A 55942-nucleotide genomic window follows, 5' to 3' on the forward strand; every position below is an offset into this window, starting at 1 on the left:
GAGTACATAAGACCTGCGGCGCTTTAGGTCCACCACTTCGGTGGGGCGACATTCCTAGCGTTTCGTCATGGCGCCCCGACACGTCGTCACCATCCAACCGTCGCGCGATCTGTGCGGCACGAGCCCCGAGCAGTTCGCCGAGCTGCTGACACGGATCGGCCCGGCCTGGGAGGCGATGCGCCGATCGAACGCCGAGCGCCCGGGACGGCTGCGGGCGCCGGGTGCGGGCGCCAAGCCGGTGCCGTTGTGGCTTCGGCTGCTGGTGGCCCTCACCCACATGCGCCAGGGTCTGTCGACGCGGGCCACGGCGAGGGTGTTCGGCGTGCACGAGCGCAGCGTGCGCCGCTGGCGCGACGAGATCGAGGCCCTGCTGGCTGACCACGGCTGCACCCCTCCGGGTGCTGCTGCGCCCATCCGCACCACCGCGGACCTGCTGGCGCATCTGCAGTCGCGCCCCGCCGAGCCCGTCCTCGTCGACGGCACCGAGGTGCCTCGCTGGACGCCCGGCGACTGGGAGGCCCAGCAGGCGGCGTGGTCGGGCAAGTCCAAGGCCCATGTGCTCAAGGGCACGGTCGTCGCCGACGCGTCCCGTCGACCGCTGTGGTTCGAGGCGAACCCCACCGGCGAGGGCCGCACCCACGACACGACGATGCTGCGCGCCCAGTCGGCACTGCTGGCGACGCTGCTCGCCGCCGGGGTCCTCGTGGTGGCCGACCAGGGCTACCGGGGTCTGCGCACCGAGCTCGGCGAACGAGCGTGGGTGCCCGCCATGAAGCCGCGTCGCGGCACCCGCGCAACACGCGACACCGAGCACGCCCTCGCCCGCATGCCCGTCGAGCACGCGATCGGACGGATGAAGTGGTGGCGCGTCATGCGCGACTGGCGCCGGCCCGTCGACCGCTTTGACCGGACCGGCAAGGCCGTCGCCGTCCTCGCATCGATGCTCTAGCCGCGCGCCCGCGTTCCCGAGTCGCTGCCACGCTGTCGCGCGACCTATCCGGCCGCGGGTCCATAGCTCACCTCATGGGAGCGCGGACGGCATGTCCAACCAATGGGCGTGCCGTTTTCAGTCTCCGTCGTTCGCGCGCAGTGGGGGCCGCGCCGCCTCGCGGGCCGTAACTACTCGGCATCGAGGCTCTCCCGTCAAAAGCCGGGCGCGCTCCGCCGGTCGACGGACTTCCGGGTACAAAATCGGTGGAGATGAAATTTCGACGCCGGAACCTTGAGGATCTGGCGACCTCACCAGCGGGAACCTGGGCACCGTGACGAGCGCGATGCAGTCGTCACAAGGGCGCTGACGTCGTTCTCCGTGGCATGGGCCGTCTCGTAGAGGGAACCAATGCCGGCTATTCGACGCGAGATGGTGCCGGGGGTTCAAAGCTATGGTGAGGGATAGCTAAATCGGGGAGGGGCCGTGCACGATGCAAGTTTGTCCAAACGGCCGCTGACCCCTCCTGGCAGCGGGGTCCGCAACCGCTTGATGCTGACGACGGGCGGGCGGTGCGTGTTCGACTGCCAATACTGCTTTGCGCGGTTCTCTGGCTATCCAGGGGTCCCCACGCTCCAAGACGTGGAGGCGGGCCGGGTCTCGCTGCATGGCGTGGACATCATCTACCCGGCGTGCGATACGGACCTGTTCGGACGCGCTGACGCACTGCCCCTGCTTTGGGGCCTGACATCTCTTCGGCGGCACATCAGCCTATCGACGAAAGCAGCGCTGTCCCGTGGAACCGTGCATGGGCTTGCGGATGTGAGTCGGGTGCTGGGGGCAGCCGGACGGGCCATGAAAGTGGCAGTGTCCATCACGACCAAAGCGTCGGTGTCCCGGCTAGAACGGAGAGCATCGAGCTACGAGGAGCGCATCGAGACGCTGCGGCTGCTGAACGAAGCCGGATTGCCGACTGCGCTCAACCTGCGCCCTCTCCTGACTGACGTCGCTGCTGCTGAATACCTCGAGGTCCTCGAGGAGTGCAGGCCATACACGGTCCGCCTGCTGTTGGGCGACGAGTACGTCGACCCAGCGGCCCCTCGTCCCCAGGTGGGGTTGGAGGCTACCGATACGTTCCAGATTTCTGCGAGGCCGGGTTGGGTCGCTGTGATGGAGCCGTGGCTGCGCCGGGCGTCGGTCGACCAGTCCGGTCGCGTGGCCGCGGCGGCCGAGCGTCTTGAATACAGGGTCTTTCACAGCGACTTGGACTTGATGGACGACGTGATCGCCCGCTTGCGCTAATCCCGCTGATGAACACCCTGACTGAGATGGCCTTGGCTGTGGCGGGTATTCCGGCGCTTCTGCTGCTTATTCTGATGGCCCTGACTCAGTTGCGCGACGAGGCATTCTACCAAGGGTGGATCCGCCCGGACTCCCGTCTTGGCAATCAGGCTCAGCGAGCGGCACGAGCGCGAGTGGTCCCGGCGCTGGATGCCCTGGGCATTAACCCGCAGGTGAAGGCGGAACTGGCCAGGACTGCGGACACCGCCGCTGCCTTGGGGGCAAGGCAGCCGCAGACGCAGGTTCGTCGGTTGGACGTCGCCTTGGCCAAGACGATCAAGCCGTGGATCCGCGAGCTCGATGACAACGACTTCCGCGGCCTCCGGTGGTACGTAGACACCATGGGGGCGGTTCACCACCAAGCGCAGCACGACGTATCGCTTGCACGCATCATGGCTGCATGGGTGGAGTACCTCGCGAGACACAATCACATCGCACTACCGGGCGTTCTGTTGGTGCCGAAGGACGGCAACCCGATCCTCGCCCGCGAGGCTGCTGAGCTTCTTCCCCACCGGCCCGGCATCATCGTCGTCAAGGGTGAGAACGATCCCTCCCGCGTGTGCACGCACGGTGTGTCCCACGAAACCGACTTCGAGGGGTTGCGGGCGTATCTGGAGATGCACGACCCGGGCCTTCCGGCAACGGTTCTCGCCGTTGACGACAGCTGTACCTCTGGCCACTCGATGATGAGCGCCATCAATCGGTTCAACGACTATGTGAGAAGGAAAGAGCTCGAAGCGACGGTCACTCCTGTCGCCGACGCGGCCACCCTGTACTGCGTCAGGGCCGCCGACGATCACGCCCAGGTCTTCACTAACTCGCCTAACGACGTCGAGCTGCGGTCGCTCATCGCCTTGGGCGACGATGAGATGAGCTTCCTCGTTCGAAGCAACGTGGCGGAGTTGGAGCGCCGGGTAACCCGTTTCAAAGACGAGCACTGTGTCATGAAGGACCGTCTCGCCGGACGGGTCGATAACTGATGCACTGGGTGGTCACGGGTCCGATCGCATCCGGCAAGACGACGTGTACCTGGGGTTTGGCCACTCGGCTTCACGCGGTGGTCGTGCCGGAGAACTTCGAGTTCCACCCGCGTTTGGCGGACTTGCATGCGGGAGCCGCCCCGGCGTGCAGCGCGCAACGATGGTTCTTGGAGCAATTCCGTCAAGCGGGCGTCGTCGCGACTGAACTCGCGCGGCTCGGGGAGCGCGTGGTCCAGGATCACAGTTACTTCGATGTGCACCAGGTCTTCAACACCGCGTTGCACCGGCGGGGCTGGCTCAGCGATGACGAGTTCCTTCAGCTCGCTCTCGACTACGAGTTCGGCTTGGACGACGTGCGGCCCCCGGACCTGGTCATCGCCTTGAACGCACAGCCCGCTTCATTGATAGAGCGCGTTCGCCGTCGAGGTCGGCCGTTCGAGCAGCGGCTGACGGAGGAGTACCTTGCTGAGCTGTCTGAGACCAGCCGTGGCTGGTGGCGCTCGTGGACCGGCTGCCGAGTCGTCGAGGTTGATACCGACAGCGTCGACCCGCGGACGAGTCGTGGCGTGGACCAAGTGCTCGCCCTAGCCCACACCAAGTCGCTGGCGTAAGTCGGATTGAACGAATCGGTTAGTGGCACCTAAAAGTCTGGGCTGTCTAGGTCCTTGTAGGACGCCCCACGTGGGCGAGCAGTGAGGGAAGGGACGACCGCCAACCTCACGACTGTCTCCGTTTCGGCCCAAATGGAGTCACGTGTGTCCCGCATCGCCAGCTATCACCAGCCGGAACGAGGAGAACGGCGAAGAGAGAGGCCCCAGCCTCGTTGGCACGACCGAGCGCTACCTCGTTTCGATGTTGTGACGCGACGGGCGGCAGCTTCGCGGCTTCGTCTGGCCCATGGGGCGGAGGCGGCGCCTTGGCGGCTGCTTTCCGCCTCGCTCGACGATCTGGTGGTTGCGCGAAACCGGCGTCAGATTCGCCTTCGCGTCCCCGGCGCGTAGTCAGCGTTCACGCAGGGGCCGTACGCTTCGCTCAATGGGGGCGTCCCGAAACCGTGGCAACAAGCCGATGTCCGACGGGGAGCGCCTGCTCGCTGCGTACCTCCGCCAACAGCAGCTTCCCTACGAGTTCGAAGTTGGCGAACTGCGAAGACCCGACTTTCAGGTCCACCATCCGATCACCCGCGTGGTGTGCGAGGTGTACGAACCGACCGTTCGGCTTCCGCCGCAGGCCGGACCGTTCGATTTCGTGTCGCCTCTTCGGGGTGCCTTTCAAGGGCGCAAACGAAGGCAGGGCGCTGAGGCAAGGAGCGCTGGTGTCCCGTACGTCGTGGTCCTGGGGTCAGCCAACAGCGATGTGGGGTTGGACGTCTTCAGCGTCGCAGGAGCTGCGTTCGGGAATGTTGGTGTGTCTTCTCGATCGACCCGGCGACCGGCCGCACTGGTCCTGTAGAGACGACCTTCGGGTCTGGCGCGCGACTGCAACCGGCGATCAACACCCGGTACAGCGCTGTATCCGGCTTACCAAGTTCAACCCGACTCAGTACCGAGTGGAACGCTCCCTGAAGGATCGGCTGTCACGCGGTAAGCCAAGCCCCAGGGAGACTTGGCGCGTGGTCCGCGAGGTGTACGACCACTTTGCCGCAACGGCCGAGTTCGACCCGGAGGCGGCACTTGCACGGGTGACCGTTCTCCACAACCCGCACGCCTCGACGCCATTGCCAATGGAGGTCTTCGGGGGTCCTCACGACGAGCACTGGGGGACCATGTGGGACGACGAGGCGAACGGGCGATACACGCGCCTTGCGACCGGCCGGTTGTGGTTCGAAGTTCCGGAGTCGTAGAAGAGCTGCTACCTCGCCGCTGAGCCTCGTCAGGACGCCACGGTGCCGAATGGGTCGAGCGTTCGCTGAATGGCTTCGTTAGCTTCGGCCCTGAACTGCCGGACTGCGTCCGCGCGATGGGAATACGCCCACGCCGGATGCGAGTCATCCCACCGCCGCATCGTGTCGGCCCACGACTCTTCGTCCAGACGACGGGCTGCGTGCACCGCAAGCTCATACGTGCGCTCACTCAACAACCGCGCGCGGCGGTGACCGTGCAGTTGGAGTATTTCAGAGCGTGCGTCGCGGTAAGCGCGGGCGACCGATTCGGGACGCTCCGTGAGATCGACCTCGAGCTGAATTCGCATCCGCCACGGCTGGGGGTAGTCGCCCTTTGCAGGCGCAAACGCCGGCCACGTCATCCGAAGCGCCGTCGTTTGAGGCGTGAGCCCGGTCAACACGTGGACCGTCGCCTGTCCGGGTTGCCAGCCGTACTCCACGGCGAGCCGTTCGGAGAGCCGACGGAGGCGCCCGAGGACACCATGTTCGTTGACCCCAATGACCCGACGCCACGTGTCCTCGGGCACCGCGTACGCCAACGGGTCGGAGGCATAGCGAACGTGGTCTGGTGGTCGCTTCGGTACGCGCTCTGAAGGTTCCGGTTCGAGCCAGGTGGCGACCACGCGCACGGAGGGGCTGCCGTCGGCCGCAGCGTGACCGTTGATCCAGCCTTCCACGTCTTTCCAGTCGAGCAAACCGGAGGGCAGATGGTCGACACGGAACGAGCGAACCTCTCCGTCGTCGTTAGCTTCGACCGCGAGGATCTCGGACACCGCCCGATGGCGGTGTCGCTCGGCCTGAGGCATGGAGGGCGCCTTCGGCGAGTCCCTGTGGTCGAAGAACCCGCGGGCTGGGGCGGCGCGGCCAGCCCGCACCCCAACTTCCTCATGCACACCGCGGCGGTGACCGGCTTCGCCCTCGCCCTGGCCGACGCTGGCGACTCGGGCCTCGTGCTGCGCGAGTGGCGGCGGGACGAGGAGGCGTGGGAGCACTGGCGCGACGGCGACCGCGACCTCCACGTCGCACCGGACGGCCTGCTGCGCGCGGACGCCTTCGGCCGCTCCGTCGTCGCCTTGGTGGAGGTCGACCGGGGGACGATGACCCAGCCGCGACTTCGGGGCAAGGCGCTTCGCCACCTCCGCTACGCGCACGACCGGGCCTGGGCGGGACGCCACCCCTGGCCGCCGCCGCTGCTGTTCCTCACCACCTCCGAGGACCGGGCGCGCCGCCAGCTCGACGGCGTGGACCGCCTGAGGGTGTCGTCGCGGCGCAAGAGCCGCGTGTCCATCGCCTTCGCCTGGACCGGTGCGGCGCGCCACCTTTGGCGTCCGCGGTCCCATAGGTGAGCTATGTACTCGAAACGGGGCCGAGGCGGGCTTCCACGTCGTCGAGCAGGCGGGCGGAGCACCCCGCCATGTCGGCCACCGGCACGGCTTCCTCTACCAGTCGCTCGGCCAGGGCGGCGAAGGCGGGCACGCTGCCGGGCCGCCCGACGTCGCCGCCCGCCGCCACCGACGGGTCGAGGGGGATCGAGGCCAGCAGGGGCACGCCCAACTGCGCCGCCAGCCGCTCACCGCCGCCCCGCCCGAACAGCGGGTACGACTCGCCGTGGTCGCACACGAAGGCGCTCATGTTCTCGACCACGCCTGCCACCCGCAAGTACCCCTTGCGGGCCATGTCGGCGGCCCGGGCGGCCACGTTCTGCGCGGCCAACGCGGGCGTCGTCACGATCACGACTTCGGCCCGCGGCAACATGCGGGCCAGCCCCATCTGGATGTCGCTGGTGCCGGGCGGCATGTCGATGAGCAGGTAGTCGAGCGGCGCCCAACGCACGTCCTCGAGGAAGTGCTGCACGGCCCGGTTGAGCATGAGCCCCCGCAGCATCACCGCCTGGTCCTCGGCCGACCCTTCGATCGACCCCATCGACACGACCTTCAACAACCCGGCGCCCACCGGCTTCTCCAGCGGGAGCATCTTGCCGTCGACGGCGGCGACCCGACCCTCCAGGCCGAGCATGCGGGGGATGGAGAACCCGCCGATGTCGGCGTCGAGCACGCCGACCGTCAGCCCCCGCATCGCCAGCTGCACGGCCAGGTTCGACGTCACCGACGACTTGCCCACGCCGCCCTTGCCCGAGGAGATGGCCAGCACCCGCGTCGTGGCCGGGATGTCGGTGTCGACCGCGTTCTCACGCGCCTTCCACCGGGCCCGCTGCATCAACGAACGCTTCTGCTCAGGGGTCATCTCACCGAAGTGCACCCGCACCTCGCCCACGCCCTCGACGGCGCCCACCCGCTCGCGTACGTCTCGCATCAGTTGCGCCCGAAGCGGGCAGCCGGCCGTCGTCAACGCCAGCGTCACGTCGACGTCGCCGGTGGCCTCGTCGACGTCGACCCGGTGGACCATGCCCAGTGCCACCACGTTGTCGCCCAGCTCGGGGTCGATCACATCGACCAGGGCACGACGCACGGCAGCTTCCACGTACTGAGTTTACAAGGAATCTGCCTGGTATATTCCTGTCGATGGATCGGCTCCCGGTGTTCAAGGCGCTGGGCGACGACACCCGCTACGCCATCTACCTCGAACTGGCCCGCTCGGCGGTGGCCCTGTCGACGGCCGAGATCGCCGAGCGCCTCGGCCTGCACCCCAACACGGTGCGGCCCCACCTGGAGAAGATGCGCGACGCCGGCCTTCTGCACGTCGAGGTCGTCAACCGGGGCACCGTCGGCCGCCCGCAGCACCTCTACGCTCCCGCCGCCGACGCCCCCTCCCTCGGCTTGGAGCCGCCCGCCTTCCCCCTGCTGGCGGGCCTGCTGGCCAACCTGGCCGCCGCCCTCGACCCCCAGTCGGTGGCCGTGGCCGAGGCAGGACGGGTGCACGGCCGCCACGCGGGCATCCAGCGGGCCGACGCCCCGTCGTGCGTCGCCGCCGTGACCGACGAACTGGCCGACCTGGGGTTCGATCCCGCCGTGGGCCACGACGGCCGCACCGCCACCGTCGCCTTCACCCGCTGCCCCTACCGGGAGCTGGCCGAGGCGTTCCCCGAGCTGGTCTGCCACCTGCACCGGGGAATAGTCGAAGGCATGGTCGAGGTTCTCGGAGAGGTCGACGTGGCCCGGTTCGCCACCCTCGCCGACCGTGACCCGTGCCAAGTCGACTTGGTCGCCCGGTAGACTGACATTCGCATTCGTTCGAGGAGGCAATTCCCTGTGAGCACCACCGAGACGGTCCCGAGCCCGATCACCCTTACCGAGACCGCGGTGACCAAGGTGGCCGACCTGATCGCCCAGGAGGGCAACGCCGACCTCGCGCTGCGTGTCGCCGTCCGCCCCGGCGGGTGCTCCGGCTACAGCTACGAGATGTTCTTCGACACCGAGATCGCCGACGACGACATCTCGTCGAGCTTCGGTGCCGTCAAGGTCGTCGTCGACCCGGCCAGCGCCCAACTGCTGACCGGCGCCACCCTCGACTTCAAGGACGGCCTCCAGGGCGCGGGGTTCGCCATCGACAACCCCAACGCCCAGCGCAGCTGCGGCTGCGGCCAGTCGTTCAGCTAGTCAGCCCACCAGTCGGTTGAGGGCGTCGCGCACTTCGGTGCGGTCAAAGGCGTTGTCGAGGCGGGTGCGCACGATGCCCGCGGCGTCGGCCAGGAAGAGGAACGGCTCGCCCGGCAGCTTGTAGGCCTCGACGGCGGGGGCCAGCTTCTCGCTGTTGGGCTGGGCGTAGATGTCGACGTGGATGAAGCGCACCCGGTCCTTGAAGGCGTCGTGGTGCACGAGCAGGTTCTGCAGCACCGGCCCGCACAGGCGCGACTTGCACCGCGCCGGGGTGGAGAACAGCAGGGCGATGGGCCGCTTCTCGGCCAGTGCGGCGTCGAGGCTGATCTCGTGCAGCGGGCACACGGGGTCGGCAGTGCAGATGGGCTGCACGCCCTTGGGGTCGGCGGCCGTGGGCGTGGGCACGCTCAACAACGGCTTGCCCTCGTAGGGCATGGGCATGCCCTCGGGCGTGCTCACGTTGATGGCCGCGGTGAGGGTTCGCCCGCCGTGCGTCACCACCGCTTCGTGGATGCCGGGCACGGCAAAACGGTGTGTCACCGGGAAGTACGGCAACGAGATGCCGTCCTCGTGCACGTCGGCTCGTACCGGTGCCGTCAATTTCCCGTCGGGCGCCTTGAAGGCCACCTCGATGGGGCCGGTCGGGTGCGCCGGCCCGTTGCCCTCCAACAGTGCCAATGCCACCCGCTGGTCGATGCCGGCTACGTGCACGTAGGAGGCGAGCACCAACGACGGGTTAGTGAGTCGCTTGCCGGGGTCGGCGTCCACGTCGATGTCGCTGCCGCCGTCTCGGCAGGCGGCGGCCACGGCGAGGCCCGCTGACGCGAGCAGGAACGTGCGACGGCTGACTTCGAGGGCCACGAGGCCAACCTATCCTCCCTCCGTGCCCTTCCAGTTTCAGCTCGACGGCCAACAAGTGGAGGTCGACGACGACGGCTCGTCGCTGCTGGAGGTGTTGCGCGACCGCCTGGGCGTGCGCTCGCCCAAGGACGGCTGCAGCCCGCAAGGCCAGTGCGGTTGCTGCACGGTGCTGGTCGACGGGGCGCCGCGGGTGGCGTGCGTGACCCCCGCCCGGCGCATCGCGGGCCGCCAGGTCACCACCCTCGACGGACTGCCGCCGGAGACGAGGCAGCAGTGGGCCGACGCCTTCTGCGCCACCGGTGCCAGCCAGTGCGGCTTCTGCACGCCGGGCATCATCGTGCGCCTCACAGCGGGCGGCGACCTGCTGGCCCACCTGTGCCGCTGCACGGGGTGGCGCACCATTCTCGAGGCCGCGGCCCGGGTGGGCGAGACGTTCCCCGAACGCGACCTCGACGCGGCGTCGGCTCGGGCCGCCATCGAGGGCGGCGTGCCCCAGCGGGTGGCGCCCGAGGTGGCGTTGGGGGCGGGCGGCTTCGCCGACGACACCGCACCCGACGACGCCCTGTTCGCCGTGCCCGACGGCCGCGGCGGCTGGGCGGTGGGCGAGACGCTTGCCGAGGCGCGGGCCAAGGCGGGCAAGGTGCAAGGGCGCCGCACCACCATCGACGTCCGCCACCCGCTCGACCTGCCGCCCGGCGACTGGGACGTGGCCCTGCGCACCACCTGGGTGGAGCCCGCCTACCTGGAGCCCGACGCGTCGTGGTGCGTGCCGGGCGGCGAGCCCTACACGCCGCTCGCCAATGGCGGCGCCTTCGGCGGCAAGGCCGACTCGCCCGCGCCCGCCGCCGCTCGGGCCTTGGCCGACGAACTTGGCAAGCCGGTGCGCGTGCTGTTGTCGCGCGAGGACGTGGTGCGCCTCGGCCCCAAGCGCCCGCCCGTCGCGGGCGGTGCCAACGCCGACGGCACCGGCGTCCTGCGTGTGGCCCGCACGCCGGGCATCGCCGCGGCCATTGCCTCGGTGGCCCCCGGGCTGCGGGTCGAAGAGGCCGACGTTGTCGGCCCGCCCACCTCGGCGCACGTGCGCGCCGCCGGTTGGGCTGAAGCCGCTGTCCTTGTGGCGGCGGCGGCCAAGCGCCTCGAGGTCACCGCGCCCAACGGCGCCCGCGCCGAAGCCGTCGTCACCGACGAAGGCGTGCGGGTGCGAGTGGCGTGCGGCGACCCGCTCGACGACGTGGTGCTTCGCTCGTACTGCATCGGGGCGGCCCACATGGCGCTGGGGTGGGTGCGCACGGAGGGCATCGCCGTCGATGAGCAGGGCGAGGTCCACGACCTCACCATCCGTTCGTTCGGCATCCTGCGGGCCAAGGACACGCCGCCGATCGAGGTCGAGATCGACCGCACGCCCGGCCCGTCGGTCAACGGTTCCGACGCCGTGTTCGCCGCCGTGTCCGCCGCTGCTTGGCGGGCCGACGGCCTCGGGCCAGACTGGCCCCTTTCCCGAAGGAGAACTACATGACCAAGCCCCTCGGTCCCTACAGCCCGGTGGTGCGAGCGGGCGAGTGGGTGGTGACCTCCGGCCAGATCAAGCCCGATGCGGGCGACATCCCCGCGCAGACCACCGCCGCCATCTCACAGGTGCGGGAGTTGCTGGAGTCTCAGGGCGCCTCGCTGGCCGACGTGGTGAAGACGACCGTGTTCCTGGTCGACATGGGCGACTTCGACGCCATGAACGAGGCGTACGTGGCGGCCTTCGGCGACCATCGGCCCGCTCGCTCCACCATCGGCGTGGCTGCCCTGCCTGCGGGCGCTCGGGTCGAGGTGGAGGCATGGGCCCACCTCGGGCGATGATGTCGGCGTGACCGGTGCCCTGATCCTCGCCCTCGTGATCCTGGTGGTACTGCCCGTGGCCTTCCTTATGACGGCCGCCCTCATCACCGCCCTCATGGGCTGGTGGCTGAAGAAGACGGTGGAAGACGACCACGAGGGCTCCGAGCTCGTCGACCTCAACTACTGACCAGTTCGAGTACATAGCCGGCGAATCTCGCCGGCTATGTACTCGGGAGTGGAGCTACAGGCTCCAGCGGGGTTGGCCGAAGCGGTAGCCGACCGAGCGCACCGTCGAGATCAAGTTGGCGTGCTCCTCGCCGAGCTTGGCCCGCAGCCGCCGCACGTGGACGTCGACCGTGCGGGCGCCGCCGTAGTACTCGTAGCCCCACACCCGCGACAGCAACGTCTCCCGGGTGAAGACCTTGCCCGGGTGCGTTGCGAGGAACTTCAGCAGCTCGTACTCCATGTAGGTGAGGTCGAGCGGGCGCCCGCCGATGCCCGCCTGGTACGTCTCCAGGTTCAGCACCAACGGGCCGTATTCGACGAGCTCGGGCCGGGTGCCGCGGCCGGTCCGCCAGAACAGGTGCTTCAGCCGGGCTTCGAGCTCGCGGGGCTGGAACGGCGACAGGCAGAAGTCGTCGAAGAGGTCTTCACGCAGCTCCAGGTCGGGAAGCTGGAGGCCCGACACCAACAGCAGCACCGGCTCCATGGGCAGGTCGCGCTTGCGCAGTGCCCGGCAGAAGGCGAAGGCACCTTCGGGGTCCTCGTCCGCGCACACCACGGCGCCCGACCAGCCGTCGTCGGGCTCGATGTGGGCAGCCTCTTCCGCCGTCATGGCCGCCTTCCACGGGTACCCGCCCAAGTCGAGCGACTGGGCCAGCACCGGCGGCGGCGGGTCGGGGAAGAGCAGGAGCGGTTCCATGGTCCCCCTAGAGCATCGGCAGGTAGCGGTCGATCTCGAACTGGCTGACCTGGGCCTTGTAGTCCGCCCACTCGGCCCGCTTGTTGCGCAGGAACCACTCGAAGACGTGCTCGCCCAACGCCTCGGCCACCAGCTCGGAGCGCTCCATCTCGGCCAACGCCTCCGACAGCGACCCGGGCAGCGACGGGATGCCCGCCGCCACCAGTTCCGACGGCGACATCTCGTAGAGGTTGGCGGCCGCCTCGGGGGGCAGGTCGTAGCCCTCCTCGATGCCCTTGAGCCCGGCGGCCAGCACCACGGCGAAGGCCAGGTAGGGGTTGCAGGCGCCGTCAGGGGCTCGGTACTCGATGCGGGTCGACTCGGTCTTGCCCGTCTTGGCGATCGGCACCCGGATCAGCGCCGATCGGTTGTTGCGGGCCCACGACACGTACACCGGCGCCTCGTAGCCGACCACCAACCGCTTGTAGGAGTTCACCCACTGGTTGGTGACGGCGGTGATCTCCCGGGCGTGGGTGAGCAGGCCTGCGATGAATCCCTTGCCGACCTTCGACAGGTTGTTCTCGTCACCCGGGTCGTAGAACGCCGGCTCGTCGGCCTCGAACAGCGAGAAGTGGGTGTGCATGCCCGAGCCCTGCTCGCCGGTGAGCGGCTTGGGCATGAACGTGGCCCGCACGCCGTTGGCCGAGGCGATCTCCTTCACCACCTGGCGCACCGTCATCACCGTGTCGGCCATGGTCAGTGCGTCGGTGTGGCGCAGGTCGATCTCGTGCTGGCTGGGCGCGTCCTCGTGCTGGGCGTACTCCACGGGGATGCCCATGTCCTCCAGCATCAGTACCGTCTGGGTGCGCAGCGCGCCTGCCTTGTCGGCCGCCGTCAGCTCGAAGTACGAGCCGTGGTCGAGCGGCTTGGGCACGCTGCCCGCCTCGCCGTCGGCGAAGTAGAAGTACTCCAGCTCGGGCGCCGCGTAGTAGGCGAAGCCCTTCTCCCGAGCCCGTTCCATGGCTCGGCGCAGCACATGCCGAGGGCACCCTTCGAACGGCGTGCCGTCGAGGTTCAAGATGTCGCAGAACACCCGAGCGCCCGCCGCCGCGCCGTCGACGCCGTGGAGGATCTGGAACGTCTTGGCGTCGGGCCGAGCCAGCACGTCGCTCTCCTGCACGCGGGAGAAGCCGTCGATGGCCGAGCCGTCGAAGGTCATGCCCTCTTCGAGGGCGTTCTCCAGTTCGGCAGGCGTGATGCTGAAGGTCTTGGGGATGCCGAGGACGTCGGTGAACCACAGTTGGATGTAGCGGATGCCTCGTTCTTCGACGGTCCGCAGCACGTAGTCCTGTTGGCGTTCCACGCTGCCCATGGTGACAGGGAATCTGCCGTTTCCGCCCCCGTTCACAATCTGTTCACACAAGTGGAACCGTTGTGAAACTGCACGCTGCGAGCCTCTCGTGGCACAGTCGGTGCAACACCGCGAGGGCAAAGGGACAGAACCGTGAGCTACTTGGCCGAGTACATCTGGATCGACGGGACGGAGCCGACCGCACGCTTGCGGTCGAAGACCAAGGTTCTGGCCGACGGCGCCGAACCTCCCATCTGGGGCTTCGACGGCTCCAGCACCAACCAGGCGCCGGGGCGCAACTCCGACTGCGTGCTGCAGCCGGTGGCCACGTTCGCCGATCCCATCCGGGGCGGCGACGCCATCCTCGTGATGTGCGAGGTGCTGCTGCCCGACATGACGCCGCACGCCACCAACACCCGGGCCAAGCTGCGGCCGGTCGCCGAGCAGTTCGGCGACCAGGAGCCGCTGTTCGGCATCGAGCAGGAGTACACGTTCTTCAAGGCCGGCCGGCCGCTCGGGTTCCCCGAGGGCGGCGGCTTCCCCGCCCCGCAGGGCTTCTACTACTGCGGCGTGGGCGCCGACGAGGTCTTCGGCCGTGAGGTCGTCGAGGCCCACCTGGAGAACTGCTTGGCCGCCGGCATCTCGCTGTCGGGCATCAACGCCGAGGTCATGCCCGGCCAGTGGGAGTTCCAGGTGGGGCCGCTGTCGCCCCTCGAGGTGTCCGACCAACTCTGGATGTCCCGTTGGCTGCTCTACCGCACGGCCGAGGAGTTCGGCATCACCGCCACCGTCGACCCCAAGCCGGTCAAGGGCGACTGGAACGGCGCCGGTGCGCACACCAACTTCTCGACCAAGGCCATGCGCGAGACATACGACGCCATCATCACGGCGTGCGAGGCGCTCGGGAAGCGGGCTGACGAGCACGTGGCCAACTACGGCGCCGACATCGAGCACCGGCTGACCGGCCTCCACGAAACCGCCCCGTGGACCGAGTTCAGCTACGGCGTCTCCGACCGCGGTGCGTCGGTGCGCATCCCGTGGCAGGTCGAGGTCGACAAGAAGGGCTACATCGAGGACCGCCGGCCCAACGCCAACTGCGATCCCTACGTGGTGACCCGCCTCATCACCGAGACCTGCTGCTCGGCCCTCACCACAAGCTGAGAACTACGCACACGAAGGGGCCGGCGCTGAGCGCTGGCCCCTTCGTCGCGCCCCACCCCGAAGTTGCGTAGGAAACGCGCCGTTTTCCGCGTCGATTCCTACGCAACTTCGGTGACGGCGGGTAGACATCGCCCATGCTCAAAGAGTTCAAGAACTTCCTGTTCCGCGGGAACCTGCTCGACCTGGCCACCGCCGTGATCCTCGGCGTGGCTTTCGGGGCGGTGGTCGCCTCGCTCGTGGCCGACGTGGTCACGCCGCTCATTGCCGCCGCCGGCGGCCAGCCCGACTTCAGCCGGCTGGTGATCGAGGTCGGCGACGGCCAAGTCGCCTACGGCAAGTTCCTCAACACCGTCTTCTCGTTCGTCGTCGTGGCCCTGGTCATGTTTCTGGTGCTGAAGGCGGCGTCGAAGGCGCAGAAGCTGCGGGCCACCACCGACCTCCCGGCCGACGACGCGCCGCCGCCCTCCGACGAGGCCGTGCTGCTGGCCGAGATCCGCGACCTCCTGCGGTCCCAGCGACCCTAAGTACGCTGGTTTCGTGCCCCGCATCCGCATTGCCGCCTGCCAGATCAACACCGTGGTGGGCGACCTCGACGGCAACGTCGCCTGCATCCTTGCCGCCTTGGAGCGGGCGGAGGCGGCGGGGGCCGACGTGGCGGTGTTCCCCGAACTCGCCATCACCGGGTACCCGCCCGAGGACCTGCTGCTGAAGTCGGGCTTCGTGGCCGACAACCAAGAGGCCCTGGCCAAGCTGGCGGCGCGCACCGGCCGCACCGCGGCGATCGTGGGCTTCGTCGACTACGACCGCGACCTCCACAACGCGGCGGCCGTGCTGGCCAACGGGGCCGTGCAGGGCGTTTACCACAAGCGCTTGCTGCCCAACTACGCCGTCTTCGACGAACAGCGTTATTTCACGGCGGGCACGCGCACGCCCACCTTGTTCACCATCGCGGGCGTGCGTTGCGGCATCTCGGTGTGCGAGGACAGTTGGAGCCCGTCGGGCCCCATCGCCGAACAAGCGGCGGGCGGCGCCGAGCTCATCTTGAACATCAACGCCTCGCCGTACCACGCCGGTCGCGTGGGCGACCGCATGCGCATGCTCGCCACCCGGGCGGCCGACGCCTCGGTTGCGCTCGTCTACGTCAACCAGGTGGGCGGGCAGGACGAGCTCGTCTTCGACGGCGGCTCCCTCGTCTACGACGAGCACGGTGAGCTAGTGGCTTCCGCGCCGCAGTTCGTCGAGCACGATCTGATCGTCGACCTCGACGTGCGTCCCGTCTTCCGCAAGCGACTGCTCGACCCCCGCGGCCGCGCCAGTGCGCCGGCGCTGCCCACGGTCATGGTCACCGAGACGGCGCTGGCCAACGACGACGAGCGCCTGCCTGCCCGCGTCGAGCCGTTGCGGCCCGCCGCCGAGGTGTACGAGGCGTTGGTGCTCGGCACTCGCGACTACGTGCACAAGAACGGCTTCACCGACGTGGTCATCGGGTTGTCCGGTGGCATCGACTCGTCGTTGGTGGCGGCCGTCGCCGTCGACGCCCTCGGCGCCGACCACGTGCACGGCGTGTCGATGCCGTCGCGGTACTCCAGCCAAGGCAGCCTCGACGACGCCCAGGCCATGGCCGAGCGGTTGGGCATCGACTACAGGGTCATCCCCATCGAGCCCGCCCACGCTGCGCTGGTCGACATGCTGGCGCCGTCGTTCGCAGGGCGCGACGAGGACCTCACCGAAGAGAACATCCAGTCGCGCGTGCGGGGCGTGCTGCTCATGGCGCTCTCCAACAAGTTCGGCTGGCTGGTGCTCACCACCGGCAACAAGAGCGAGCTGGCCGTCGGTTACTCGACGCTCTACGGCGACAGCGCAGGGGGCTTCGCCGTCATCAAGGACGTGCCCAAAACACTGGTGTACGAGTTGTGCCGCTACCGCAACGAGGGGGGCGAGGTCATCCCCGAGGCGGTGCTCGACAAGCCGCCGTCGGCCGAGCTTCGGCCCGGCCAGCGCGACGACCAGAGCCTGCCGCCCTACGAAGTGCTCGACCCCATCCTGGAGGGCTACGTCGAAGGCGACCTCACCGCGGGCGACCTGGAGGAAGCGGGCTTCGACGGCGCGCTGGTGCGGCGCATCGTGGCCATGGTCGACCGGGCCGAGTACAAGCGGCGGCAGATGCCGCCCGGCGTGCGCGTCACGCAGAAGGCGTTCGGCAAGGACCGCCGAGTGCCGATCACCAACGGCTACAGGTAGGACGCCGCAAGCGCTACTGCCCGGACGAACATGGCGAGCGCCGCCACCGTCCTTGCGGTATGGCGCGAACGCTCATGGCAGTGGACAACAACTTGGGCGTAGATGACGGTCGATTCGTTCGGGTACGGGCTGGTGTCCATGCATCGCTTTCTCGATCCGCACTTTGCGGCCTTTACCTATAGGCCTGGGTGTCCCGTCTCTGTCGTCGCTTCACCCACCCAGCGCGGGGCAAGCTGATGCGCCGATGCACGTGCGCGCCCACCTCGCCGTCGCCGCCGCGGGCGTGCTGTTCGGAACCACGTTCGTGGTGGTGCAGGACGCCGTGCGCCACGTGGAGCCCGTCCCCTTCCTCGCCGTCCGCTTCCTCATCGGGGCGGTGGCGCTGGCGCCGTTCGCGCTGCGGGCACCGCGCCAGCCCGGTCGCACCAAGGCGGGGCTGCTGTGCGGCGTCGCCCTCCTGGTCGGGTACCTGTTCCAGACCATCGGCTTGCAGTACACGACGGCCTCGGTGTCGGCCTTCGTCACCTACCTGCTGGTAGTGATCGTGCCGGTGTTGGCGGCCGTCGTGCTGCGCCGGCCGCCGTCGCGTCGGGTGGCGGCGGGCGTCGTCCTGGCGGCCGTCGGCTTGTTCTTCCTGACCGGCGCCACCGACATCGGCTTCGGCCGCGGCGAGGCGCTCACCCTCGGCTGCGCCTTTGCCTTCGCCGTGCACATCCTGCTGCTGTCGGAACTGTCGCCCCGCTTCGACACCATGGCGCTGACCGCCGTGCAGCTGGCCTTCGTCGGCCTCGTCTGCCTGGCCATCGGCGGGCTCGACCTCACCGCCCGGGCATGGGCGGCGGCCGCCTACACCGGCGTGACCGCGTCGGCCGTGGCCTTCGTCCTCCAGGTCTACGGCCAGCGCCGGGTCGGCCCCACCCGCACCTCGTTGCTGCTGATGATGGAACCGGTGAGCGCGGCCGTGCTCGGCTACGCCACCGGCGAAGGCCTTGCGGCGCTGGCGCTGGTCGGCGCCGTGCTCATCCTCGGAGGCGTCGCCGTAGCCGAGACTGCGCCAGAATGACCAAATGGCCGATGCCACGAAGCCTCGCCCCGCCTTCGCCCCCTGGGACCGGCGGGAGCTGCCCGGGGCCTTCACCGTCGAGGAGTCGGCCCGGCGCGTCGGCAACTACAAGTGGGTGGAGATGCGCCTGTTCGAGGCGCTCGGAGGCTGGATCGCCACCGTGCCCGAACTCGACGTGAAGATGCGCCTCGGCACCCACACCTACAAGCACGCCTGGCACGCCGAGCTGTGGCACAAGCGCCTGCCCGAGCTGCGGGAGATGAACCCCGAGCGGCTCACCCAGCCCGCCAACGACGACGTGGTGGCGTTCTTCGACGCCATGACCGAGCCGGAAGCGCCCGATCAGACCATCGAGAAGCTCGTCGGGGTCTACCGAGTGCTGATCCCGCACAAGATCGCGGCCTACACGCACCACCTCAACAACACCTCGCAGATCACCGACGCCCCCACCATCCGTTCGTTGCGCCACGCCCTCGACGACGAGTTCGACGACTGGCGCGACGGCGAGATGCTGCTGCAGTCGTTGATCGAGAACGAGGAAGAAGTGCAGCGGGCCGCCGCCCACCAGGCCCGGCTCGAAGCCATCCTGGTGCGCGCAGGCGGCATCGTCGGACCGGGGAGCATCGGCTAAATGAAGCGGCACATGCAGGCAACCGAGCTGGCCCGTGACGAACGGTTCGTGCGGCTCAGCACCGAGGACCGGTTCAGCGACCCCCGGCAGGTCCCCCGCGAACCTGGCGGGAAGCGCCGGCCGGGCGTGCAGCTCAAGCCCGAACGACACGAGTCACCCGACGCAGCGCGGGCGATGATGCATGCCATCTTCACCGGCGAGATCCAGGCGCTCGAAGGCGCGGGCCGCACCTGTTGGGACTTCGAGGTCGGCCCCGACGCCCCCTTCGAACTCAAGCTCGACATGGCCCGGCAGTGCTGGGACGAAGCCCGCCACTGTGAGATCTCGGTGAAGCTGGGCGACTGGATGGGCACCGAGGTGGGGGAGTACGCCGAGAACGTCATCCTCTTCGAAGCGGCCTGCAACCCCGACCCCGTGCTGCGGCTCACCGGCGTGAACCGTGCCCTCGAAGGACTCGCCATCGACGTCTTCAACACCATGCGCGACTACGGCCAGGCCACCGACGACCCCGTGCTCGAGTTCTGCGAGGACTGGATGCTGGCCGACGAGGTCACCCACGTGAAGATGGGCTCCGACTGGCTGCGCCGGCTCACCGCCGACGCCCCTGAACGACGGGCTCGCGCCTTGGAGTTCCAGAGGGTGGTCGACAAGCTGTTCTCGGCCGGAGGCTTCCGGGGCGACGAGGACGACAGCCCGGTGAAGCTGGCCCGCCGGTTCCGGGAGATGGCGGGCTTCACCACCGACGAGGTCGACGAGATCTCCGAGCTTTCCCGGCAGGCCCGGGCCGAAGCCGACGCCCGCTGATCCGGTGGCTCGCGTCGTCGTCACCCCCGAGACGTTCAGCCTCGTCGACTTCGACGCCGGTCGCATCGCCGAGTTGGTGGCCGAGGTCGCCGACCGGGTCGGCCTGCCCGCCGATGCCGAGGTGCGCGTCGAGGTCGACGAGCGGGTGCCCTTGGGCCGGTCGCAGCTCACGTCGCTCGAGCCCGTCACCATCGCCGTGCAAGGCGGCGCCTTCGAGAACGCCAAGGTGCCGCGCACGTTGAGCGACCGTTCGGTGGTCGACGTGGTGGGCCGCCTGTTGTTCCGAGCGGCCGATCGCCTCGACCCCGCCTTTGCCGACGCCCCCGTCGACGACGAGCTCACCCTCCAGCAGCACACCGCGTGGGACGCCTACGCCGTGGGCCGGTGCCAGCGGGCGGGCTACTTCCCGCAGAAGGCCCGCCGGCTCTACCACTTCCGCAACCGCCACGGCTTTACCGACACCGCCGACCGGGTGTTCGAGCGGCTGTGGTCGGCCGAACGGCTGACGTGGGCCGACCTCGACGCCGCCTGCGCCGAGACGACGGCCGCCCGTTACGCCAAGTCGTGAGCCGACACCCCGTCGAGTAGGTCGATGTCGGGGGGCTTCGCCAGCAACCCCTCGCACGCACGCGCCAAGGCGGCGAACTCGGGCGAGTCGAGGTGGGCTCGTTGGGCCTCCGACGACTCCCACTTCTCGATGATCACGAAGCGCTCGGGCCGCAGCGCCGAGTGGCACAGGTCGATGTTGCGGCAGCCCTCGTGCGACCGGCTCAGCACCACGTAGCGCGCCAGTACGGCGGCCAGCCGATCGGCGTCGGCCGCCTCGAAGGCCAGCGTCACCAGCGTGACCCCGTCGTCGCCCGTCACGGCCCCGGACGCTACCGGAAGGAGGTCATGTCCCTCCCGTCGAACCCGTTGGACAGGAAGAAAGGGGCTGGAAGGGGTCAGAACGTACCGGCGGGGCATCTTGACGGCCCCGTTATGGTGACAGTGCGACCCCATCCACGGCTGCTGGAAGCAAAGGGTTCGGAACTTGGCGAAGGAGCGTGTGGAGCGCGACGAGGAAGACCTCGTTCGCCTCTACCTCACGGACATCGGGCAGTACGCACTGCTCACCAAGGACGATGAGGTTCGCCTCGCCCAGGCCATCGAAGCCGGCAATGCCGCCCGGGCCGAAGTGGAGAAGAGGGGCAAGGACATCCCCGCCGCCCGCCGCCGTGAGCTGCGACGTCAGGTGCAGGCCGGCGACGACGCCCAGCGGGCATTCGTGCAGTCCAACCTGCGGCTGGTCGTGTCCATCGCCAAGAAGTACCAGGCGTCCGGCCTGCCGCTGCTCGACCTGATCCAAGAGGGCAACCTCGGCCTCATGCACGCAGTCGAGAAGTTCGACTGGCGCAAAGGCTTCAAGTTCTCGACCTACGCCACCTGGTGGATTCGCCAGGCCATCACCCGCGGCATCGCCAACACCGGCCGCACCATTCGCCTGCCCGTCCACGCGGGCGACACGTTGGCCCGGCTGCAAAAAGCCCGCTCCCGTTTGGAGCTGAAGCTGGGCCGTCCCGCCACGCTGACTGAGCTGTCAGTGGAGGTCGAGATGCCCGAGGACAAGGTCACCGAGGCGCTGCGTTTTGCCGCCGAGCCGTTGTCGCTGTCGGAGCCCTTGCGGGAAGACGGCGACGCCGAGCTGGGCGACGTGGTCGAGGACCGGGCCGCCGAATCGCCGTTCGAGATGGCCGCCGCCGCCTTGTTGCGCGAGGAGATCGCCCGCCTGCTCGACCCGCTCGACGACCGCGAGCGCGAGATCCTGCGGCTGCGCTTCGGCCTCGACCGGGGCGAGCCCCGCACGCTCGAAGAGGTGGGCGAGCACTTCAACCTCACCCGGGAGCGCATCCGCCAGATCGAGGCGCGTGCCATGTCGAAGCTGCGCCATCCCTCCAGCGACACGGGAGCCCGCGACCTGCTCACCGTGTGAGCGTCAGTACCCGAAGACGAACGCACCCCGCACGTTGGTGTAATTCCGGGGGACGAAGAAGGTTCTCAGGCGGCGTGTTACCGCGATGTACTCGTTCCGAGGGCGGGCCACAGGATTCTGACGAAGGGCCGTCGGGACGAGCAGGAACAGATACTGCGCGTGTTCGCAGAGATGGCACTTCCAGAAATCGAGCAGGTCCATGTTGTTGATCGTGGTCTTGCCTCGTTCGACTTCCATAAGGATCCCAGTAGCTCCGAGCGGCATGAAGTAGTCAGGACGGAGGGCGGAGTTGTCGTACTCGGCGAACAAGCCTTTCGATTCGTCGCGAAAGCCAAGGTCTCGAGCGAACTGCAGGAAGGTCCGCTGAATAAGGGCGCTCGACGCACCGGGCTGGTTCAACTCGGTCACCAGCCGTGCCATCTCGCCACCGCCGAGGTGGTCGCGGAGGCGTTCGGCAACCGCCGCGACCTGCGCGAACTCTTCGCTCGACTCGTACCAGCCCTGCACAAGCACCGTGAGTTGCACGGGGGACACCGTAAATCGGACTGAGCGGAGGTGGACGGGAATCGAACCCGCCGTCGCAGGGTCACTACGACCACCCGCTTTGAAGGCGGGGGAGCCCACCAGGTGCCCGGACACCTCCGACCGGCGACGCTACTGCGCAGTCGAGGTAGGGAAGGCTGTCAGAGCGGGGTAGCGTGCGCGGCCATGAAGAAGCTTTTCCTGCTGCTCATCCTCGTGGCCCTCGGTGCGGTAGCTGCCAAGAAGCTGCGCGTCGAGTAACCCGCTCCCACCGCGTCGGCGGCGGGGGCGGCGTCGTGCCCCCTCGCCACCGCCACCACACCAAGGCGGCGCCGGCAGCAGCGGCGGCAACGCCGCCGAGCGCGACCGTCGGTCCCGGCGGCGGCGTCGGCACTCGCCGCGTCCGCAGAGGGACGGGCCGGGTGAAGTGGCGCACCTCCCACCCCCGTTCCCGCGCCAGCTTGAGCAGCACCCGGTCGGGGTTCACCACCACGGGATGGCCGACGACCTCCAGCATGGGGGCGTCGGTGTAGGAGTCGGAGTAGGCGTAGGACGCCGCCAGGTCGATGTCCTCGCGCTCGGCAACCTCGTGCATGGCGTCGGCCTTGAACGGGCCGTAGGCGTAGAACGCCATCTCGCCGGTGTAGCGGCCCTCGGCGTCCACCTGGGCTCGGCTGGCGATGGCCTCGTCGACGCCCAGGTACTCGGCCAGCGGCTGCACGATCTCCTCGGGCGAGGCCGAGATGATGAACACCCGCCGCCCCGCCGCCCGGTGCTCGGCGATCAGTTCGGCGGCCTCGGCGTAGATGATGGGCTCGACCGTCTCCTCCAGGGTTTCGCGCACGATGCGCCGCACCCGCTCCTGGTCCCACCCTCGGGTCAGGCGAAGCACCGACTCGCGGATGCGGGCCAGCTTTTGCTCGCCCGCGCCGAGGTGCATGTAGACGAGCTGGCCGTACATGGCCCGGGCCACGTGGCGCCGCGAGATGAGCCCCTCGTTGTAGAAGGGACGGCCGAAGGCGACCATCGACGCTTTGGCGATGACGGTCTTGTCCAGGTCGAAGAAGGCCGCCTCCATGGCGGCGAGCCTAGGGAAGCGTGGTCAGTGCTGGTAATCGCGCAGCAGGCGCTCGAACTGGCGGGCTACGAACGCCTCGGCGTACTCCGGCGAGTTCCAGCGGGCCTTCGTCGCCCCCACGATCAGCGACCGGGGTGACAGGAAGCGATCCTCGGCTTGGCCCGACAGGAACAGGACGGCGCTGAGCAACAGCAGCGTCCCCGGAATGCTCAGGAGCAGCCACGCGGACATGCGGGCTCCGTGCCCGGCGACGCCCTGCGTAAAACCCCTTGTGCGCGATCGCGCTGCGGGCCTATGTTCGGCGCACCAACTCCCCCGAAGCCTCGTTCGACGCGCCTTCGGAGGGACGTACATGGCGGTCGCCTGTTGGTCGGCCAAGGGTGGAAGCGGCACCACCGTCATCGCTGCCGCACTTGCATTGCTGCGAGCTCGCTCGTCTCCCGGCGGCGCCGTGCTCGTCGACTTGGGCGGCGACGCCCCGCATGCGTTGGGACTGCCCCCGCCCGCCGGGCCCGGGGTGCGCGACTGGCTGGCCGCGCCCGACGCCGAACCCGAGGCCCTCGACCGCCTGCTGATCGACGCGGGCGGCGGCCTGCGGGTGCTGCCGGTGGGCAACGGCTCGGGATCCAGCGACCGGCTGGTGGCGGCCTTGCTGGCCCGCGACGACGTGGTGGTCGACTGCGGCCCACCGTCCTGCGGGCTGGGCATGGCGGTGGCTGCGGCCATGCCGGTGTCGCTGCTCGTGCTGCGACCCTGTTTCCTGGGGCTGCGACGGGCGCTCGACTCCTTGGTGCGTCCGACCGGTGTCGTGGTGGTCGACGAGAAAGGCCACGGCCTGACCGGCCACGACATCACTGCGGCAGTGACGGTGCCGGTCGTCGCCCGGGTGCCCGTCGACCCGCTGGTGGCGCGCGCCGTCGACGGCGGCACGTTGGCCACGCGGGTGCCGCGGTCGTTGGCCCGTGCGCTGCGGGGGCTGCGGTGAGCCGGGCTGCCCGTGACGAACTGCGGGCACGCGTGCATCGACGGCTGTTGGCCGAAACGTCCGTTGCCTCGCCCGCTGAACTGGTGGTCGAAGAGGCGCCGCTGCTCCCCTCGGCGGAGGTGGCAAGGGTGGTCGACGACGTGCTGGCCGACATGCACGGGCTTGGGCGGCTCGACCGGCTGTTGGCCGACGCATCGGTGAGCGAGGTGATCGTCAACGGCGACGGCCGGGTGTGGGTCGAGCGCGAGGGGCGGCTGGCCGTGGTGGCCGAGGGGCTGTCGCACGGCGAGATCCACCACCTGGTGGAAAAGATCGTGGCCCCGCTGGGCCTGCGGGCCGACCGGTCGTCGCCACTGGTCGACGCCCGCTTGCCCGACGGCTCTCGGGTCAACGCCGTGCTGCCGCCTCTGGCCGTCGACGGGCCGTGCCTGACCGTGCGCCGTTTCCCTGCCGCGTCGCTCGGCATCGCCGACTTCTGCCCGCCGCCTGTGGCGGCGTTCCTGCGCTGGGCGGTGGCAGCCCGTTGCAACATCGTGGTCACCGGGGCCACCTCGTCGGGCAAGACCAGCCTGCTCGGGGCGCTGGCGTCCGGGGTGGTGGCGGGGGAGCGAGTGGTGACGGTGGAGGACGCCGCCGAACTGCGCCTGCAGTGCGACCACGTGGTGCGCCTCGAGGCGCGGCCCGCCAACGCCGAAGGGGCCGGGGAGGTGACGGTGCGCGACCTGGTGCGCAACGCCCTGCGCATGCGCCCCGACCGGATCGTGGTGGGCGAGGTCCGGGGCAGCGAGGCCTTCGACATGGTCCAGGCCATGAACACCGGCCACGACGGGTCGCTGTCGACCTGCCACGCCAACGGCCCCGTCGACGCGCTGCGGCGGGTGGAGACGCTGGCGCTGCTGGCGGGCACGGGGTTGCCTGTCGAGGCGGTGCGGGAGCAGCTGCTGGCCGCCGTCGACCTCGTGGTCCACGTGGCCCGCGGGCGCGACGGCCGCCGCTCGGTCACCGAGGTGTGCGAGCCCGTGCTGCCGGCAGCCGACGAGTCCGCCGTGTGCCGGGTGCGTCGCCTGGCCGGGCCGACGGCTGTGGTCGCGCCGCCAACTCGTCCGCCGCGGGATGTGTCGGTGCCGCCCTTCGAGGAGGCGGCGTGAACGGGACCATTTGGAGGGCGCGGCCGTGAGGACGGGCATCGCCGTGGTCGCGCTCGTCGTCCCCGCCGCGGCCCTGTTGCGCGGCCTGGCACGCGCCCGGTGGCGCCGCACGGTCCATGTCGCAGCGTCCGTGCCGGGCTGGTTCGTCCGGCGTGCCGAGGAGGGCGGCCTCCCGGTCGATCCCGCCTGGCGCCTCTGGCGGGGCGCGGCGTTGGGCGTGCTCCCGCTCGCCGTCCTGGCACCACCCGCACTGGCACTGCTCGCCGCTGCCCTTGTGGGCTCTGCCCCGTTCGTGGCGGCCGGTCCGCTGCGCACCCGGTGCGAGCGCAAGGTCGACGCTGCCCTGCCCGGCGTGCTCGACGCCGTGGCCCGCTCGCTCCGATCCGGCGCGTCGCTCCGGCAGGCGTTGGCCGACGCTGCGGTAGCCACCCCGGGGCGACTGGGTGACGACCTCCATGTCGTCGCGCGGGCGACGTCGGCCGGGATCCCGTTGTCCGAGGCCCTGGAGGGGTGGGGAAGGCGGTGCCCCCGCCCCGGCGTCCTGCTGGCGGTGGCGGCGTTGTGCCTGGCCATCGAAACCGGCGGCGCTTCCGCCCGAGCGGTCGACGGGGTGGCCGCCACCCTCCGCCGTCGCCTCGACGCCCAGGACGAGGCGCTGTCGCTCTCGGCCCAGGCCCGGGCGTCGGCTGCCGTGCTCGCCGGCGCGCCCCTCGTGGTCTGCCTCGTGACGGTCGTGGCGGGCGGCCCGGCGGCCCGGTTCCTGCTCGAAACCCCGTTGGGCGTCGCCTGCCTGCTGGCAGGCCTGTCGCTCGACGGGCTCGGTGGCCTCTGGATGGCCCGCCTCACCCGACCCGCCGGAGCCCGCCGGTGACCCTCCTGTTCCTCCTCGTGGCCGCGGCGACGGCAGGGCTTGTCCTCGCCGTGGCCGTCCACCTGCGGCCCGTGCCGACACGGTCGATCCCCCTGCCGGCGCCCGATCCCCACGGGGGCCGCGACCCGCCTCGGGCCACCGCCCTGTCCGTCGCCGCCCTCGGCGTCGGCGTCGTGGTGGCCGTTGCCTTCGGTCCACTCGGCGTCGCAGCCTCGGCCGCGGTGGTGTTGGGGCGGCCGCACCTCAAAACACGTCGACATGCCCGCCGACGGCGGGAGGCCGTCGAGGCCGAGCTGGCCGAAGTGGTCGATCTGCTGTCGCTGGCGGTGCGCGCAGGCATGACGGTCCCGCACGCGGTGGCCGCCGTGGCTCGCCGCGCTACCGGACCGCTCGCCACCGAGTTGGCGCGGGTCGTCGACCAGACCACACGCGGGCGGCGTTTCGCCGACGCCCTCGACGAACTGCCCGAGCGGGCGGGTGAGCCCGCGCGCCCGTTGGCGGCCACCTTGGCCGACTGCGAGCGCTACGGCTCACCGGTAGGCGAGGCGCTCGAACGCCTGGCCGCCGACGCCCGCGAGCGGCAGCGCCGCGCCGCCGAGCAGGCCGCCCGCCGGCTCCCCGTGGCCCTCCTCTTCCCCCTGGTGCTCTGCATCCTCCCGGCCTTCGCGCTCCTTGCCGTGGCCCCACTCATCGCCGACGCCGTCCTGGCGTTGCGCCCCTGACCACACCCGAGAACACTCCAGAGAAAGGGGAAGAGCCCATGCTCGCCCTCGTTGTCGCCGTCCAGTCCTGGTGGCTCACCCGCACGCCCCCCGACCGCTCCGAGCGGGGACAGGCGGCCGCCGAATACGCCCTCGTCCTGCTCGGGGCGGCCGCCGTCGCCCTGCTCGTCACCAAGTGGGCGGGCAAGACCGACCGGGTCGGCAAGCTGTTCGACGCCGTCTTCGACCAGGTGCTGGGGAAGGCGAGGTGACCCGGCGGCGGGCGACGAGTCCTGACGAGGCGGGCCAGGCCGCCGTCGAGTTGGCGTTGGTGCTGCCGATCCTGCTCGCCGTGGTGTTCCTGCTCGCCCAGGTCGGGCTGTTGGCCCGGGACCGGGTGCTCGTCGTCCATGCAGCCCGCGAGGCGGCGCGGGCTGCAGCCGTCGAGCCCACCACCGAGGCTGCTCGGGAAGCCGCCCTGCGCACCCGCGGGCTCGACCCGAAAAAAATTTCTGTGGCGACTCGGCGGGAGGGCCGGTCGATTACCGCGATCGTTTCGTACCGGGCCGTCACGAATGTCCGATTCCTGGGCCGAAATCTGCCGGAAATTTCGATGAAAGAGCAGGTGACAGGCTATGTCGAGGACTAGTCTTTTGTAGATAGTCGCTCAAGGTCGGGGGGCCGGAAACCGACGTCCTGATCACGTCATCATCGGTGGCGTCGTGCGTCTATCCGCATGACTAGTTGATTCGGGTCTGGCCAGGGTGGCCCAGACCAAGCACACGAAGGGTAGGCATCAATGGCAAGGATCCGACGGATCGCAGCGGTGTTGGGTGTGGCGGCACTCGCAGGTGCGGTCGCCACCGGACCCGCACAAGCGGACTCTCCCGAGGTCTTCTCGGGCAGCGCCGCCGGCTCCGCACTCGACCTCTCCGTGCTCGGCAAGCAGGCCACGTTCGGCGTGAGCGCGGCCCAGGCCAACTCGACCGGCGCCGCCAAGGCGCGCGGCATCGGGCAGGCCACGACCACGGTGGCCGCCATCGACTCCGTCGTCGGCACCTACGGGTCCGACAAGACGGCGACGGCGACTGCGGGTACCAGCGAGACCAAGGCCAAGTCGTGCCAGCCGGCTGACCTCGCCGAGGAGCTGCCCGACTTCATCAACGTCGGCCTCGTGTGCTCCGCTGCCGCCGCCTCCGGCAAGGACGGCGCTCCGTCGGCTTCCGCCGAGGGCTCCGTGGCCGAGGCGTCGCTCGACGCCGAACTGGTCGTGCAGCAGCTGCCCGTCGACACCGGCGTCATCGGCGGCACCCTCGCAGGTGTCCTCGACCCGGTGTGCGCCACCCTGGCGACAGCTTGCCCCGCCACCACCACCGTCAAGGACCTGGTCGAGAGCGTGCTCAAGACCCAGACCCTCGACATCGCGTTGGGCAAGTCCACCTCGTCGGTCACCACCGCCGCAGGCACGGTGACCTCCAACGCCACTGCGGCGGGCGCGGTCATCAAGATCCTTCCCCTGCCTCAGGTGGACGGCCTGCCTGCGACCGAGCCCGTGGTGACCATCACCATCGGCGAGGCCACGGCCACAGCGGTCTACGACCGCACGACCGGCAAGGCCACGCCCACGGTCGATCCCGCTCTGGTGCGGATCGAGTTCAACACGACGCTGACCGACTCGCTCGACCTCACCGAGATCGTGCTCAAGCCGACCGACCTGCTGAAGCTCAACGACATCATCGGCTCGCTGCCTGCCCAGTCGAAGCCTGTGGTCAACGTGTGCGACGACGGCCGGGCCGTCTGCATCCTCGAGAACACGCCGCTCGAGTCCCGCATCTACCTGGCCACCGGTAGCGCCAAGGTCAACGAAGACGGTTCCGCCACTGCCGTGGCCGACGCCGTGCGAGTCGACCTGCTGATGGGCCTCACCGAGCTGCTCGGCGGTGAGTCGGACAGCCCCGGCGTCCGCCTGGCCCTGGCGCACGCCGAGGCTGGTGTCGGCGGCAAGCCCGCCCAGGTCGACGAGGTTCCCGAAGAGCTGCCCCGTGGCGACGCCCCGGTGGAGCTGCCCCGCACCGGTGGCCTCCCGATGGTGCCGTTCCTCGGTGCCGGCCTCCTCAGCCTGGCGGTTGTGCTCCGCCGGGCCACCGCCAAGGCCACCCGCTAGTCCACCCTCTAGCGGTACGACCGAATGAGGACCCCGGGGCAAATGCTCCGGGGTCCTCGTTTACCCTGGGCTCAACCTCGTTCCGAGATGTGAGGAGACGCTTCGTTGGACGTCCTGGTCCGCTTCCTGCGCACCCACCGCTGGGCCCGGCGGGCGCTGCCCGCGCTCACCATCGCCTTGATCGTCGCCGCCGCCGGGATGCTGGGCTATCCCTTCTACACGAACCTCTACCAGGACCGGAAGCAGAGCGAGTTGGGCCGGCAGTTCGCCAGCCCCAAGCTCAAGGACGCCTACCGCAACGGCTCCCTACAGGTCGGTGACGCCCTCACCCGCATCAAGATCCCCAAGCTGGGGGTCGATGTCGTGGTGGTGGAAGGCGTGACGCCCGCCGCCCTGCGAGCCGGGGCCGGCCATTACCCGCACACCCCGCTGCCGTGCGAGGCGGGCAACGTCGCCATCGCGGGCCATCGCACCACCTACGGCAAGCCGTTCGCCAACGTCGACCGCCTGGCGCCGGGCGACACCATCATCCTGGAGACGCCGGTCGGCTCGTGCACCTACGAAATCACCCGCGAGCCGTTCATCACCACACCCAAGGACACGAGCGTGGTGGCCAACGACGTCGCCGCCAGCACGTTGACCCTGACCAGCTGCCACCCCAAGCACTCGGCCAAGCAGCGCATCATCATCAAGGCGACCATGGCGAAGGGCAGCAAGACCACCGCATGACGACGGCCCGCCGCCTCCGTGGCCTCGGCGCCTGCCTGCTCGCCGCGGGGAGCCTGGTGCTCTCGGCCTCGCCCGCGCACGCGGGCACGCCGAACTTCACCTGGCACTCGCCCGCCAAGAACCAGACGCTGGCCACCAGCGAGGTGGCGTTCCGCCTCACCGTGAGCATGCCGACCTCAGAGGGCCGGCTGCAGAACAGCGTGTCGGTCACGTTCGCCGCACCGGCGGGCGCCGACGCGCCGACTCCGCTCTCGCGCAACGCCCACGACCAGCATTCGGTCGACGTCACCGGTGCGCTGTCGTTCCGCTGGAACGGCACCTATACCGCCCGCGCTGCCGCCCAAGGTCGCAACAACGTGCTCGACCAGGACACCTCGGCGAAGTACGACAACGCCACATTCGTGATCGACGCGCCCCCGGCGGCACCCACAGGCGTGACCACGAGCGTCGACAAGGACACCCGCGTCACCACCGTGAGGTGGGCGCCCAACACCGAGCCCGACCTCATCGGCTACGAGGTGCTGAAGCAGGCCCCCGACGGCCGCTGGGTGAGTTACGCAGTCACAGCGGAGCCGACGGTGACCGACGAGGCGACGGCCTACTCCGGTGGCGTGCACCGCTACCGGGTCGTCGCCCTGCGTCGGGCTGCCGACCCCAAGTTCGCCAACTCGTCCGCCCACACCGAGACCAGCGCCAACGTGCCCGCCCCGCCGCCTGGCACCCCGCCGCCCCCCGACGGCGGCAGCGGGGACGGCTCCGGCGGCGGCACCGACGGCCGTAACACCGACAGCGGCCAGGCCGGCGACAACGGTGCAGGCGGCGGAACCGACTCGGGCGGCGACGGCTCGTCGGCCAACGGCGGACGGCGGTCACTGCCGCCGCTGACCTCGTCCGGCAAGGTCGACCTTTCCGACCTCGACGGCCTCATGGCCCAGGCCGAGCGACAGAGGCGGCAAGCGGGCGAGAACGACGGCACCTTCGACCCCACACTGCCGTTCGGCGCTCGCCAAGGCGAAGGCGACGGCGAAGGCGAAGGAGATGACGGCGAGGGCGGCTCGGCCTTGGAACTCGGGGACAACGAGGATGTCGCAGGCCGGCTGCAGTCGCTGGGCTTCCTTGCCGGGGGCTTGCTGGCCACCGTGTTGGCCATGCACGTGCTCTGGATCCGCAGCGAGGTGCACAAGGCGGAAAAGGCCGAGGCGCTGACCCCGGTCGCTCCCGAACCGCGTGGCGAGGTGAGCGCCGAGGACCGCTTCGGCGTCGGCGGCGACGCACCGCAGCGGCGGTCTCGCTCCCGAGCCCGGCCGCCCGCCGAAGTCGGGCACGACGCCTCCTAGCGCTCCGGTCAGCCGCGCCCGCCGAGCCGGAAGCGGCCTCGGGTTCGAGGCGGGGCCAACACCGTGCGCAGGAAGGCAATTGCCCCGCCCTTGTCCAAGGGGTCGTTGAGGTTGCCGCACTTGGGCGACTGCACGCACGACGGGCACCCCGAGGCGCACGGGCACGCCTCGATGGCCTCCAGCGTGGCCGCCAGGTGCCGCTCGGCGGCCGCAAAGCCGAGCTCGGCGATCCCTGCCCCGCCGGGGTAGCCGTCGTAGATGACGATGGTCGGGCGCATGGTGTCGGCCTGCAACGCCGTCGACACCCCGCCCACGTCCCAGCGGTCGCAGATGGTGAACAGCGGCAGCATGCCGATTCCGGCGTGCTCGGCCGCGTGCAGGGTGCCCGGCACCTGGGCGGCCACCAAGCCGGCGTCGGAGAGCACGCCCTCGTCGACGGTGTACCAGAACGCCCGCGTCAGCAGCACCGACGGCGGCAGGTCCAGGGGCTCCTCGCCCAGCACCTCACCGGTGCGCAGGTCCTTGCGCTGGTAGCCGGTGACCCGCTCGGTCACCTCCACCGGCCCCACCGCCAGCCGGGCCCGTCCCACTGTGACCGCCCGCTCTTCACCGAGGATGCGGATGTCGGTGTCGGTGCGGGCCTGGGTGATCTCGGAGGGGTCGAGCGGCTCCACCCATGCTGTGCGGTCCTCCAGGTCGAGCCGCTCCACCCGGTAGTGCTGCCCCTGGTGCAGGTACACGGCGCCGGGGTGCACTGACGAGAAGGCCCGGCTCTTGTCGACGGTGCCGATCAACTGCCCCTCGGCCGACACGATGCCGTACTCCTCGTTGGTCCCCGTGCGCAGCCCCACCTGAGCGGCAGGCCGTTCCGGCCGGGCGTACACGGCCCGGCCGTTGCGCAGGCGCAGCACGTCGGCCCGCACCAAGCGGGTGATCGACTCGTCCAGGTCGTCGCCCCACCACCGGTCGTCGTCGTGGGTCAACGGCAGTTCGAACGCCGCGCACGCCACATGGGGGTCGAGCACGAAGGGGTTCGACGGGTTCACCACCGCGGGCTCCGGGGACCGGGCGAACAACTCGGCCGGATGGGCGCAGAACCATTGGTCCAACGCGTCCTCGCCCGCCACCAACACCGCCAACGACCGCTGCTGCGCACGACCCGCCCGCCCCGCCTGCTGCCACATCGAGGCGATGGTCCCGGGGAAGCCGTTGAGGATGCAGGCGTCGAGTGAGCCCACGTCGATGCCCAACTCCAACGCATTGGTGGCCGCCACCCCCCGCAACTCGCCGCCGAACAGCAGCCGCTCGATCTCCCGCCGCTCGGTAGCCAGGTAGCCGCCCCGGTAGGGCCGTACCGACGACGCCAACTTGTCGGGCAACCGCGACTTGGCCGACGCCGCCACCAGTTCCGCCCCCTTGCGCGACCGGGTGAAGGCGATGGCCCGGTAGCCCTCCTGCACCAACGACGCCAGCACCAGCGCCGTCTCCTTGTTCGACGACTCGCGCGCCCCGCTCTCGGCGTCGAGCAGGGGTGGCTGCCACACGCCGAACAGTCGCTCGCCTCGGGGCGAACCGTCGTCGGTCACCTCGGCCACCGGCAGCCCGCACAACGCCGAGGCGAGCTCGCCGGGCTTGCCGATGGTGGCCGAGCCGAAGACGAACGTCGGCGACGAGCCGTAGTGGGCGCACAGCCGCCGCAGCCGTCGCAGCACCTGGGCCACATGGGTGCCGAAGATGCCCCGCAACGTGTGCAGTTCGTCGAGCACCACGTAGCGCAGGCGCATGAGGAACGTGGCCCACCGGGCATGGGCCGGGAGGATTCCAATGTGGAGCATGTCGGGGTTGGTGAGCACCACGTTGGCGTGGCGGCGCACCCACCGGCGCTGCTCCTCGGGCGTGTCGCCGTCGTAGACGGCGGGAGCCATGCCCGGCACGTCCAGGGCCGCGAACGCTCGCAGCTGGTCCTGGGCCAGCGCCTTCGTCGGGTAGATGGCGAGCGCCGTGCCCTTGGCCCCGTCGAGCACGGCCTCGGCGATCGGCACCTGGTAACAGAGCGACTTGCCTGAGGCCGTGCCCGTCGCCACCGCCACCGACTGCCCGGCCCGGGCGAGCTCCACGGCGGCGGCCTGGTGGGTCCACAATCCGCCGCCCGGCAACCGGTCCGCCACCTCCGGGGGCAACGCTGTCGACAGCTCTGCCACCCGGGCGGGGCGGGCCGGGATGCGCTCCAGGTGCACGAGCCGGCCGTCGGCTGCGATCGACTGCACCAGGGCCGCCAGGTCGTGCATGTGCCGACCCTACGGTGGGCACGGTAGGTTTGCAGCCGTCACGCCGCCGGACGACGCGCGCTACCGGCCCGACCAGGAGGAACCAGAGGATGGATCTCGGTCTCGAGGTGGACCCGGACCGCAACGGGTACACGATCCTGTCCGTTCGCGGCGAGGTCGACGTGTACACCGCACCCCGCCTTCGGGAGAAGCTCGTTGAGCTCGTCAGCGAGGGCAAGTACAAGATCGTCGTCGACCTCGAAGGCGTCGACTTCCTCGACTCCACCGGGCTCGGCGTCCTCGTCGGCGGCTTGAAGCGCCTGCGGAGCCACGACGGCGACCTCACCCTCGTCTGCACCCAGCACCGCATCCTCAAGGTCTTCGAGATCACGGGGCTGACCAAGGTCTTCGCCATCCACGAGTCCGTCGACGCCGCAGTCGCGGCGTAGTCGACGCCGGGGATGAGCCTGCTCGACGAATCCGAAGGGGCGATCGAGCTCGAGATCCCCGCTCGCCCCGAGTACGTGGGGCTGGCCCGTCTCGTCGTCTCGTCGCTGGCGTCGAGCCGTCGCGCGCTCGAAGACGATCGCATCGACGATCTCAAGCTGGCCGTCTCCGAGGCGTGCACCAACGCCATCGAGGCCCATGCCGACCACGACGTCGACGAGCGGGTGGTGGTGCGCTGGCGCGAGTCCGGTGACCAACTCGAGGTCCAGGTCGAGGACCGGGGCCGCGGCTTCGACCCCGAGACCCTGCCCGAGCACCCCCCGGTCACCGACCCCGACCGGCTCAACTTCGAGCGCGGCCTGGGCATCCCCTTGATCCGCACCCTGGTCGACGAGGTGGAGTTCGACCCCTCGGAGTCGGGCACCGCTGTCCGCATGGTGATGTTCTGCGGCCCCGCCGACTTGGAGCCGGCCGACATCGACCTGTGGGAGGACGAGGAGCCCGCCTAGTGGCCCTGCGCAAGATGCTCCACAAGCTCACCACCTCGGTGAGCGACCTCGACCGGGAGGACTTGCGCGAGTTCTGCTCCCACGTCCCCGGCACCATCCCCATCGGCGAGGCCAAGGCCCGCCAGGAGATCCGGGTGACGGGTGAGGTCACCTTCGTGCGCATCGTGCCCCGCCCCAACGGTTCGCCGTGGCTGGAGGCCACCGTCAACGACGGCACCGGCTCGCTGGTGGTGATGTGGACGGGCCGCCGGCGGGTGGCCGGCATCCGCGGCGGGCGCCGCCTGATTGTCAGCGGCCGGGGCTCGGCCAGCGGCCCCGGCGGCCGCCTCCTCGTCTACAACCCGGTGTACGAACTGCTGCCGTAGCTCGTGGGGCGGTTCAGCGGCCCACGAGGATGCGCTTTACGTGGTCCTCGGAGTCGGCCGTCACCAAGGCCAGGACCTCGTCGCCCCCGGCGAGCACGGTGTCGCCTCGGGGCACCACCACGTGGCCGCCCCGCACGATGGCTACCACGGTGGCGTCGCGGGGCACCCCGAGCTCGGCGATGGGCTGGCCTACCGCAGGCGAGTCGCCCGCCAGGGTGACCTCGACCAGCTGCGCGTCCTGGAACTGCAGCAGGCGCACCAGCGAGCCGACCGACACCGCTTCTTCCACCAGGGCGGTAAGCAGGTGCGGGGTCGACACCGACACGTCGACGCCCCACGTCTCGTTGAACAACCAGTGGTTCTTGGGGTGGTTCACCCGGGCCACCACCCGGGGCACGGCGAACTCCTGCTTGGCCAGCAACGAGATGACGAGGTTGTCCTCGTCGTCGCCGGTGGCGGCCACCACCACGTCGACCTCGGCCAGGCCCGCCTCGTGCAGCGAGTTGACCTCGCACGCGTCGCCCACGAACCAGTTGACGTCGACGGTGGCCCGGATGCGGGCCACCAAGTCGGGGTCCTGCTCGATCAGCAACACCTCGTGGCCCGCCTGGGCCAGGTCGGCGGCGATGTAGGTGCCGACGTTGCCGGCACCAGCAATGGCAACGCGCATCGTTAGTGGTCCTCCCCGCCCGAACGCAGGCGCTGGTCGAGGTCGTCGAAGGCGTCCTTCATGACGGTGAAGTGCAGGACGTCGCCCTCTTGGCCGACCACGTCGGGGCCGGCCATGCGCACCGTGCCGCCCCGGGTGACCGCCGTCAGCCGGAACTTGTCGGGCTCGCCCATCTCGGCCAGCTTCTTGCCCGCCCACCCCTCGGGCAGCGCCCGCTCGACGATGTTCACGCCGCCGGTGGCGTCTGTCCACTCGGTCGTGCTGCTGTTCTCGAACAGCCGGCGCATGACCTGGTCGGTGGTCCACGTGACGGTGGCCACCGTCGGGATGCCGAGGCGCTGGTAGATCACGGCCCGGCGCGGGTCGTAGATGCGGGCGACGACCTGGGGGATCTCGTAGGTCTCGCGAGCGATGCGCGCCGTGAGGATGTTGGTGTTGTCGCCGCTGGTCACGGCGGCCAGCGCCGAGGCCTCCTGCACCCCCGCCTGCTCGAGGTGGTCGCGGTCGAAACCGAAGCCGAGCACGGCCCGTCCGCTGAACCGTTCAGGCAGGCGCCGGAAGGCGTTGCGGCGTTTGTCGATGACGGCGACCGAGTGGCCGGCGCGGTCGAGGTTCACGGCCAGTTCGGAACCCACCCGGCCGCAGCCGACGACGATTACGTGCATGGCGCCCCATGAAAATCGCTCGGCGTAGCCGGCACAACTCCGGGGGGCGTATCGTCACCCGCCGTGTTCGAATTGCTGAAGCGGCTGCTCGTCGGGCGGCCCCTGTCGACGGCGGAGCAGGAGCACCAACGGCTGCCCAAGTCCGTTGCCCTGGCGACCTTCTCGTCCGACCCCATCTCGTCCACCGCGTACGCCACCGAAGAGATCCTCTTCGTCACCGCCGCGGGCGCATCGAGCCTGGCCCTCGGGCTCTCGAAGCTCGTGCCCATGTCGATCGCCGTCGCCGCGCTGCTGATCATCGTGGTGACGTCGTACCGCCAGACGATCCACGCCTACCCGCAGGGCGGCGGCTCCTACGTTGTCAGCCGCGAGAACCTGGGCAAGTACCCCTCGCTGGTGGCGGGTGCGTCGCTGCTCGTTGACTACATCCTCACCGTGGCCGTATCGGTGTCGGCCGGCGTGGCCGCTCTCATCTCGCTGCCCGCCTTCCACGACTGGCACGACAAGCGGGTGCTGATCTGCCTGGGCTTCGTCGTCGCCCTCACCCTGGGCAACCTGCGGGGCCTCAAGGAGTCGGGGAAGATCTTCGCCGCCCCTACCTACATCTACATCGTCTCCTTGGCCGCGCTGGTGGGCTACGGGCTGTTCCAGGACTTCTTCGGCGACCTCAAGCCGGTGCCGTTCGACCCCGAGCGGGCCAAGCACATCGCCGAGGCGGGCGGGTCGCTCACCTTGTTCATCATCCTGCGGGGCTTCTCGTCGGGCGCCGTGGCCCTTTCAGGCATCGAGGCCTTGGCCGACGGCGTGCCCGCCTTCCGCAAGCCGGAGGCCAAGAACGCCGCCAGCACCCTCACGATCATGGCGGTCATCCTCGGCTTCCTGTTCTTCGGCGTGTCGCTGCTGGCCAGCCACCTGCACCCCATCCCCACCCACGACGAGACCGTCATCTCGCAGATGGCGCGGGCGGTGTTCGGCGAGGGCTTCATGCACGTGCTGCTGCAGTTCGCCACCGCGGGCATCCTCATCCTGGCGGCCAACACGGCCTACGCCGACTTCCCCCGGCTGTCGTCGATCATCGCCCGCGACGGCTACCTCCCCCGGCAGTTCGGCAACCGGGGCGACCGCCTCGTCTACTCCAACGGCATCGTGTTCCTGGCCGTGTTCGCCTCGGTCCTGCTCATCGCCTTCGGCGGCATCACCACGGCGTTGATCCCGCTCTACGCGGTGGGCGTGTTCACCTCGTTCACCCTGAGCCAAGCGGGCATGGTCGTGCGCCACCGCAAGCTCCAGGGCGCCGGGTGGCGGCGCAACATGGCGCTCAACGCCTTCGGCTCGTTCGCCACCTTCACCGTCCTCATGATCGTCAGCGTCACCAAGTTCACCGTGGGGGCCTGGCTGCCGATCGTGGTGATCCCGACCATCGTGGCCATCCTGTTGACCATCAAGGGCCACTACGACTTGGTGGGCAAGGCGCTGGCCATCGCGCCCCACGAGGTGCGGCCCGAGGTCTTCCAGCACACCGTGGTGGTGTTGGTGGGACGGGTACACCGGGGCGTGCTCAAGGCGCTCGGCTACGCCAAGTCCTTGCACCCCGACCACCTGGCCGCCGTCTACGTGTCGTACGAGGACGACGACCGCGAGGACCTCCAGCGCCAGTGGGAGGCCTACAACATCGACGTGCCGCTGGAGATCGTGCACTCGCCGTACCGCGACCTGGTGGAGCCGGTGGAGCGCTACCTCGACGAGCTCGACGCCCGCTGGCACAACGACACCATCACCGTGATCATCCCGGAGTTCGTGATGGGCAAGCTCTACGACCCCCGCAACCTGCTGCACAACCAGAGCGCCTTCGCCTTGAAGGCCGCACTGCTGAACCGGGCGGGCACGGTGGTCACCTCGGTGCCGTACCACGTGGGCGCCGCGTTGGAGGCCGCCAAACGAGGCGCCAAGGACGTGCCCGAACCGCTTTAGACTGCAGCCTCGGTGCGCCGGGAAGCCTGGTCGGCAGTCCCTTCGCCGACCCCCGGAGAGCGCCGTGCGCAGTAGCCCGTCCCGTCTCGTTACCCGCTTCCTCCACGCCGAGGCCGCGGGCGGCGTCGTCCTGCTGGTGGCTGCCGCCGTGGCGCTGGTGTGGGCCAACTCGCCATGGGACCACGGCTACCACTCGGTGTTCAACCACGACGTCCAGCACTGGGTGAACGAAGGCCTGATGACGGTGTTCTTCTTCGTCGTGGGGCTGGAGATCAAGCGGGAGCTGGTGGCGGGCGAGCTGCGCGAGTGGCGCACGGCCGCCGTGCCCGCCGTCGCCGCCGTGGGCGGCATGGTGGTGCCCGCCCTGTTTTACGTGGTGGTGGCCCGTGACCGCGGGTGGGGCATCCCCATGGCCACCGACATCGCCTTCGCCGTCGGGCTGATGGCGCTGTTGGGGCGACGGGTGCCCGGCAGCCTCAAGTTGTTCCTGCTGACGCTGGCTGTCGTCGACGACATCGGCGCCATCTTGGTCATCGCCCTCTTCTACAGCGCGGGCGTCAAGCCCCTGTTCCTGCTCGGCGCGGCCGCGGCCGTCGCCCTCGTCTTCGTGGTGCGCAACCGGCCCGTGCTGGCCCTTGTCGCCGGCGTGCTGGTGTGGGCGGCGCTCTACAACTCCGGCGTGCACGCCACCTTGGCGGGCGTCGTCGTCGGCCTCATGCTCCCGCAGGCCACCGTCGAAGGGCTGGAGGACCGGCTGCATCCGTGGTCGGCCTTCCTCGTGGTCCCGCTGTTCGCATTGGCCAACGCGGGCGTGCGCCTCGACAGCGAGTCCATCGGCAACGCCGTCGAGTCGCCCATCGCCATCGGCGTGGTGCTCGGCCTGGTGGTGGGCAAGCCGGTGGGCATCGCCCTGGCTTCGTGGGCGGCCGTGCGCTCGGGGCTGGGCACGTTGCCGCGGGGTGCGTCGTGGCCGCAGCTGATCGCCACCGGCGCCGTGGCGGGCGTGGGCTTCACCGTGTCGTTGTTCGTGACCGGCCTGGCCTTCCCCGATCCGGCGGTGGCGGCCACCGCCATCGTGGGGGTGCTGGCGGCCTCCGCCCTGTCGGCCGTCCTGGGCATTGCCGGCTTGACGTTTTGGGGGACCAAAACCTAATTTCTGCGCTCGGCGAATATGGATCTCACTCTTTCGAAGTCCGAGCGCGAGACGCTGAAGGCCATCTACCGGCAATCGGTCAGCGGGGACGCCCACACGGGTGACCTGGCCGAGGCCCTGGGGGTCAGCCCTGGCACGGTGACGGCCACGATCAAGCGGTTGGCCGAACGCGACCTGGCGGAGCACAAGCCGTACCGGGGAGTGCTGCTCACTCCGGTCGGGCGCCGGGTTGCGGTGGGGGCCATCCGCCGCCACCGCATCGTGGAGCGGTTCCTGGCCGACATGCTCGGCTACGCCTGGAACGAGGCCGACCGCTTGGCCGGCTCGTTCGAGCACGACCTCCCGCAAGAGGTGGAGGACCGGCTGTACGTCGCCCTCCATCGCCCCGCCACCTGCCCGCACGGGTTCCCCATCCCGGAGCCCGAGGTGCTCGACATCCCCGAGCTGCCGCCCCTCTACGACCTGGAGCCCGGCGACATCGCCGTAGTGGCCGTGCCCGGCTCCACCGACCCCGAGGTCATCACCTTCCTCGACACCCTGGGCCTGCGCCCGGGCGTGCGGGTGGAGGTTCGGGAGAAGCACCCCTTCGACGGTCCGCTGGTGCTGCGGGTCGAAGGCCACGACCGCACCGTGGGCGAACGAGTCGCCCGCCAGATCTACGTACGCAAAGAAGACGAAGCAGAGAGAAAGGAATCAGCATGAACAACCTCCTCCTCGCCAGTGAAGGGGGGTATCAGGAGTTCACATTGGGGGGAGCCGAATGGTTCTGGCTCGTGTTCTCCGCCGGTACCGCCGTACTGGCGCTCATCGTGGGCTTCGTCCTGATGAAGGGCGTCCTGGCCGCCGATCAGGGCACGCCGAAGATGATCGAGATCGCCACGGCGATCCAAGAGGGCGCCATGGCCTACTTGCGGCGCCAGTTCAAGACCATCGGCTACATCCTGATCCCGTTGGTGGCCATCGTCTTCTTCACGTCGACGGCCGTCGACCGGCCCGACGGCAGCCACGCGCTGAGCTTCATGGAGTCGGGCATCTTCCGCACCGCGGCGTTCGTCGCCGGCTGCTTCATGTCCGGCCTCACCGGCTTCATCGGCATGGGCTTGGCCGTGCGCGGCAACGTGCGCACCGCCGCCGCGGCCCGCACCGGCTCGCTGCCCGCGGCGCTGAAGGTGGCGTTCCGCACCGGCGGCGTGGCGGGCATGTTCACCGTGGGCCTCGGCCTGCTGGGCGCCACGGTCATCATCATGCTGTTCCAGAACACCAGCTCGGCCATCCTGGTCGGCTTCGGGTTCGGCGGCTCGCTGCTCGCCCTGTTCCTCCGGGTCGGTGGCGGCATCTTCACCAAGGCGGCCGACGTGGGCGCCGACCTGGTGGGCAAGGTCGAGGCGGGCATCCCCGAGGACGACCCCCGCAACCCGGCCACCATCGCCGACAACGTGGGCGACAACGTGGGCGACTGCGCTGGCATGGCGGCCGACCTGTTCGAGTCCTACGAGGTCACCCTGGTGGCCTCGATCATCCTCGGCGTGGCGGCGTTCGAGTCGCTCGGAATCGCCAACCCGGTGGCGGGCCTGATCTTCCCGGTGGCCGCTCGTGCCATCGGCGTGCTGGCGTCGATTGTCGGCGTGTTCATGGTGCGAGCCACCGACAAGGACAAGTCGGCCATGGCGCCGATCAACCGCGGCTTTTTGACCGCAGGCCTGCTCACCGTGGTGGGCACCGCCTTCGTGGCGCTGACCTACGTGGGCAACGACAACAACAACAACGCCGGCTGGCGCATGCTCGGCGCTGTGGTCATCGGCCTGGTGCTGGCGCAGGTGGCCAGCCGCCTGACCGAGTACTTCACCTCGACCGAGACCCGCCCCGTGCGGGAGATCGCCGAGGCCGCCCGCACCGGCCCCGCCACCACCGTGCTCGCCGGCATCAGCTCCGGCCTGGAGTCGACGGTGTACGCCATCATCGCCATCGCAGGCGCCATTGCTGTGGCCGTCGGCCTGGGTGACGGCAACATCCAGGTCAGCTTCTTCCTGGTCGCCCTCACCGGCATGGGCATGCTGGCAACCACCGGCGTGGTCGTGTCGGAGGACACCTTCGGCCCGGTGGCCGACAACGCCGCAGGCATCGCCGAGATGTCGGGCGAGTTCAGCGGCGAGGCCGAGCGCATCATGGTCAGCCTCGACGCCGTGGGCAACACCACCAAGGCCGTCACCAAGGGCTTCGCCATCGGCTCGGCGGTCATCGCCGCGGTGGCCCTGTTCGCCTCGTTCATCGAGACGATCGGCGACGAGTTGCCCGAGCTCATCGCGCCCGGTGAGAACGTCTTCCAGGCCATCCAGATCAACGTGGCCGACCCCAAGACGTTCATCGGCCTGCTGATCGGCGGTTCGGTGGCCTTCATGTTCTCCGCCCTCGCCATCCGCGCCGTGGGCCGGACGGCGGGCGTGGTGGTGCAGGAGGTGCGCCGGCAGTTCGCCGACGGCGGGATCATGGCCGGGACCAAGCGCCCCGACTACGGCCCCGTCATCGACATCTGCACGGCGGCGTCGCTGCGGGAGCTGGCCACCCCGGCCCTGTTGGCGGTGCTGACCCCGGTCATCATCGGCTTCGGCATCAACTTCTACGCCCTCGGTGCGTTCCTCGCCGCCGTCATCCTCACCGGCCAGCTCATGGCCAACTTCCTGTCGAACTCGGGCGGCGCCTGGGACAACGCCAAGAAGTACATCGAGGACGGCCACGAGGGCGGCAAGGGCTCGGAAGCGCACAAGGCCGCCGTCATCGGCGACACCGTGGGCGACCCCTTCAAGGACACCGCAGGCCCCGCCCTCAACCCGCTCATCAAGGTGATGAACCTGGTGTCGCTGCTGATCCTGCCCGCGGTCATCTCGCTGCAGGACAACGACGGCGCCCGCTACCTCATCGCCGGCGTGTCGCTGGTCGTGCTGATGATCGCCATCGGCTTCTCCAAGCGGAAGACCGACGGCGTGGACGAGGCCGGCGCGGCCGCTGCTCCGGTGCATGCCGTCAGCCCTGGCGACCCGCCCCGCAAGCTGGCCGTCGACGCCCTCGACCGCTGGATCATGGACCTCGGCGACGAGGATGCCGACCTCCGCAAGCAGTTGCGTGAGGCCAAGTCGGCCATCGAGTCGAACGTCACCGCCTGAGACTTTCCGTTCTGGCACCGAGATCACGGCTTGTACGGCGTGATCTCGGTGCCAGAAGCGCGTCTCAGGACCGACGTACCCCTGCGGGAACGGACACGCTCAGCAGCTTGTGTTCACGTTGACGAGGCACGGCCCCGCGATCGGGACGTCCGCTGTATGGGTGGTACCTGCCACTGTCACCCTGACCGTGTCGTTCGTGTCGTTCCCTGGCTCCACCAGCACGATCGGGCATGTCCCCAACACACCCACGCAGGGCGAGGACGCCGGTGTCGTCCTTGCGGTGGCGACGTCGGCCTCTCGAACAACGATTGTGGCGTCGGTGATCCCCAGTGGGCAGGGGCCGGGCCCCGAGACCCACGCGCATGTGTGGTTGTCGACGTTCACCCTGGTCTCGGTGTCGCCGTCCAGCGGACTGTTCACTGTTGTGACGGGGGCGTCGTTCTCCGTGCCCGTCCGGAAGACGTTCATGCCGACTGTGCCCACCTGGACTGTGCCGAAGACCGAGGTCCCGAGATGGCCGGGGTCGTCGGAATGGACAACCCGGTTGAGGCAATCGAGGGCAAGGACCGTGGACGCGCCCCGGTCCGCCTCGCACTGGATGCCGACCGAACTGGTGGCCAATGGGTTGAACACCGTGATCCGGCCGCCGGTGGCCTCGGGTGAGCTGCTGCCGGTCGGCGTCGTGCTGTAACACAGCGCCAGTCCCGAGGAGCCGTTGTCGACGCCGAGTGACACGGGGACTGCGCCTGGGGTCATGGTCGAGCAGGATGTCGAAAACCCGCTGTTGTCGGCGAACGCGGGTGCGATGGTTGCGACGCCCATGCCGATCCCGAGCGCGACGACGACAGGTGCCTTCAGTCGTTTCATGTCTGCCTTTCACGATGAGTCATGGAGGCAGCCGCTGGCTCGACCCCCAAATGGATGTGTGCGGGGGCAGCGGCGATCAAGACGACTTCGTTGTCCCCCCGCTCGACTGTCTACGAGGGCGAGACGGCCGATCCCTTCCTCGGTTCCCGTTGGGGCACACTTCCCGCCATGGCTGTGCTCGGGTGGGTGCTCTGTTGGATGTGGGTCGGCGTCGCCGTGTGGGTGTTCTTCGACGCCCGCCGGCGGGGGCGGACCGCCGTCTGGCACGCCGTGGCCACGGGACTCCTCCCAGGCGTAGGCCTGGCCGTCTACATGGGCACACGGGAGGCGGGCAGGCGGGACGACGACGACCGCCTCTCCCCGAGCGGTCACCTGCTCCTTCGAGAGCTCACTTCTGAGGTCGAGCGCCTCCGCGCCGAGCTCGACGCAGTTCGAGGAACACCGGGATCAGCGACAGCAGGATGATGAAGCCGATCACCGGCAGCAGGTACTTGTCGATGTCGGGGATGGTGTCGCCCAGGATGTAGCCGAGCGACGTCACGCCCACCGCCCAGATGAACCCACCGAGGATGTTGAAGCGGACGAACGTCCGGTACTCCATCGTCCCCACGCCGGCGAGGATCGGGGCGAACGTGCGCACGATGGGCACGAACCGAGCCAGCACGATCGTCTTCGAGCCGTACTTGTCGAAGTAGGCTTGGGCCTTCTCCAGGTTCTCGTGCTTGAACAGCCGCGACTCTGGCCGCCGGAACAGGGCGGGCCCCACCCGGTTCCCGAAGGCGTAGCCCACCTGATCGCCCGCCACCGCCGCCACGAAGCAGCCCACCAGGATCAGCGGGAAGTTCAGCTTGCCCTGGGAGGCCAGCAGCCCGGCGGTGAACAGCAGCGAGTCGCCGGGCAGGAAGAACCCGATGAGCAGCCCCGACTCGGCGAACACGATGGCGAACAAGCCGATGGTCCCGACCGTCTCGATCAAATGCTCAAGATGCACGGCGCAGGAGGCTAGGGGTCTGGGCAGGTGATCGCCGCATCGGCGGTGAACACCCAACCGTCGACCTAGGGGGGAACCACCATGAAGAAAGTCGCTTTTGTCGCGGCCGCAGCGGTGTTCGCTGCACTGCTGGCGCCGGCTGCTCGCAGCGCCGTCGTGCCTGTAGCTCGGGGCGCCGAGCCCGTCGTGCTCACCGGGGCGCAGCTCCCCACGTGGTCGCGCCTGCCCGCCGCGGGCAGCGCCCTGCCGTGGCCCACCGGATTCCTTGACGGCGTGCGCGACGCCCACCACGGCACGCTCGTCGTCCCGCCCGACGTGCGCACCGGCGTCGACCCCGACGAGATCGTGGCCTACAAGTGGGACGGCGCCTGGGTCGAGGTGCCCGTGCAGGTCGACCAGCGCTTCCCGTACTTCCTGGCCAACGCCAACTCCGACTTCGCCATGTACTCCGCCGTCGACGAAGAGCTCACCTACCAGTGGGACGTCGAGCGCTGGAAGATGACCGCAGGCAGTTGCGCCACGGCCTTCCCGCCCGGTGCGTCGACCATGGCCGACCCGGTGCCCACCCTCGACGACGACGACGAGCTGGTGTTCATGGCGTCGGACGCAGGCGGCCAAGCCCCGCCCGCCTCCCGCCCTGCGGGCACCGTGGGGGAGCGCCAGGACGTCACGCTGGCCGACCCGCTCGACCCGACCAACGTCCGCCACGTCTACCTGTTCCGCAACCCCACCGGGCCGACGACCACCACGAGCTACGTCGACTACGACCGTGACGCCGACGCCGACGAGTGGATCGACCGCGACAGCTTCACCGCCGATGACCCCGAGAAGCTCGGCAGCAGCAACACCGGCTACGGGCCCAACCTGGGCGGCGACGTGTGCGATCCCGGCGGCACAATCCGCAGCTCGACCGACCGCTTCCCCCGCGACGGCGTGACCGTCACCACCGACGCCTACACCTGGCGAGCCACCGGCCGCTGGATGGTGCGCGGCATCCAGGTCGCCAACGCCGGCGGGTACGGCCCCGACCTCATCGACCGGTGGAAGGGCCGGGCCTTCCAGCAGAGCCCCGATTCGTCGATCTCCGTCGTCGGCTTCGAGGACGAGCAGGTCAACTGGGAGGCCAACTCCATCCTCTTGGGCGAGCGCACCGGTCCGGTGCGGGCCATCCGGGAGACGTGGGGCGCCGACTCCGGCACCAACGTGACCAAGACCGAGACCTTCTATCGCGACGCCGTCACCTACCGGTACCGGGTGCGCGTGCACCCCATCCCCCCCGACGGCCTCTACACGTCGTGGGACTACAACGCCAACGTCGCCACCACGTACTACAACGCCATCAAGCCGAGCGGCGTGGCCATCGACGGCGTGAACGACGACGTGGGCAACGTCGACCAGGTGGGCGGGCAGCCCGCTTTCTTCGACGCTCCCGACCCCACATTCAATGCCCCGTTGTCGGTCATGAACTGGGAGCAGGTGTCGGGTGCAGGCGACGCAGGCTCGCTCGTCTACATCATGGAGTTGAAGGGGGCGACGTCGGCCGCCAACCCCGCCGTGGTGCCGTACTACCGCGACGACAAGTGCCTCGACGACGGCACCGGCGACAACCCGGTGGCCCGCCCGTACCCGGGTGACGCCAGCACCGACGCCAATGTGAAGGCCGGTTACGAAGCGGCCAACGGCGGCACGCCGTACGCCTCGCTCACCTGCGACCAGAAGCAGGGGGCGTGGGGCAGCCACGGCGTGCACTTCTTCGTCACCCACGACAGCGACAACGCATTCACACCCAAGACGACGACCGAAGTGGACGCCCAGCAGTGGCAGTTCGCCGTCCCGACGGCGGCCCCGACCAACGTGGGCGACCCCTACGCCAACGTGGTCAAGGCCAAGCTCGTGGCTGCGGCGGTCCCGCAGGACGCAGGCCCCTGACGCGGGCGCGGGCGGGGCTGTATTGACAGTCCCGCCCCCGTCTGCTGACCTCGAAAAACCATGCCCAAGCCCCTCGTCATCGTGGAATCGCCGGCCAAGGCGAAGACCATTGCCGGCTTCCTCGGCGGCGATTTCGTCGTGGAGTCGTCGATCGGCCACATCCGCGACCTGCCTCGCAACGCCGCCGACGTCCCGCCCGCATTGAAGGGCGAGCCGTGGGCGCGGCTGGGCGTCGACGTCGACAACGGGTTCAAGCCGCTGTACGTGGTGTCCCGCGAGAAGAAGGACCAAGTCAAGAAGCTCAAGGCGCTGCTGAAGGACGCCAGCGAGCTCTATCTCGCAACCGACGAGGACCGCGAAGGCGAGTCGATCGCGTGGCACCTGTTGGAGGTGCTGAACCCGCCGGCCAACATCCCGGTCAAGCGCATGGTGTTCCACGAGATCACCCGCCCCGCCATCGAGCGGGCCGTGAGCGAGTGGCGCGAGCTCGACCGCCGGCTGGTCGACGCCCAGGAGGCACGGCGCATCCTCGACCGCCTGTTCGGCTACGAGGTGTCGCCTGTCCTCTGGAAGAAGGTCATGCCGAAGCTGTCGGCGGGCCGGGTGCAGAGCGTCGCCACCCGCATCCTCGTCGAGCGCGAGCGGGCCCGCATGCGCTTCCGGGCCGCGGGCTACTGGGACCTCGAGGGCACGTTCACCAAGGAGGCCGACGCCTTCACCGCCGGGCTCGTCAGCATCGACGGCAAGCGGCTGGCGACCGGCAAGGACTTCGACGAGTCGGGCACGCCCAAGGCGAGTGTCGTGGTGCTCGACGAGCCTGCGGCGCGGTCGCTGGCCGAGCGGCTGGGCGGCGCCGAGATCGCCGTGCGCTCGGTCGAGGAGAAGCCGTTCAAGACCTCGCCCAAGCCGCCGTTCATGACCTCGACGTTGCAGCAGGAGGCGGGCCGCAAGCTGCGCTTCTCGTCGCAGCGCACCATGCAGGTCGCCCAGCGACTGTACGAGAACGGCTACATCACCTACATGCGCACCGACAGCACCACCTTGTCGGAGACGGCGCTGACCGCGGCCCGCACCCAGGCCGCCGAGCTCTACGGCGCCGACTACGTGCCCGACGCGCCGCGGCGGTACGAGAAGAAGGTCAAGAACGCCCAGGAGGCCCACGAGGCCATCCGTCCGGCGGGCGACTCCTTCCGCCGCCCCGAGCAGGTGGCCCGTGAGGTGGGCGCCGACGAGGCCCGCCTGTACGAGCTCATCTGGAAGCGCACCGTGGCCTCGCAGATGAAGGACGCCGCGGGCCAGCGCGTGCAGGTGCGCCTGGGCGGGCGGTCGAGCGCAGGCGAGGACGCCGAGTTCGCGGCCAGCGGCCAGGTCATCACCTTCCCCGGCTACATGCGGGCCTACGTCGAGGGCTCCGACGATCCCGACGCCGAACTGGAAGACCGCGAGGTGCGGCTGCCCGCCATGGCCGCCGGTGACGCCCTCGGGCTGGCCGGGCTGGAGGCCAAGGGGCATTCGACCCAGCCGCCTGCCCGCTACACCGAAGCCTCGCTGGTGCGGGCGCTGGAGGAGATGGGCGTGGGCCGGCCGTCCACCTACGCCTCGATCATCGGCACCATCCAAGACCGCGGCTACGTGTGGAAGAAGGGCACGGCGCTGGTGCCGTCGTTCACCGCCTTCGCCGTGGTGGGGTTGTTGGAGCGGCACTTCCCCAAGCTCGTCGACTACGCCTTCACCGCCGACATGGAGTCCGAGCTCGACGAGATCGCCGCGGGCGGCGAAGAAGCCGTGCCGTGGCTGACCTCGTTCTACTTCGGGAACGCGAGCGGCGTGCCCGGGTTGAAGCAGCTCGTGTCGGACCACCTCGGCGAGATCGACGCCCGCGAGGTGAACTCCATCCCCGTCAACGACGAGATCATGGTGCGGGTGGGGCGCTACGGCCCGTACGTGCAGCGGGGCGACGAGCGGGCATCCGTGCCCGAAGACCTGGCGCCCGACGAGCTGACCGCCGAGAAGGCCGAGGAGCTGCTGTCGGCGCCCAGCGGCGACCGCGTGTTGGGGGAGGACCCCGAGGCCGGGCTGCCGGTGGTGGCCAAGGCCGGGCGCTACGGGCCGTATGTGCAGTTGGGCGAAGGCGACGCGGGGTCGAAGACCAAGCCCCGCACGGCGTCGCTGTTCAAGTCGATGACGCTCGACTCGGTGACGTTGGAGGATGCGCTGCGGCTGTTGCAGTTGCCGCGGGTGGTCGGGGTCGACCCCACTGACGGCAAGGAGATCACCGCCCAGAACGGGCGCTACGGGCCGTACATCAAGAAGGGCACCGACTCGCGCTCGATCGAGTCGGAGGAGCAGTTGCTGACGATCACGCTGGAGGAGTGCCAGGCGGTCTTCGCCCAGCCCAAGCAGCGGGGGCGGGGCGCGGCCGCGGCGCCGCCGTTGCGCGAACTGGGCGACGACCCGGTGAGCGGCAAGCCGGTGGTGCTGAAGGAAGGCCGCTTCGGGCCGTACGTGACCGACGGCGAGACCAACGCCTCGCTGCGCAAGGGCGACAGCGTCGAGGAACTCACCCCGGAGCGGGCCGCCGAACTGCTGGCCGACCGCCGCGCCGCAGGCCCGCCCAAGAAGAAGGCGGGCCGCACCACCAAGAAAGCCGCCAAAGCCCGCCGTTAACCCCCGTCCCGAGTACATGGCGTACGGAATCCGTACGCCGTGTACTCGGGAGTGGGGGTGGTGCCCCACTACCCTGTGCGCACTGTGGCGGAGCCCACCCTCGACCCCGTCGACCCGTTGCCCGACCGCGCCTCGACCATCCGCCTGTTCGGCACCCCCTCCTTCTTCCGGTTGTGGGTGGCCCAAGTGGTGTCGTCGATGGGCGACTGGATCGGGTTCGTCGCCGTGGCTGCCATCGCCGCCCGCATCGGCGGGTCGTCGCCGGAGGCCGCTGTCGGCCTCGTCCTGTCGGCCCGGCTGATCCCGGGGTTCTTCCTCGCCCCGGCCGCGGGCGTGCTGGTCGACCGGTGGGACCGCAAGCGGGTCATGGTCATGTGCGACATCGGCCGCGGCCTGGTGCTCGCCACCCTGCCGTTCGTCGACACCATCCCGGGCCTGTTCTTCGTCTCCCTGCTGCTCGAAGTGCTGACGCTGCTGTGGTCGCCGGCCAAGGAGGCGTCGGTCCCCAACCTGGTGCACGCCGACGCCCTGGCCACGGCCAACTCCCTTTCGTTGATCGCCGCCTACGGCACCTTCCCCATCGCCTCGGCCCTCTTCGCGGGCATGGCCAAGGTGGCCGAGTGGCTGTCGCGCTACGACAGCCTCGATGCCCTGCGACTGAGCCAGGAGACGGTGGCCATCTGGTTCGACGTGCTGACGTTCTTCGTCTCCGCCCTGCTCATCGCCACCGTCGCCCTGCCACGCACGCCCAAGGTCGACCGCCCCCGCGGCATCGACTTCCGCCAGACCTTCCGAGAACTGGCCGAAGGCTGGCGCTTCATCGGCCAGAACGCCGTGGTGCGCTCGGTCATCGTCGGCCTGGCCACCGGCCTCATCGGCGGCGGCATGGTGGTGCCGCTCGGCCCCGTCATGTCGAGCGAGGTCTTCGGCGCGGGCACGGCGGGCTTCGGCCTCCTGCTCACCGCCCTGGGCACCGGCGTGGCGCTCGGCATCATCGGCCTCTCCGTGATCCAGAAGCGAGTGCCGCATGCCCGCCTGTTCGTGTGGGCGCTGGTCGGCGCGGGCGCCTGCATCGTGGCCGGCGCCTCGATGTCGTCGCTCACCCCGGCCCTTGCTTTCGTGTCGGTGCTCGGGCTCTGCGCGGGCGCCGTCTACATCCTCGGCTTCACCCTGCTGCAGACGAACGTGGAGAACGAACTGCGGGGCCGCATCTTCGCCACCCTCTACACGCTCATCCGCTTCTGTCTGCTGCTGTCGTTCGTGGTGGCGCCCGCCCTCTCGTCGTTGCTCGACGACCTCTTCGAGGGGATCGAAGGGGCCCGCCTCACCCTCTGGTTCGGCGGGTCGATCATCCTCATGGCCGCCCTGCTGGCCCAGCGGTCGTTGCGCACCAGTCGATGAGCAGGTTCATCGCCTTCGAGGGCGGCGACGCCTCGGGCAAGTCGACGCAGGCGGCGCTGCTGGCCAGCCGCCTCGGGGCCGTCCTCACCCGCGAGCCGGGCGGCACCGCCGTGGGCGAACGGGTGCGTGACCTCTTGCTCGACCCCGCCCTGGTCGACCTCGACCCCCGGGCCGAGGCGTTGTTCATGGCGGCGGCCCGGGCTCAGCACGTGGCCGAGGTCATCCGTCCCGCCCTCGACGCCGGACGCGACGTGGTGACCGACCGCTACGCGGGCTCGTCACTGGCGTACCAGGGCTTCGGCCGCGGCCTCGACATCGACGCCGTGCGGGCCTTGTCGGAGTTCGCCACCGGCGGGCTGTGGCCCGACGTCGTGGTGCTGCTCGACGTGCCCGACGACGTGGCCCGCCAACGCCTCGGCGTGCTCGACCGCTTCGAAGCGGCAGGCGCCGACTTCCACCACCGGGTCGTCGAAGGCTTCCGCGCCCTGGCCGCCGCCGAGCCCGAGCGGTGGGTCGTCGTCTCGGGAGTCGGTAGCGTCGACGAGGTGACGGAACGGGTCTGGCAGGCGGTGGGCGCGAGTGGCTGAGGCTTCTGGTGGGGGAATCCCGCGCCAGGACGCGGGATTCCCCCACCAGAACACGCTCTACGCCGGCGTGGTGGGCCAAGAGGCCGCCGTGGCTGCCTTGCACGCCGCGGCGCGGGCGCCCGTGCACGCCTACCTGTTCGTGGGGCCGCCGGGAACGGGCAAGCGCACCGCCGCCCGTTCGTTCGCCGCCTCGCTGTTGTGCGCCACCGGCGGGTGCGGCATCTGCACCGAGTGCACCCGCGCCCTGGCGGGCACGCACCCCGACCTCGTGCTCTACGAACGGGCGGGCGCCCGCATGGCCGTCGACGACGCCCGCGAGATCACCCGGCTGGCGGCCCGTTCCCCGGTCGAGGGCCACCGCAAGGTCATCGTCATCCCCGAGTTCCACCTCGCCGCACCCATCGCCGCCGCCCTGCTGAAGACCATCGAGGAACCGCCGGAGAGCACGGTGTTCGTGGGGCTGGCCGAGTCGGTGCCCGCCGACTTCGTGACCATCGCCAGCCGCTGCGTGCGCATCGCCTTCCGCCCGGTGCCCGAGCAGGTGCTGGTCGAAGCGCTGGTGGCCGAAGGGGTCGATGCCGACACCGCCCAGTCCGTCGCCGTGGCCGCCGAGGGACGCATCGACCGCGCCCGCCTGCTCGCCTCCGACCCCGGCTTCGCCGAACGGCGGGCGCTGTGGCAAGGCGTGCCCGACCGCCTCGACGACACCGGCGCCACCGCCGCCAAGCTGGTCGACGAACTGCTGGCCTCCCTCGACACCATCGTCGAGCCCCTGGCCGCCCGCCACACCGAAGAGTTGGCCCAACTCGACGCCCGGGCCAAGGCCTACGGCGAGCGCGGACTGGGTCGCAAGGAGATGACCGAGCGCCACAAGCGGGAGCAGCGGCGGGTGCGCACCGACGAGTTGCGCTTCGGCCTGTCGACGCTGGCGGGCGCCTACCGCGACCGCCTGCTGGCGGGCGGGCGGGCCGACGGCGCCCTCGCCGCACTGGAGGCGATCACCGCCGCCAACGACGGCCTGGTCCGCAACCCCAACGAGGTGCTGCTGCTGCAGGCGCTTCTCCTGAAGTTGGGCCAGGTGGGCGTTGCTAACCTACGACCCGCGCCCGGGTAGCTCAGTCGGCAGAGCAACGCACTCGTAATGCGTAGGTCGGGGGTTCGAATCCCCCCTCGGGCTCCATCACGCCGTCAGCCTGCGGGCGTTTTCGCTCGCTGCGCCGGCGTGCGCCGCGTAACGCTGCAGATGAGCGAGCGTCGCCGTCTCGGTGCCGGTGAGCGACCGCACCCGCTTGGCGAACCCGTCGAGGCGGGACCGGACCAGCCACTCGGCGACCTCGGGGGTTGTCGACCACCGTCGTCGGTTCGCCAGCTCCACCACCATCCGCTCCGGCCAGTGGGACGGCACCGACAGCGGCGCGATCGGCGCGCAGAGGCGGTTCTTCTCGCCGTCGTCGTCGAGCACTGCCTCGACGCGGGCGATCAGCGCTGCGCTGAACACCGGTTGGCACAGCCGCACGAACTGCAGCGTGATGCGGTCGCCTTCGAACACCGGCCTGGTCGGCCGCGTCGGGATGCCGACGGCTGAGCAGTCGACATGGAGGCAATCGCCGCTCGTCGGTACCTCGCCCCCGGCGAGGACGATCCGCTCGGCCTCGATGCGAGTCACGCGGCCGAGGCGCACGATGTCGCGGATGCGGCGGAGCTCGTCGAGCTCGGCGTCGCTGACGATGGCGCAGTGGTAGGCCGTCGGGGTGACCAACGGGTCGATGCGCCGAACCTCGTCGGCCGCTTCGAGCCGTAGGAACAGGTCGTCGACCGACTCGGCCCCGGCCAGCGCTTCCACCTGGTCGGCCAGGCCCTTCGCCGCCCGCTCCAGGAACTCGTCGCCCGGTTGGTAGTTGGCTCGGTTCAGCAACCAGGAGTCCCTCGGCATGATCCAGCGGATGCAGTCGGGCTCCGCGCCGTTGGCGAGCAGCCAGAGGCAGGCGTCCATGCCCGTCTTGCCCGCGCCGATCACGACGTAGCGCCGGAACTCAGGTGCCCGCCGGGGGAGGTCGTTTACGGGCACGAAGGCGACCTCGGGATCGACGGCGAACGTCGGCGTGTGCGTCGACGGCACGGCGACCCTGGAATAGGTGGCATCGACGAGCTTGCCTGCCCTGACCTCGGTGCGCCTGCCCGACAGCAGCGAGACCACGTCGCCGCTGTCGGCCACTTCGCTCATGGGCAGGTACTGCACGCGGCCCGAGGGGAGGAAGCGCTCCCTCATGACGAGGTCGAAGTGGCTGAGCACCTCGGCGCCGGAGGCCAAGTCGTAGAACCCCTTGTTGAGCCCGGCTTCGTCCTTGGCGCCGGAACCGAGCGGACGGGATTCGACGCCGTAGGTTGCCGCAGGCTGGTGCAGGCGAACGAACGGGTACGCGTGGGTCCAGTGGCCGCCCGGCCGATCGTGGCGATCGACGATGGCCATCGTCGCCTCCGACTCGGTGAGCATGGTGTCGGCAAAGGCCATCCCCGTGGCGCCCGCGCCGACGATCAGGTAATCGACGTCAACGGTCACGCCCCCACCTGCCCGTCGACCAGCTCCCGGATGAGATCGGCGTGCCCGTTGTGGCGGGCGTACTCCTCGATCATGTGGGTGTAGATCCACCGAAGCGAGCACGGCTCACCGTGTCGCACCCCGGTGTCGTCGAGGCCGAAGCGGGCGGCCGCCGTGCGGCTGTGCTCGCACTCGGCCTGCCACGTGGCCAGGTCGGCCTCCCAGTCGGCGTCGTCGAGGGGGACGAGCTCGCTGTCGGGGATTGTGCGGTCGTACCAGATGGGCGGGGCGCTTTCCTGCAGCAGCACCCGGCGGAACCAGTTGCGCTCCACCTCGCCCATGTGACGCACCAGCCCGTGCAGTGACAGCGCCGAGGTCGCCACCGGCCGGGCCTTGCGCCCGGCGTCGTCGAGCCCCTCGCACTTGAGCAGCAGGGTGGTGCGGTGGAACTCCAGCCAGCCTTCGAGCATCTCCCGTTCGGGAAGGACGAACGAGGGCTCCTGGCGGCGCGGGTCCTGCAGCTCTTCGACCATGACTGTGGAGTCTGCCGCGTGCTACGGTTTGAGCACTCGCTTAAAGCAGGTGCTCAAGATGGCCCAGGACACCAGGCAACGCATCGTCGAGGCGGCGTTGGCCACCCTGAAGCAGGACGGCTACGCGGGCACCAGCGCCCGGGCCGTGGCCCGCACCGGCGGCTTCAACCAGGCCCTCGTCTTCTACTACTTCGGCTCGGTCAACGAACTGCTGCTGGCCGCCCTCGACGCCACCAGCGACCGGCGCATGGCCCGCTACCAAGCGGCCTTGGCCGAGGTGCAGACCTTGCCCGAACTGTTCCGGGTGGCGGGCGACGTCTACCGCGAGGACCTGGCCGAGGGGCACATCACCGTGCTGGCCGAACTGCTGTCGGCCCCCGACCTGCGACCCGAGATCTCGGCTCGCATCGTGCCGTGGGCCGCGTTCACGGAGGCGGCCATCGTGCGGGTGCTGGGCGACTCACCGGTGGCCGAACTGGTGCCACCGCGCGACCTGGCCTACGGCATCGTCGCCCTCTACCTGGGCATCGAGCTCTTGACCCACCTCGACGGCGACGACAGCCGGGCCGAGTCGCTGTTCGCCGCGGGCACCAACGTGGCCTCGATGCTGGGCGCCTTCCTGGGGACGGCCTGATGCCGCGCATCTACCTGGAGACCGTCGTCGCAGCCGAGCGCCAACTCGTCTACGACCTCTCGCTCGACGTCGACGTGCACATGGGCTCGACGCGCCCGTCGAACGAACAGGCCGTGCTCGGCATCACGCACGGCCGCATGACACTGCACGACGAGGTCACGTGGAAGGCCCGACACTTCGGCATCACCTGGCGGGTGCGCTCGCGCATCACGGCCGCCGAGCCGCCCACCACGTTCACCGACGAGATGCAGTCGGGGCCGTTCCGCCGCTGGTGCCATGTGCACCGCTTCGAGGCGCACCCCGCGGGGACCCTGATGGTCGACGAGGTCGACTACGCCGCGCCGGTGCCCGTGCCCGTCCTGCACGGCTACATGGTGCGCCTGCTCCAAGCCCGTAACCACCACATCCGCACCTTGGCGGAAGGAGGCCGGGCATGACCGAGCGCATCGCCATGCACCAGGAGTGGAACTCGCTGTCGTTCGTGCACTGGGCCTACGACCCCGCCGTGGTGCAGGCGCTGCTGCCGCCCGGCCTCACCGTCGAGACCTACGACGGCAAGGCGTGGGTAGGCCTCATCCCCTTCGACCTACGCATCCGCCCCCGGTGCACGCCGTACGTGCCGTGGGCGTGCGCCTTCCCGGAGACCAACGTCCGCACCTACGTGCGCGGCCCCGACGGGCGCACCGGCATCTGGTTCCTGTCTCTCGACGCCGCCCGCCTGGGCGCCGTGGCCGTCGCCCGCGCCACGTTCCGCCTGCCCTACATGTGGGCCCGCATGCGGGTCACAACCACCCCGACCACACGCACCTACGAGTCGACCCGCCGCCGGCCGCATCGTCGGGCGCACTCGTCGGTGGTGCTCGACGTGGGCGCTCCGAGGGCGACCGACGACCTGGCCGCCTTCCTCACCACCCGTTTCCTCATGTGGACCCGCCGGGGCGAGCACTACACCGTGGTGCAGGCCCAGCACGAGCCGTGGCGCCTCCGCCACGGGACGGTCAGGGCGCTCGACCCGGGCCTGCTGGTGGCCGACGGCCTGCCCGCGCCGACGGGCGAGCCGGTCGTGCACGTGGCCGACGATCTGGCCGTCACCCTTCGCCCTCGCACCGGTCTGGGAACCACCACCGCCGGGTAGTGTCGACCGCATGGCCGACCAAGCCCGGTTCGCCGAACAGGCGATGGAGTACATGCCGTCGCTGTACTCCGCGGCCCTGCGCATGACCCGCAACCCGGCCGACGCCGAGGACCTGGTGCAGGAGACCTACCTCAAGGCCTACCGCGCCTTCGCCGGCTTCGAGCAGGGCACCAACCTCAAGGCCTGGCTCTACCGCATCCTCACCAACACGTTCATCAACATGTACCGGGCCAAGAAGCGCCGGCCCGAGATGACCGACGTCGACGACGTCGAGGACCTCTACCTCTACCACCGCCTGGGCGGCCTGGAAGCCGCTGCCGCCGGGCGCAGCGCCGAGGAAGAGGTGCTCGACCGTTTCACCGACGACGAGGTGAAGGACGCCCTGGAGTCGCTGCCCGAGCAGTTCCGCATGGCGG

General features: G+C 69.9%; 60 protein-coding genes and 2 tRNA genes (1 of these 62 cut by a window edge). 45 read left to right on the forward strand and 17 right to left on the reverse strand.

Annotation, left to right across the window (positions count from 1 at the left end):
• The first annotated feature begins 67 nt into the window (after nucleotides 1-67).
• From VM938_09605 to VM938_09625, 5 genes are all read left to right on the forward strand, one after another.
• A complete protein-coding gene (locus VM938_09605; protein HVF75293.1) occupies nucleotides 68-949 on the forward strand; it encodes a transposase family protein in 882 nt (293 codons plus the stop codon).
• Nucleotides 950-1600: 651 nt separating this feature from the next.
• Complete coding sequence (locus VM938_09610; protein HVF75294.1) at nucleotides 1601-2230, forward strand: hypothetical protein; 630 nt, start codon at nucleotides 1601-1603, stop codon at nucleotides 2228-2230.
• Nucleotides 2231-2238: 8 nt separating this feature from the next.
• A complete protein-coding gene (locus tag VM938_09615) occupies nucleotides 2239-3249 on the forward strand; it encodes a hypothetical protein (GenBank protein HVF75295.1) in 1011 nt (336 codons plus the stop codon).
• Nucleotides 3249-3860 (forward strand): deoxynucleoside kinase, encoded by a 612-nt coding sequence (locus VM938_09620; GenBank protein ID HVF75296.1) that lies wholly within the window; start codon nucleotides 3249-3251, stop codon nucleotides 3858-3860. The genes VM938_09615 and VM938_09620 overlap by 1 nt, the downstream gene beginning before the upstream one ends.
• Nucleotides 3861-4861: 1001 nt before the next feature.
• The gene (locus VM938_09625) at nucleotides 4862-5092 is read left to right on the forward strand and encodes a hypothetical protein (protein HVF75297.1); all 231 of its coding nucleotides are present in this window, start codon (nucleotides 4862-4864) and stop codon (nucleotides 5090-5092) included.
• 29 nt (nucleotides 5093-5121) lie between these two features.
• Here VM938_09625 and VM938_09630 read toward each other — a convergent pair whose 3' ends face one another.
• Nucleotides 5122-5904, reverse strand: a complete 783-nt coding sequence (locus VM938_09630) for a hypothetical protein (protein ID HVF75298.1) — start codon at nucleotides 5902-5904, stop codon at nucleotides 5122-5124.
• A gap of 57 nt (nucleotides 5905-5961) precedes the next feature.
• Between VM938_09630 and VM938_09635 the strand changes: the two genes are divergently transcribed.
• Nucleotides 5962-6477 (forward strand): replication-relaxation family protein, encoded by a 516-nt coding sequence (locus VM938_09635; protein ID HVF75299.1) that lies wholly within the window; start codon nucleotides 5962-5964, stop codon nucleotides 6475-6477.
• 1 nt (nucleotide 6478) lies between these two features.
• Here the strand turns inward: VM938_09635 and VM938_09640 are convergent, their stop codons facing one another.
• Complete coding sequence (locus VM938_09640; protein HVF75300.1) at nucleotides 6479-7600, reverse strand: Mrp/NBP35 family ATP-binding protein; 1122 nt, start codon at nucleotides 7598-7600, stop codon at nucleotides 6479-6481.
• Nucleotides 7601-7653: 53 nt separating this feature from the next.
• Between VM938_09640 and VM938_09645 the strand changes: the two genes are divergently transcribed.
• The gene (locus VM938_09645; GenBank protein ID HVF75301.1) at nucleotides 7654-8304 is read left to right on the forward strand and encodes a helix-turn-helix domain-containing protein; all 651 of its coding nucleotides are present in this window, start codon (nucleotides 7654-7656) and stop codon (nucleotides 8302-8304) included.
• Between the two features lie 36 nt (nucleotides 8305-8340).
• A complete protein-coding gene (gene erpA / locus VM938_09650) occupies nucleotides 8341-8688 on the forward strand; it encodes an iron-sulfur cluster insertion protein ErpA (GenBank protein ID HVF75302.1) in 348 nt (115 codons plus the stop codon).
• On the opposite strand, the gene VM938_09655 is transcribed toward erpA, so the two are convergent.
• On the reverse strand, nucleotides 8689-9549 hold the full coding sequence (locus VM938_09655) for a hypothetical protein (protein ID HVF75303.1): 861 nt from the start codon (nucleotides 9547-9549) through the stop codon (nucleotides 8689-8691).
• A 22-nt stretch (nucleotides 9550-9571) separates the two neighbouring features.
• On the opposite strand from VM938_09655, the gene VM938_09660 reads away from it, so the two are divergent.
• Genes VM938_09660 through VM938_09670 form a run of 3 tightly spaced genes read left to right on the forward strand, consistent with a single transcriptional unit; the run spans nucleotide 9572 to nucleotide 11563 of the window.
• On the forward strand, nucleotides 9572-11065 hold the full coding sequence (locus VM938_09660) for a 2Fe-2S iron-sulfur cluster-binding protein (GenBank protein HVF75304.1): 1494 nt from the start codon (nucleotides 9572-9574) through the stop codon (nucleotides 11063-11065).
• The gene (locus tag VM938_09665; protein ID HVF75305.1) at nucleotides 11062-11397 is read left to right on the forward strand and encodes a RidA family protein; all 336 of its coding nucleotides are present in this window, start codon (nucleotides 11062-11064) and stop codon (nucleotides 11395-11397) included. The genes VM938_09660 and VM938_09665 overlap by 4 nt, the downstream gene beginning before the upstream one ends.
• 7 nt (nucleotides 11398-11404) lie before the next feature.
• Complete coding sequence (locus tag VM938_09670; protein HVF75306.1) at nucleotides 11405-11563, forward strand: hypothetical protein; 159 nt, start codon at nucleotides 11405-11407, stop codon at nucleotides 11561-11563.
• A 54-nt stretch (nucleotides 11564-11617) separates the two neighbouring features.
• On the opposite strand, the gene VM938_09675 is transcribed toward VM938_09670, so the two are convergent.
• Entirely contained in the window at nucleotides 11618-12298 is a 681-nt protein-coding gene (locus VM938_09675) for a response regulator transcription factor (protein ID HVF75307.1), read from the reverse strand.
• 7 nt (nucleotides 12299-12305) lie between these two features.
• Nucleotides 12306-13649: a glutamine synthetase family protein gene (locus VM938_09680; GenBank protein ID HVF75308.1), complete on the reverse strand. Its 1344-nt coding sequence runs from the start codon at nucleotides 13647-13649 to the stop codon at nucleotides 12306-12308.
• Between the two features lie 132 nt (nucleotides 13650-13781).
• Between VM938_09680 and glnII the strand changes: the two genes are divergently transcribed.
• The 7 genes from glnII to VM938_09715 all read left to right on the forward strand — a co-directional run bounded on the left by glnII (nucleotide 13782) and on the right by VM938_09715 (nucleotide 20096).
• Nucleotides 13782-14789, forward strand: a complete 1008-nt coding sequence (glnII, locus tag VM938_09685; protein HVF75309.1) for a glutamine synthetase — start codon at nucleotides 13782-13784, stop codon at nucleotides 14787-14789.
• A 134-nt stretch (nucleotides 14790-14923) separates the two neighbouring features.
• The gene (gene mscL / locus VM938_09690) at nucleotides 14924-15313 is read left to right on the forward strand and encodes a large conductance mechanosensitive channel protein MscL (GenBank protein ID HVF75310.1); all 390 of its coding nucleotides are present in this window, start codon (nucleotides 14924-14926) and stop codon (nucleotides 15311-15313) included.
• A 13-nt stretch (nucleotides 15314-15326) separates the two neighbouring features.
• Complete coding sequence (locus VM938_09695) at nucleotides 15327-17030, forward strand: NAD+ synthase (protein HVF75311.1); 1704 nt, start codon at nucleotides 15327-15329, stop codon at nucleotides 17028-17030.
• Nucleotides 17031-17274: 244 nt separating this feature from the next.
• Nucleotides 17275-18093: a DMT family transporter gene (locus tag VM938_09700; protein ID HVF75312.1), complete on the forward strand. Its 819-nt coding sequence runs from the start codon at nucleotides 17275-17277 to the stop codon at nucleotides 18091-18093.
• Between the two features lie 4 nt (nucleotides 18094-18097).
• A complete protein-coding gene (locus VM938_09705) occupies nucleotides 18098-18724 on the forward strand; it encodes a hypothetical protein (GenBank protein ID HVF75313.1) in 627 nt (208 codons plus the stop codon).
• On the forward strand, nucleotides 18725-19528 hold the full coding sequence (locus tag VM938_09710; GenBank protein HVF75314.1) for a DUF455 family protein: 804 nt from the start codon (nucleotides 18725-18727) through the stop codon (nucleotides 19526-19528).
• Nucleotides 19529-19532: 4 nt separating this feature from the next.
• A complete protein-coding gene (locus VM938_09715) occupies nucleotides 19533-20096 on the forward strand; it encodes a hypothetical protein (GenBank protein ID HVF75315.1) in 564 nt (187 codons plus the stop codon).
• Here VM938_09715 and VM938_09720 read toward each other — a convergent pair.
• Nucleotides 20081-20395 carry a putative quinol monooxygenase gene (locus VM938_09720; GenBank protein HVF75316.1) on the reverse strand — a complete coding sequence of 105 codons (315 nt, stop codon included), beginning with the start codon at nucleotides 20393-20395 and terminating at the stop codon, nucleotides 20081-20083. The two genes, VM938_09715 and VM938_09720, sit on opposite strands and share 16 nt — an antisense overlap.
• 166 nt (nucleotides 20396-20561) lie before the next feature.
• Between VM938_09720 and VM938_09725 the strand changes: the two genes are divergently transcribed.
• Entirely contained in the window at nucleotides 20562-21500 is a 939-nt protein-coding gene (locus VM938_09725; GenBank protein ID HVF75317.1) for a sigma-70 family RNA polymerase sigma factor, read from the forward strand.
• 3 nt (nucleotides 21501-21503) lie between these two features.
• On the opposite strand, the gene VM938_09730 is transcribed toward VM938_09725, so the two are convergent.
• The 4 genes from VM938_09730 to VM938_09745 form a co-directional block, all read right to left on the reverse strand.
• Nucleotides 21504-22025 (reverse strand): hypothetical protein, encoded by a 522-nt coding sequence (locus VM938_09730; protein HVF75318.1) that lies wholly within the window; start codon nucleotides 22023-22025, stop codon nucleotides 21504-21506.
• A 24-nt stretch (nucleotides 22026-22049) separates the two neighbouring features.
• Nucleotides 22050-22143 (reverse strand) — tRNA-Sec (locus VM938_09735).
• Between the two features lie 87 nt (nucleotides 22144-22230).
• Nucleotides 22231-23100, reverse strand: a complete 870-nt coding sequence (locus VM938_09740) for an HAD-IB family hydrolase (GenBank protein ID HVF75319.1) — start codon at nucleotides 23098-23100, stop codon at nucleotides 22231-22233.
• A 24-nt stretch (nucleotides 23101-23124) separates the two neighbouring features.
• Nucleotides 23125-23331, reverse strand: coding sequence for a hypothetical protein (locus VM938_09745; GenBank protein HVF75320.1), 207 nt, complete (start codon nucleotides 23329-23331; stop codon nucleotides 23125-23127).
• A gap of 121 nt (nucleotides 23332-23452) precedes the next feature.
• Here VM938_09745 and VM938_09750 point away from each other — a divergent pair, with 121 nt between their 5' ends.
• From VM938_09750 to VM938_09790, 9 genes are all read left to right on the forward strand, one after another.
• Entirely contained in the window at nucleotides 23453-24085 is a 633-nt protein-coding gene (locus VM938_09750; GenBank protein HVF75321.1) for a hypothetical protein, read from the forward strand.
• Nucleotides 24082-25233: a CpaF family protein gene (locus tag VM938_09755; GenBank protein ID HVF75322.1), complete on the forward strand. Its 1152-nt coding sequence runs from the start codon at nucleotides 24082-24084 to the stop codon at nucleotides 25231-25233. Before VM938_09750 ends, VM938_09755 begins: the two co-directional genes overlap by 4 nt.
• A 25-nt stretch (nucleotides 25234-25258) precedes the next feature.
• A complete protein-coding gene (locus VM938_09760; protein ID HVF75323.1) occupies nucleotides 25259-26104 on the forward strand; it encodes a type II secretion system F family protein in 846 nt (281 codons plus the stop codon).
• Nucleotides 26101-26826, forward strand: coding sequence for a type II secretion system F family protein (locus VM938_09765; GenBank protein HVF75324.1), 726 nt, complete (start codon nucleotides 26101-26103; stop codon nucleotides 26824-26826). The genes VM938_09760 and VM938_09765 overlap by 4 nt, the downstream gene beginning before the upstream one ends.
• Nucleotides 26827-26864: 38 nt before the next feature.
• A complete protein-coding gene (locus VM938_09770) occupies nucleotides 26865-27077 on the forward strand; it encodes a hypothetical protein (GenBank protein ID HVF75325.1) in 213 nt (70 codons plus the stop codon).
• On the forward strand, nucleotides 27074-27454 hold the full coding sequence (locus VM938_09775; GenBank protein HVF75326.1) for a TadE family protein: 381 nt from the start codon (nucleotides 27074-27076) through the stop codon (nucleotides 27452-27454). Before VM938_09770 ends, VM938_09775 begins: the two co-directional genes overlap by 4 nt.
• Nucleotides 27455-27604: 150 nt before the next feature.
• On the forward strand, nucleotides 27605-28969 hold the full coding sequence (locus VM938_09780) for a hypothetical protein (protein ID HVF75327.1): 1365 nt from the start codon (nucleotides 27605-27607) through the stop codon (nucleotides 28967-28969).
• Between the two features lie 105 nt (nucleotides 28970-29074).
• Nucleotides 29075-29698, forward strand: coding sequence for a sortase (locus VM938_09785; protein HVF75328.1), 624 nt, complete (start codon nucleotides 29075-29077; stop codon nucleotides 29696-29698).
• Nucleotides 29695-31035 (forward strand): hypothetical protein, encoded by a 1341-nt coding sequence (locus VM938_09790; GenBank protein HVF75329.1) that lies wholly within the window; start codon nucleotides 29695-29697, stop codon nucleotides 31033-31035. Before VM938_09785 ends, VM938_09790 begins: the two co-directional genes overlap by 4 nt.
• An 8-nt stretch (nucleotides 31036-31043) precedes the next feature.
• On the opposite strand, the gene VM938_09795 is transcribed toward VM938_09790, so the two are convergent.
• Nucleotides 31044-33323 carry a DEAD/DEAH box helicase gene (locus tag VM938_09795; GenBank protein ID HVF75330.1) on the reverse strand — a complete coding sequence of 760 codons (2280 nt, stop codon included), beginning with the start codon at nucleotides 33321-33323 and terminating at the stop codon, nucleotides 31044-31046.
• 89 nt (nucleotides 33324-33412) lie between these two features.
• Here VM938_09795 and VM938_09800 point away from each other — a divergent pair, with 89 nt between their 5' ends.
• From VM938_09800 to VM938_09810, 3 genes are read left to right on the forward strand one after another with little or no spacing between them, the layout of a single operon-like run.
• Entirely contained in the window at nucleotides 33413-33751 is a 339-nt protein-coding gene (locus tag VM938_09800) for an STAS domain-containing protein (protein HVF75331.1), read from the forward strand.
• Nucleotides 33752-33763: 12 nt separating this feature from the next.
• Nucleotides 33764-34258, forward strand: a complete 495-nt coding sequence (locus VM938_09805) for an ATP-binding protein (GenBank protein HVF75332.1) — start codon at nucleotides 33764-33766, stop codon at nucleotides 34256-34258.
• Nucleotides 34258-34623: a DNA-binding protein gene (locus tag VM938_09810; protein HVF75333.1), complete on the forward strand. Its 366-nt coding sequence runs from the start codon at nucleotides 34258-34260 to the stop codon at nucleotides 34621-34623. The genes VM938_09805 and VM938_09810 overlap by 1 nt, the downstream gene beginning before the upstream one ends.
• A 13-nt stretch (nucleotides 34624-34636) precedes the next feature.
• Here VM938_09810 and VM938_09815 read toward each other — a convergent pair whose 3' ends face one another.
• A complete protein-coding gene (locus tag VM938_09815) occupies nucleotides 34637-35293 on the reverse strand; it encodes a TrkA family potassium uptake protein (GenBank protein HVF75334.1) in 657 nt (218 codons plus the stop codon).
• 2 nt (nucleotides 35294-35295) lie between these two features.
• On the reverse strand, nucleotides 35296-35958 hold the full coding sequence (locus VM938_09820) for a TrkA family potassium uptake protein (protein HVF75335.1): 663 nt from the start codon (nucleotides 35956-35958) through the stop codon (nucleotides 35296-35298).
• 63 nt (nucleotides 35959-36021) lie between these two features.
• Here VM938_09820 and VM938_09825 point away from each other — a divergent pair, with 63 nt between their 5' ends.
• From VM938_09825 to VM938_09840, 4 genes are all read left to right on the forward strand, one after another.
• On the forward strand, nucleotides 36022-37929 hold the full coding sequence (locus VM938_09825; protein HVF75336.1) for an APC family permease: 1908 nt from the start codon (nucleotides 36022-36024) through the stop codon (nucleotides 37927-37929).
• Between the two features lie 64 nt (nucleotides 37930-37993).
• The gene (gene nhaA / locus VM938_09830) at nucleotides 37994-39082 is read left to right on the forward strand and encodes a Na+/H+ antiporter NhaA (protein ID HVF75337.1); all 1089 of its coding nucleotides are present in this window, start codon (nucleotides 37994-37996) and stop codon (nucleotides 39080-39082) included.
• 18 nt (nucleotides 39083-39100) lie between these two features.
• Nucleotides 39101-39784, forward strand: coding sequence for a metal-dependent transcriptional regulator (locus VM938_09835; GenBank protein HVF75338.1), 684 nt, complete (start codon nucleotides 39101-39103; stop codon nucleotides 39782-39784).
• Entirely contained in the window at nucleotides 39781-42243 is a 2463-nt protein-coding gene (locus tag VM938_09840; GenBank protein HVF75339.1) for a sodium-translocating pyrophosphatase, read from the forward strand. The genes VM938_09835 and VM938_09840 overlap by 4 nt, the downstream gene beginning before the upstream one ends.
• 99 nt (nucleotides 42244-42342) lie before the next feature.
• On the opposite strand, the gene VM938_09845 is transcribed toward VM938_09840, so the two are convergent.
• Together VM938_09845 and VM938_09850 are read right to left on the reverse strand one after the other, a co-directional pair.
• Nucleotides 42343-43110 carry a hypothetical protein gene (locus tag VM938_09845; GenBank protein ID HVF75340.1) on the reverse strand — a complete coding sequence of 256 codons (768 nt, stop codon included), beginning with the start codon at nucleotides 43108-43110 and terminating at the stop codon, nucleotides 42343-42345.
• 388 nt (nucleotides 43111-43498) lie between these two features.
• On the reverse strand, nucleotides 43499-44101 hold the full coding sequence (locus VM938_09850; GenBank protein HVF75341.1) for a VTT domain-containing protein: 603 nt from the start codon (nucleotides 44099-44101) through the stop codon (nucleotides 43499-43501).
• Nucleotides 44102-44182: 81 nt separating this feature from the next.
• On the opposite strand from VM938_09850, the gene VM938_09855 reads away from it, so the two are divergent.
• The 6 genes from VM938_09855 (at nucleotide 44183) to VM938_09880 (ending at nucleotide 51865) form a co-directional block, all read left to right on the forward strand.
• The gene (locus VM938_09855; GenBank protein HVF75342.1) at nucleotides 44183-46030 is read left to right on the forward strand and encodes a hypothetical protein; all 1848 of its coding nucleotides are present in this window, start codon (nucleotides 44183-44185) and stop codon (nucleotides 46028-46030) included.
• 60 nt (nucleotides 46031-46090) lie between these two features.
• Entirely contained in the window at nucleotides 46091-48697 is a 2607-nt protein-coding gene (gene topA / locus VM938_09860; GenBank protein ID HVF75343.1) for a type I DNA topoisomerase, read from the forward strand.
• A gap of 84 nt (nucleotides 48698-48781) precedes the next feature.
• Nucleotides 48782-50098, forward strand: a complete 1317-nt coding sequence (locus VM938_09865; protein HVF75344.1) for an MFS transporter — start codon at nucleotides 48782-48784, stop codon at nucleotides 50096-50098.
• Nucleotides 50095-50685, forward strand: coding sequence for a dTMP kinase (gene tmk, locus VM938_09870; protein ID HVF75345.1), 591 nt, complete (start codon nucleotides 50095-50097; stop codon nucleotides 50683-50685). The genes VM938_09865 and tmk overlap by 4 nt, the downstream gene beginning before the upstream one ends.
• The gene (locus VM938_09875; GenBank protein ID HVF75346.1) at nucleotides 50678-51799 is read left to right on the forward strand and encodes an ATP-binding protein; all 1122 of its coding nucleotides are present in this window, start codon (nucleotides 50678-50680) and stop codon (nucleotides 51797-51799) included. The genes tmk and VM938_09875 overlap by 8 nt, the downstream gene beginning before the upstream one ends.
• Nucleotides 51790-51865, forward strand: a tRNA-Thr gene (locus VM938_09880). Before VM938_09875 ends, VM938_09880 begins: the two co-directional genes overlap by 10 nt.
• Here VM938_09880 and VM938_09885 read toward each other — a convergent pair.
• Both VM938_09885 and VM938_09890 read right to left on the reverse strand, forming a co-directional pair.
• Entirely contained in the window at nucleotides 51866-53245 is a 1380-nt protein-coding gene (locus VM938_09885) for an NAD(P)-binding protein (GenBank protein HVF75347.1), read from the reverse strand.
• Nucleotides 53242-53757 (reverse strand): DinB family protein, encoded by a 516-nt coding sequence (locus tag VM938_09890; GenBank protein ID HVF75348.1) that lies wholly within the window; start codon nucleotides 53755-53757, stop codon nucleotides 53242-53244. Before VM938_09890 ends, VM938_09885 begins: the two co-directional genes overlap by 4 nt.
• A gap of 28 nt (nucleotides 53758-53785) precedes the next feature.
• On the opposite strand from VM938_09890, the gene VM938_09895 reads away from it, so the two are divergent.
• The 4 genes in view from VM938_09895 to VM938_09910 are tightly spaced (at most 10 nt apart) and all read left to right on the forward strand, a layout consistent with a single transcriptional unit that may run on beyond the window.
• A complete protein-coding gene (locus VM938_09895) occupies nucleotides 53786-54391 on the forward strand; it encodes a TetR/AcrR family transcriptional regulator (GenBank protein HVF75349.1) in 606 nt (201 codons plus the stop codon).
• Complete coding sequence (locus tag VM938_09900) at nucleotides 54391-54828, forward strand: SRPBCC family protein (GenBank protein HVF75350.1); 438 nt, start codon at nucleotides 54391-54393, stop codon at nucleotides 54826-54828. The genes VM938_09895 and VM938_09900 overlap by 1 nt, the downstream gene beginning before the upstream one ends.
• A complete protein-coding gene (locus VM938_09905) occupies nucleotides 54825-55526 on the forward strand; it encodes a DUF2071 domain-containing protein (GenBank protein ID HVF75351.1) in 702 nt (233 codons plus the stop codon). Before VM938_09900 ends, VM938_09905 begins: the two co-directional genes overlap by 4 nt.
• Nucleotides 55527-55536: 10 nt before the next feature.
• Nucleotides 55537-55942, forward strand: partial view of a sigma-70 family RNA polymerase sigma factor gene (locus tag VM938_09910; GenBank protein ID HVF75352.1) — the 5' portion only. 161 nt of this gene lie beyond the right edge of the window; 406 of the gene's 567 nt are visible here — the first part of the coding sequence; it begins with the start codon at nucleotides 55537-55539; the stop codon falls past the right edge of the window.

The organism is Acidimicrobiales bacterium, from assembly GCA_035536915.1.
Taxonomy (GTDB): Bacteria; Actinomycetota; Acidimicrobiia; order Acidimicrobiales; family JAHWLA01; genus JAHWLA01.

Coding starts and splice junctions, on each gene's coding strand:
- VM938_09605 (HVF75293.1), top strand. CDS start 68: ATGGCGCCCCGACACGTCGTCACCATCCAACCGTCGCGCGATCTGTGC.
- VM938_09615 (HVF75295.1), top strand. CDS start 2,239: ATGAACACCCTGACTGAGATGGCCTTGGCTGTGGCGGGTATTCCGGCG.
- VM938_09620 (HVF75296.1), top strand. CDS start 3,249: ATGCACTGGGTGGTCACGGGTCCGATCGCATCCGGCAAGACGACGTGT.
- VM938_09645 (HVF75301.1), top strand. CDS start 7,654: ATGGATCGGCTCCCGGTGTTCAAGGCGCTGGGCGACGACACCCGCTAC.
- VM938_09665 (HVF75305.1), top strand. CDS start 11,062: ATGACCAAGCCCCTCGGTCCCTACAGCCCGGTGGTGCGAGCGGGCGAG.
- VM938_09675 (HVF75307.1), bottom strand. CDS start 12,298: ATGGAACCGCTCCTGCTCTTCCCCGACCCGCCGCCGCCGGTGCTGGCC.
- VM938_09680 (HVF75308.1), bottom strand. CDS start 13,649: ATGGGCAGCGTGGAACGCCAACAGGACTACGTGCTGCGGACCGTCGAA.
- mscL (HVF75310.1), top strand. CDS start 14,924: ATGCTCAAAGAGTTCAAGAACTTCCTGTTCCGCGGGAACCTGCTCGAC.
- VM938_09700 (HVF75312.1), top strand. CDS start 17,275: ATGCACGTGCGCGCCCACCTCGCCGTCGCCGCCGCGGGCGTGCTGTTC.
- VM938_09705 (HVF75313.1), top strand. CDS start 18,098: ATGGCCGATGCCACGAAGCCTCGCCCCGCCTTCGCCCCCTGGGACCGG.
- VM938_09710 (HVF75314.1), top strand. CDS start 18,725: ATGAAGCGGCACATGCAGGCAACCGAGCTGGCCCGTGACGAACGGTTC.
- VM938_09740 (HVF75319.1), bottom strand. CDS start 23,100: ATGGAGGCGGCCTTCTTCGACCTGGACAAGACCGTCATCGCCAAAGCG.
- VM938_09745 (HVF75320.1), bottom strand. CDS start 23,331: ATGTCCGCGTGGCTGCTCCTGAGCATTCCGGGGACGCTGCTGTTGCTC.
- VM938_09750 (HVF75321.1), top strand. CDS start 23,453: ATGGCGGTCGCCTGTTGGTCGGCCAAGGGTGGAAGCGGCACCACCGTC.
- VM938_09770 (HVF75325.1), top strand. CDS start 26,865: ATGCTCGCCCTCGTTGTCGCCGTCCAGTCCTGGTGGCTCACCCGCACG.
- VM938_09780 (HVF75327.1), top strand. CDS start 27,605: ATGGCAAGGATCCGACGGATCGCAGCGGTGTTGGGTGTGGCGGCACTC.
- VM938_09790 (HVF75329.1), top strand. CDS start 29,695: ATGACGACGGCCCGCCGCCTCCGTGGCCTCGGCGCCTGCCTGCTCGCC.
- VM938_09795 (HVF75330.1), bottom strand. CDS start 33,323: ATGCACGACCTGGCGGCCCTGGTGCAGTCGATCGCAGCCGACGGCCGG.
- VM938_09800 (HVF75331.1), top strand. CDS start 33,413: ATGGATCTCGGTCTCGAGGTGGACCCGGACCGCAACGGGTACACGATC.
- VM938_09805 (HVF75332.1), top strand. CDS start 33,764: ATGAGCCTGCTCGACGAATCCGAAGGGGCGATCGAGCTCGAGATCCCC.
- VM938_09815 (HVF75334.1), bottom strand. CDS start 35,293: ATGCGCGTTGCCATTGCTGGTGCCGGCAACGTCGGCACCTACATCGCC.
- VM938_09820 (HVF75335.1), bottom strand. CDS start 35,958: ATGCACGTAATCGTCGTCGGCTGCGGCCGGGTGGGTTCCGAACTGGCC.
- VM938_09835 (HVF75338.1), top strand. CDS start 39,101: ATGGATCTCACTCTTTCGAAGTCCGAGCGCGAGACGCTGAAGGCCATC.
- VM938_09840 (HVF75339.1), top strand. CDS start 39,781: ATGAACAACCTCCTCCTCGCCAGTGAAGGGGGGTATCAGGAGTTCACA.
- VM938_09845 (HVF75340.1), bottom strand. CDS start 43,110: ATGAAACGACTGAAGGCACCTGTCGTCGTCGCGCTCGGGATCGGCATG.
- VM938_09855 (HVF75342.1), top strand. CDS start 44,183: ATGAAGAAAGTCGCTTTTGTCGCGGCCGCAGCGGTGTTCGCTGCACTG.
- topA (HVF75343.1), top strand. CDS start 46,091: ATGCCCAAGCCCCTCGTCATCGTGGAATCGCCGGCCAAGGCGAAGACC.
- tmk (HVF75345.1), top strand. CDS start 50,095: ATGAGCAGGTTCATCGCCTTCGAGGGCGGCGACGCCTCGGGCAAGTCG.
- VM938_09890 (HVF75348.1), bottom strand. CDS start 53,757: ATGGTCGAAGAGCTGCAGGACCCGCGCCGCCAGGAGCCCTCGTTCGTC.
- VM938_09900 (HVF75350.1), top strand. CDS start 54,391: ATGCCGCGCATCTACCTGGAGACCGTCGTCGCAGCCGAGCGCCAACTC.
- VM938_09905 (HVF75351.1), top strand. CDS start 54,825: ATGACCGAGCGCATCGCCATGCACCAGGAGTGGAACTCGCTGTCGTTC.